The organism is Fodinicola feengrottensis (genome assembly GCF_039530045.1).
GTDB classification, from domain to species: Bacteria; Actinomycetota; Actinomycetes; order Mycobacteriales; family HKI-0501; genus Fodinicola; species Fodinicola feengrottensis.
In genome coordinates this window covers 398,411-453,759 of sequence record NZ_BAAANY010000020.1, presented here as the reverse complement: position 1 = coordinate 453,759, position 55,349 = coordinate 398,411, and the positions used below count along the sequence as shown (strand labels likewise).

General features: G+C 66.9%; 54 protein-coding genes, 1 pseudogene and 2 riboswitches (2 of these 57 running past the window's edge). Of the genes and pseudogenes, 26 read left to right on the top strand and 29 right to left on the bottom strand.

What is annotated here, in order from left to right:
• On the bottom strand, window positions 1–165 hold the 5' end (the start) of the coding sequence (locus tag ABD301_RS26230) for an Lrp/AsnC family transcriptional regulator (RefSeq protein WP_163566755.1). It extends 318 nt beyond the left edge of the window; only the first 165 of its 483 coding nucleotides appear in the window; it begins with the start codon at window positions 163–165; its stop codon lies off the left edge, out of view.
• 134 nt (window positions 166–299) lie between these two features.
• Between ABD301_RS26230 and ABD301_RS26225 the strand changes: the two genes are divergently transcribed.
• Complete coding sequence (locus tag ABD301_RS26225) at window positions 300–2,624, top strand: transketolase-like TK C-terminal-containing protein (RefSeq protein ID WP_344313114.1); 2,325 nt, start codon at window positions 300–302, stop codon at window positions 2,622–2,624.
• Window positions 2,625–2,626: 2 nt separating this feature from the next.
• On the opposite strand, the gene ABD301_RS26220 is transcribed toward ABD301_RS26225, so the two are convergent.
• The 6 genes from ABD301_RS26220 to ABD301_RS26195 form a co-directional block, all read right to left on the bottom strand.
• Complete coding sequence (locus tag ABD301_RS26220; RefSeq protein ID WP_279579073.1) at window positions 2,627–2,833, bottom strand: CsbD family protein; 207 nt, start codon at window positions 2,831–2,833, stop codon at window positions 2,627–2,629.
• Between the two features lie 83 nt (window positions 2,834–2,916).
• Window positions 2,917–3,468: a hypothetical protein gene (locus ABD301_RS26215; RefSeq protein ID WP_344313113.1), complete on the bottom strand. Its 552-nt coding sequence runs from the start codon at window positions 3,466–3,468 to the stop codon at window positions 2,917–2,919.
• A complete protein-coding gene (locus ABD301_RS26210) occupies window positions 3,465–3,788 on the bottom strand; it encodes a hypothetical protein (protein WP_163566757.1) in 324 nt (107 codons plus the stop codon). Before ABD301_RS26210 ends, ABD301_RS26215 begins: the two co-directional genes overlap by 4 nt.
• 4 nt (window positions 3,789–3,792) lie before the next feature.
• Window positions 3,793–4,137, bottom strand: a complete 345-nt coding sequence (locus ABD301_RS26205) for an Asp23/Gls24 family envelope stress response protein (protein WP_163566758.1) — start codon at window positions 4,135–4,137, stop codon at window positions 3,793–3,795.
• Complete coding sequence (locus tag ABD301_RS26200; protein WP_163566759.1) at window positions 4,134–4,319, bottom strand: hypothetical protein; 186 nt, start codon at window positions 4,317–4,319, stop codon at window positions 4,134–4,136. The genes ABD301_RS26205 and ABD301_RS26200 overlap by 4 nt, the downstream gene beginning before the upstream one ends.
• A gap of 138 nt (window positions 4,320–4,457) precedes the next feature.
• Window positions 4,458–4,943, bottom strand: a complete 486-nt coding sequence (locus tag ABD301_RS26195) for an Asp23/Gls24 family envelope stress response protein (RefSeq protein ID WP_163566760.1) — start codon at window positions 4,941–4,943, stop codon at window positions 4,458–4,460.
• Window positions 4,944–5,183: 240 nt separating this feature from the next.
• On the opposite strand from ABD301_RS26195, the gene ABD301_RS26190 reads away from it, so the two are divergent.
• Window positions 5,184–6,254 (top strand): nucleoside hydrolase, encoded by a 1,071-nt coding sequence (locus ABD301_RS26190; RefSeq protein WP_344313112.1) that lies wholly within the window; start codon window positions 5,184–5,186, stop codon window positions 6,252–6,254.
• Window positions 6,255–6,257: 3 nt separating this feature from the next.
• On the opposite strand, the gene ABD301_RS26185 is transcribed toward ABD301_RS26190, so the two are convergent.
• Window positions 6,258–7,091: an SDR family NAD(P)-dependent oxidoreductase gene (locus tag ABD301_RS26185; RefSeq protein ID WP_163566762.1), complete on the bottom strand. Its 834-nt coding sequence runs from the start codon at window positions 7,089–7,091 to the stop codon at window positions 6,258–6,260.
• Window positions 7,092–7,172: 81 nt separating this feature from the next.
• Here ABD301_RS26185 and ABD301_RS26180 point away from each other — a divergent pair, with 81 nt between their 5' ends.
• On the top strand, window positions 7,173–7,736 hold the full coding sequence (locus ABD301_RS26180; RefSeq protein ID WP_344313111.1) for a TetR/AcrR family transcriptional regulator: 564 nt from the start codon (window positions 7,173–7,175) through the stop codon (window positions 7,734–7,736).
• A 9-nt stretch (window positions 7,737–7,745) separates the two neighbouring features.
• Entirely contained in the window at window positions 7,746–8,477 is a 732-nt protein-coding gene (locus tag ABD301_RS26175) for a GNAT family N-acetyltransferase (protein ID WP_344313110.1), read from the top strand.
• Here ABD301_RS26175 and ABD301_RS26170 read toward each other — a convergent pair.
• Together ABD301_RS26170 and ABD301_RS26165 are read right to left on the bottom strand one after the other, a co-directional pair.
• The gene (locus tag ABD301_RS26170; RefSeq protein WP_344313108.1) at window positions 8,457–10,544 is read right to left on the bottom strand and encodes a S9 family peptidase; all 2,088 of its coding nucleotides are present in this window, start codon (window positions 10,542–10,544) and stop codon (window positions 8,457–8,459) included. The two genes, ABD301_RS26175 and ABD301_RS26170, sit on opposite strands and share 21 nt — an antisense overlap.
• Entirely contained in the window at window positions 10,541–12,199 is a 1,659-nt protein-coding gene (locus ABD301_RS26165; RefSeq protein ID WP_344313107.1) for a DUF885 family protein, read from the bottom strand. The genes ABD301_RS26170 and ABD301_RS26165 overlap by 4 nt, the downstream gene beginning before the upstream one ends.
• 64 nt (window positions 12,200–12,263) lie before the next feature.
• Between ABD301_RS26165 and ABD301_RS26160 the strand changes: the two genes are divergently transcribed.
• The 7 genes from ABD301_RS26160 to ABD301_RS26130 all read left to right on the top strand — a co-directional run bounded on the left by ABD301_RS26160 (window position 12,264) and on the right by ABD301_RS26130 (window position 17,665).
• Window positions 12,264–12,947, top strand: a complete 684-nt coding sequence (locus tag ABD301_RS26160; protein ID WP_344313106.1) for a FadR/GntR family transcriptional regulator — start codon at window positions 12,264–12,266, stop codon at window positions 12,945–12,947.
• On the top strand, window positions 12,947–14,092 hold the full coding sequence (locus ABD301_RS26155; protein WP_344313105.1) for an NAD(P)/FAD-dependent oxidoreductase: 1,146 nt from the start codon (window positions 12,947–12,949) through the stop codon (window positions 14,090–14,092). The genes ABD301_RS26160 and ABD301_RS26155 overlap by 1 nt, the downstream gene beginning before the upstream one ends.
• Before the next feature lie 72 nt (window positions 14,093–14,164).
• Window positions 14,165–15,073, top strand: coding sequence for a DMT family transporter (locus ABD301_RS26150; protein WP_344313104.1), 909 nt, complete (start codon window positions 14,165–14,167; stop codon window positions 15,071–15,073).
• Between the two features lie 74 nt (window positions 15,074–15,147).
• Window positions 15,148–16,011, top strand: a complete 864-nt coding sequence (locus ABD301_RS26145; protein ID WP_344313103.1) for an aldo/keto reductase — start codon at window positions 15,148–15,150, stop codon at window positions 16,009–16,011.
• 47 nt (window positions 16,012–16,058) lie between these two features.
• On the top strand, window positions 16,059–16,496 hold the full coding sequence (locus ABD301_RS26140; protein WP_163566768.1) for a helix-turn-helix domain-containing protein: 438 nt from the start codon (window positions 16,059–16,061) through the stop codon (window positions 16,494–16,496).
• Entirely contained in the window at window positions 16,493–16,879 is a 387-nt protein-coding gene (locus ABD301_RS26135) for a DUF4180 domain-containing protein (protein WP_163566769.1), read from the top strand. Before ABD301_RS26140 ends, ABD301_RS26135 begins: the two co-directional genes overlap by 4 nt.
• Window positions 16,880–16,894: 15 nt before the next feature.
• A complete protein-coding gene (locus ABD301_RS26130) occupies window positions 16,895–17,665 on the top strand; it encodes an SDR family oxidoreductase (RefSeq protein WP_344313102.1) in 771 nt (256 codons plus the stop codon).
• Here ABD301_RS26130 and ABD301_RS26125 read toward each other — a convergent pair.
• The 6 genes from ABD301_RS26125 to ABD301_RS26100 all read right to left on the bottom strand — a co-directional run bounded on the left by ABD301_RS26125 (window position 17,662) and on the right by ABD301_RS26100 (window position 23,697).
• Complete coding sequence (locus ABD301_RS26125) at window positions 17,662–18,264, bottom strand: helix-turn-helix transcriptional regulator (protein ID WP_344313101.1); 603 nt, start codon at window positions 18,262–18,264, stop codon at window positions 17,662–17,664. The two genes, ABD301_RS26130 and ABD301_RS26125, sit on opposite strands and share 4 nt — an antisense overlap.
• Window positions 18,265–18,405: 141 nt before the next feature.
• Window positions 18,406–19,110, bottom strand: coding sequence for a class I SAM-dependent methyltransferase (locus tag ABD301_RS26120; RefSeq protein WP_163566770.1), 705 nt, complete (start codon window positions 19,108–19,110; stop codon window positions 18,406–18,408).
• 339 nt (window positions 19,111–19,449) lie between these two features.
• Window positions 19,450–20,481: an agmatinase gene (gene speB / locus ABD301_RS26115; protein WP_344313100.1), complete on the bottom strand. Its 1,032-nt coding sequence runs from the start codon at window positions 20,479–20,481 to the stop codon at window positions 19,450–19,452.
• A gap of 12 nt (window positions 20,482–20,493) precedes the next feature.
• Window positions 20,494–21,228, bottom strand: a complete 735-nt coding sequence (locus tag ABD301_RS26110; protein WP_163566771.1) for a class I SAM-dependent methyltransferase — start codon at window positions 21,226–21,228, stop codon at window positions 20,494–20,496.
• 310 nt (window positions 21,229–21,538) lie between these two features.
• Complete coding sequence (locus ABD301_RS26105) at window positions 21,539–22,120, bottom strand: DUF222 domain-containing protein (protein ID WP_163566772.1); 582 nt, start codon at window positions 22,118–22,120, stop codon at window positions 21,539–21,541.
• Window positions 22,121–22,512: 392 nt separating this feature from the next.
• Window positions 22,513–23,697 (bottom strand): MFS transporter, encoded by a 1,185-nt coding sequence (locus ABD301_RS26100; protein ID WP_344313099.1) that lies wholly within the window; start codon window positions 23,695–23,697, stop codon window positions 22,513–22,515.
• An 82-nt stretch (window positions 23,698–23,779) separates the two neighbouring features.
• Here ABD301_RS26100 and ABD301_RS26095 point away from each other — a divergent pair, with 82 nt between their 5' ends.
• The gene (locus tag ABD301_RS26095; protein WP_344313097.1) at window positions 23,780–24,313 is read left to right on the top strand and encodes a CGNR zinc finger domain-containing protein; all 534 of its coding nucleotides are present in this window, start codon (window positions 23,780–23,782) and stop codon (window positions 24,311–24,313) included.
• 91 nt (window positions 24,314–24,404) lie between these two features.
• A pseudogene (locus ABD301_RS26090) lies at window positions 24,405–24,854 on the top strand (MgtC/SapB family protein); the annotation flags it as partial.
• A 55-nt stretch (window positions 24,855–24,909) separates the two neighbouring features.
• Here the strand turns inward: ABD301_RS26090 and ABD301_RS26085 are convergent.
• The 4 genes from ABD301_RS26085 to ABD301_RS26070 form a co-directional block, all read right to left on the bottom strand.
• Window positions 24,910–25,296 carry a VOC family protein gene (locus ABD301_RS26085; RefSeq protein WP_163566774.1) on the bottom strand — a complete coding sequence of 129 codons (387 nt, stop codon included), beginning with the start codon at window positions 25,294–25,296 and terminating at the stop codon, window positions 24,910–24,912.
• 147 nt (window positions 25,297–25,443) lie between these two features.
• Window positions 25,444–26,445 (bottom strand): SIS domain-containing protein, encoded by a 1,002-nt coding sequence (locus ABD301_RS26080; protein WP_344313096.1) that lies wholly within the window; start codon window positions 26,443–26,445, stop codon window positions 25,444–25,446.
• A gap of 16 nt (window positions 26,446–26,461) precedes the next feature.
• Window positions 26,462–27,379: an N-acetylglucosamine kinase gene (locus tag ABD301_RS26075; protein WP_163566777.1), complete on the bottom strand. Its 918-nt coding sequence runs from the start codon at window positions 27,377–27,379 to the stop codon at window positions 26,462–26,464.
• Window positions 27,380–27,460: 81 nt separating this feature from the next.
• Entirely contained in the window at window positions 27,461–28,621 is a 1,161-nt protein-coding gene (locus tag ABD301_RS26070) for an ROK family protein (RefSeq protein ID WP_344313095.1), read from the bottom strand.
• A 140-nt stretch (window positions 28,622–28,761) separates the two neighbouring features.
• Here ABD301_RS26070 and ABD301_RS26065 point away from each other — a divergent pair, with 140 nt between their 5' ends.
• Genes ABD301_RS26065 through ABD301_RS26055 form a run of 3 tightly spaced genes read left to right on the top strand, consistent with a single transcriptional unit; the run spans window position 28,762 to window position 31,702 of the window.
• The gene (locus ABD301_RS26065) at window positions 28,762–29,799 is read left to right on the top strand and encodes a Gfo/Idh/MocA family protein (protein ID WP_344313094.1); all 1,038 of its coding nucleotides are present in this window, start codon (window positions 28,762–28,764) and stop codon (window positions 29,797–29,799) included.
• Window positions 29,793–30,932: a Gfo/Idh/MocA family protein gene (locus ABD301_RS26060; protein WP_163566780.1), complete on the top strand. Its 1,140-nt coding sequence runs from the start codon at window positions 29,793–29,795 to the stop codon at window positions 30,930–30,932. The genes ABD301_RS26065 and ABD301_RS26060 overlap by 7 nt, the downstream gene beginning before the upstream one ends.
• Window positions 30,929–31,702 (top strand): sugar phosphate isomerase/epimerase family protein, encoded by a 774-nt coding sequence (locus ABD301_RS26055; protein WP_163566781.1) that lies wholly within the window; start codon window positions 30,929–30,931, stop codon window positions 31,700–31,702. The genes ABD301_RS26060 and ABD301_RS26055 overlap by 4 nt, the downstream gene beginning before the upstream one ends.
• Here the strand turns inward: ABD301_RS26055 and ABD301_RS26050 are convergent.
• Window positions 31,689–32,324 (bottom strand): nitroreductase family protein, encoded by a 636-nt coding sequence (locus ABD301_RS26050; protein ID WP_163566782.1) that lies wholly within the window; start codon window positions 32,322–32,324, stop codon window positions 31,689–31,691. The two genes, ABD301_RS26055 and ABD301_RS26050, sit on opposite strands and share 14 nt — an antisense overlap.
• A gap of 32 nt (window positions 32,325–32,356) precedes the next feature.
• On the opposite strand from ABD301_RS26050, the gene ABD301_RS26045 reads away from it, so the two are divergent.
• Genes ABD301_RS26045 through cobM form a run of 3 tightly spaced genes read left to right on the top strand, consistent with a single transcriptional unit; the run spans window position 32,357 to window position 34,804 of the window.
• Complete coding sequence (locus tag ABD301_RS26045; RefSeq protein ID WP_163566783.1) at window positions 32,357–32,845, top strand: DUF427 domain-containing protein; 489 nt, start codon at window positions 32,357–32,359, stop codon at window positions 32,843–32,845.
• Window positions 32,799–34,061, top strand: a complete 1,263-nt coding sequence (gene cbiE, locus ABD301_RS26040) for a precorrin-6y C5,15-methyltransferase (decarboxylating) subunit CbiE (RefSeq protein WP_344313093.1) — start codon at window positions 32,799–32,801, stop codon at window positions 34,059–34,061. The genes ABD301_RS26045 and cbiE overlap by 47 nt, the downstream gene beginning before the upstream one ends.
• Window positions 34,058–34,804, top strand: coding sequence for a precorrin-4 C(11)-methyltransferase (gene cobM, locus ABD301_RS26035; protein WP_344313092.1), 747 nt, complete (start codon window positions 34,058–34,060; stop codon window positions 34,802–34,804). The genes cbiE and cobM overlap by 4 nt, the downstream gene beginning before the upstream one ends.
• Before the next feature lie 174 nt (window positions 34,805–34,978).
• Here the strand turns inward: cobM and ABD301_RS26030 are convergent, their stop codons facing one another.
• The gene (locus ABD301_RS26030; protein WP_344313091.1) at window positions 34,979–36,046 is read right to left on the bottom strand and encodes a cobalt-precorrin-5B (C(1))-methyltransferase; all 1,068 of its coding nucleotides are present in this window, start codon (window positions 36,044–36,046) and stop codon (window positions 34,979–34,981) included.
• A 13-nt stretch (window positions 36,047–36,059) separates the two neighbouring features.
• Between ABD301_RS26030 and ABD301_RS26025 the strand changes: the two genes are divergently transcribed.
• Window positions 36,060–36,821, top strand: coding sequence for a cobalt-precorrin-6A reductase (locus ABD301_RS26025; RefSeq protein WP_163566785.1), 762 nt, complete (start codon window positions 36,060–36,062; stop codon window positions 36,819–36,821).
• Here ABD301_RS26025 and ABD301_RS26020 read toward each other — a convergent pair.
• Genes ABD301_RS26020 through ABD301_RS26010 form a run of 3 tightly spaced genes read right to left on the bottom strand, consistent with a single transcriptional unit; the run spans window position 36,796 to window position 40,076 of the window.
• Entirely contained in the window at window positions 36,796–38,283 is a 1,488-nt protein-coding gene (locus tag ABD301_RS26020) for a precorrin-2 C(20)-methyltransferase (protein ID WP_344313090.1), read from the bottom strand. The genes ABD301_RS26025 and ABD301_RS26020 overlap by 26 nt on opposite strands.
• A 9-nt stretch (window positions 38,284–38,292) precedes the next feature.
• Window positions 38,293–38,919, bottom strand: coding sequence for a precorrin-8X methylmutase (locus tag ABD301_RS26015; RefSeq protein WP_344313089.1), 627 nt, complete (start codon window positions 38,917–38,919; stop codon window positions 38,293–38,295).
• Window positions 38,916–40,076 carry a precorrin-3B synthase gene (locus tag ABD301_RS26010; protein ID WP_344313088.1) on the bottom strand — a complete coding sequence of 387 codons (1,161 nt, stop codon included), beginning with the start codon at window positions 40,074–40,076 and terminating at the stop codon, window positions 38,916–38,918. Before ABD301_RS26010 ends, ABD301_RS26015 begins: the two co-directional genes overlap by 4 nt.
• A gap of 85 nt (window positions 40,077–40,161) precedes the next feature.
• Window positions 40,162–40,281: riboswitch (cobalamin riboswitch) on the top strand.
• A gap of 31 nt (window positions 40,282–40,312) precedes the next feature.
• Here ABD301_RS26010 and cobN point away from each other — a divergent pair.
• The gene (cobN, locus tag ABD301_RS26005; protein WP_344313087.1) at window positions 40,313–43,912 is read left to right on the top strand and encodes a cobaltochelatase subunit CobN; all 3,600 of its coding nucleotides are present in this window, start codon (window positions 40,313–40,315) and stop codon (window positions 43,910–43,912) included.
• A 148-nt stretch (window positions 43,913–44,060) separates the two neighbouring features.
• Here the strand turns inward: cobN and ABD301_RS26000 are convergent, their stop codons facing one another.
• The gene (locus ABD301_RS26000) at window positions 44,061–44,759 is read right to left on the bottom strand and encodes an SDR family oxidoreductase (RefSeq protein ID WP_163566787.1); all 699 of its coding nucleotides are present in this window, start codon (window positions 44,757–44,759) and stop codon (window positions 44,061–44,063) included.
• Between the two features lie 100 nt (window positions 44,760–44,859).
• Here ABD301_RS26000 and ABD301_RS25995 point away from each other — a divergent pair, with 100 nt between their 5' ends.
• The 3 genes from ABD301_RS25995 (at window position 44,860) to ABD301_RS25985 (ending at window position 49,709) form a co-directional block, all read left to right on the top strand.
• The gene (locus ABD301_RS25995) at window positions 44,860–45,318 is read left to right on the top strand and encodes a winged helix-turn-helix transcriptional regulator (RefSeq protein WP_344313086.1); all 459 of its coding nucleotides are present in this window, start codon (window positions 44,860–44,862) and stop codon (window positions 45,316–45,318) included.
• 57 nt (window positions 45,319–45,375) lie between these two features.
• A riboswitch (cobalamin riboswitch) is annotated at window positions 45,376–45,596 on the top strand.
• A gap of 231 nt (window positions 45,597–45,827) precedes the next feature.
• The gene (locus ABD301_RS25990; protein WP_344313085.1) at window positions 45,828–48,626 is read left to right on the top strand and encodes a ribonucleoside-diphosphate reductase subunit alpha; all 2,799 of its coding nucleotides are present in this window, start codon (window positions 45,828–45,830) and stop codon (window positions 48,624–48,626) included.
• Window positions 48,627–48,641: 15 nt separating this feature from the next.
• Entirely contained in the window at window positions 48,642–49,709 is a 1,068-nt protein-coding gene (locus ABD301_RS25985; RefSeq protein WP_344313084.1) for a ribonucleotide-diphosphate reductase subunit beta, read from the top strand.
• Window positions 49,710–49,732: 23 nt separating this feature from the next.
• Here ABD301_RS25985 and ABD301_RS25980 read toward each other — a convergent pair whose 3' ends face one another.
• Window positions 49,733–50,209, bottom strand: coding sequence for an ATP-binding protein (locus tag ABD301_RS25980; RefSeq protein ID WP_344313082.1), 477 nt, complete (start codon window positions 50,207–50,209; stop codon window positions 49,733–49,735).
• Between the two features lie 273 nt (window positions 50,210–50,482).
• Between ABD301_RS25980 and ABD301_RS25975 the strand changes: the two genes are divergently transcribed.
• Both ABD301_RS25975 and ABD301_RS25970 read left to right on the top strand, forming a co-directional pair.
• On the top strand, window positions 50,483–51,115 hold the full coding sequence (locus ABD301_RS25975) for a LysE family translocator (protein WP_163566789.1): 633 nt from the start codon (window positions 50,483–50,485) through the stop codon (window positions 51,113–51,115).
• Window positions 51,116–51,157: 42 nt separating this feature from the next.
• Entirely contained in the window at window positions 51,158–53,560 is a 2,403-nt protein-coding gene (locus ABD301_RS25970) for a glycoside hydrolase family 2 protein (protein WP_279579095.1), read from the top strand.
• Window positions 53,561–53,563: 3 nt separating this feature from the next.
• Here the strand turns inward: ABD301_RS25970 and ABD301_RS25965 are convergent, their stop codons facing one another.
• Both ABD301_RS25965 and ABD301_RS25960 read right to left on the bottom strand, forming a co-directional pair.
• Entirely contained in the window at window positions 53,564–54,028 is a 465-nt protein-coding gene (locus ABD301_RS25965; RefSeq protein ID WP_344313081.1) for a hypothetical protein, read from the bottom strand.
• Window positions 54,025–55,349 carry the 3' portion of a PHP domain-containing protein gene (locus ABD301_RS25960; RefSeq protein ID WP_344313080.1) on the bottom strand. The gene runs 367 nt beyond the window's last position, so 1,325 of the gene's 1,692 nt are visible here — the last part of the coding sequence; the start codon falls outside the window, past its right edge — the gene reads right to left on this strand; it ends in the stop codon at window positions 54,025–54,027. Before ABD301_RS25960 ends, ABD301_RS25965 begins: the two co-directional genes overlap by 4 nt.

Below are 55,349 nucleotides of genomic sequence, written 5' to 3'. Positions count from 1 at the left end.
CGAGTCCAGCAGGCCATCCTGTTCGAGCTTGGCGAGCCGGGCCTGGACGGTGTTGCGGGACATGCCGAGCCGGTCGGCGAGCGCGATCGCGGTGGCTCGCGGCTGGTCGGTGAGGGCCAGCAGGAGCCGCGCGTCGGTCTGGTCGACCCGGTCGCGGTTGGGCACGATGCTCACTCCGTATGGGCGCGTCGATGCTGGGCAGTGCAACCTGACCAGCCGGTGCTCATCACATTGTGCACTTCACCCGGACGTGGTCTGCTCCTACTCACCATATGCACTGCCGAAACAGGGTGAAGATGATGACCAGTGCCGCTCCCGCCGGCGCTTTGCCGCAGTCCGACGGCCCCGAGGTGCTGGCCGAGATCGAGAGCCGGGTGCTGTGGCTCGCGAGCGCGATCGTGCACCATGCGAACCGGGTCCGGCCGAACCCGTCCGGCCTGAAGGTGGGCGGCCACCAGGCGTCATGCGCGTCGATGGTGTCGATCATGACCGCGCTCTGGTTCAGGCACCTGCGCCCGCAGGACCGGGTGTCGATGAAGCCACACGCCTCGCCGGTGCTGCACGCCGTGAACTATCTGCTCGGCGAGCTGGACGAGTCCTATCTGAGCACGCTGCGAGATTTTGGTGGTTTGCAAAGCTATCCGAGCCGCTCCAAGGATCCCGACCCGGTGGACTACTCGACCGGATCGGTCGGGATCGGCGCCACCGCCCCGATTTGGGGCGCGCTGGCCCGCCGGTACGTACGGGAGAAGATCGGTGCCGGTGCCACCGGGCGGCAGTACTCGCTGGTCGGGGACGCGGAACTGGATGAGGGCGCGGTCTGGGAAGCGATCCTGGATCCGGCCGTCGCCGAGCTGGGCGAGCTGGTGTGGATCATCGACCTCAACCGGCAGTCGCTGGACCGGGTGGTGCCGAACATCGCCGCCGAGCGGCTGGAGGGCATGTTCGCCGCCGCCGGCTGGCAGGTCATCGCACTGAAATACGGGCAGCTGCTGGAAGAACTCTTCGCGCGGCCCGGTGGGGACGCGTTGCGGGCCCGGATCGACGAGATGTCCAACCCGGAATACCAGCGGTTGTTGCGGTGTACGGCCGAGCAACTGCGCGAGCGGCTTCCCGGCGATGGACCTGGCGGCGCGGCGATCGCGAGGCTGATCGCGGAAATCGACGACCCGTCGCTGGTCGCCGCGATCCGCAATCTCGGCGGACACGACCTGGCCGCGCTCGACGCTGCCTACGCGTCCATTGAGGACACTCGGCCGACCGCCATTTTCGCGTACACGGTCAAGGGATATCGGCTGCCGGTCCAGGGCCACCCACAAAATCACTCGTCGTTGCTGACCACCGACCAGATGCGAGAGCTGGCGGGGGAGTTGGGCACCGATCCCGACCATCCCTGGCAGGGCTTGGAAACGGACAGCGCGGCTGGCCGGCTCTGCGCTGCCACCGCGGCGAAACTTCGTCGTGCGGCCGAAATCCCGCAGCCGCCGCCAACCCTGCCCGTCGATATCGGGCGTACGCCCGCCGGGACCGCGACCACCCAGGCCGCCCTCGGCCGGGTTCTGCTCGATCTCACCCGGCAAGCGCCGGAGGCGGCCGCTCGGGTGGTCACCGTCAGCCCGGATGTGAGTTCGTCGACGAACCTCGGCGGCTGGGTGAATAAGGTCGGTGTCTGGTCGTCCAGGGAACGGGTCGACTGGTTCGCCGACGACAGCGAGACAATCCTGCACTGGCGGGAAAAACCCACCGGCCAGCACATCGAGCTGGGGATCGCGGAGACCAACCTGGTGGGTTTGCTGGGCGAACTGGGCGCGACCTGGAGCCGGTGGGGGCAGCCGCTGCTGCCGATTGGCGTGATGTACGACCCGTTCGTGGAACGGGCTCTGGAGCCGTGGTCATTCGGGATTTATGCCGGCGGGCAGTCGATTCTGGTTGGCACGCCATCGGGAATCTCACTGGCGCCCGAGGGTGGCGCGCACCAGTCGATCACCACTCCATCGATTGGCATTGAACAGCCGGGCTGTGTCGCGTACGAGCCGGCTTTCGCGATCGACGTGGAATGGACGTTGCTGGCGAGCCTTGCCCAGCTCGGAAAGCCGGACGGCACCTCAGCATATCTGCGGCTGTCCACTCGAGCCGTCGACCAGACGCTGGCCGAAGTCCCCACCGATCCAGCCGCTCGCGAGCGCCGCCGGCGACAGGTCGTCGCGGGCGCGTACCTGTTGCGTAAAGCCGAGAACCCGGGAGTCACGATCGCCGCGATGGGCGCCATGATCCCGGAAGCGCTGGCAGCGGCCGATCGGTTGGAGCAGGCCGGCGTCGGCGTGGACGTGGTCTGCGTGACGAGTCCAGGTTTGCTTTTCCACGCTCTGCGGGCAAAGCAGGGCCGGGAGGACGGGCCGAGCTGGATTCTCGACCAAGCCTTCCCGGGCTCCCGGGCCACCCCGCTGGTCACTGTCCTTGATGGACATCCGCACACTTTGGCATTCCTGGCCACTATCAACCGGGTGGCGAGCACCTCGTTGGGTGTCACCCGGTTTGGCCAGTCCGGATCTCCGGAGGACGTCTACCGCTATCACGGCGTCGACGCGGACAGCATTGTCCGCGCCGCGCTGGACATTCTCTAGATCTACTTGTCCTTGTTGCCGGTGATGCCGTCGACGAAGCCGGAGACCTTGTCCTTCGCGGTGTCCAGGGCATCCTTGGCTTTCGCCTTGGCCTGCTGGCCCTGCCCCTCAGCCTCGGTGCCACGGTCACCGGTCACCTTGCCGACGGTTTCCTTGGCCTTGCCAGCAAACTCGTCGGCCTTGTTTTCGACGTGATCGTGCATTCCCATGATGGATCTCTCCTTCTGACGTGGGTGGTGCCACCCTTGAGTGCCCGCGATGCGGGGTTTCTAATCACCCGTTCGCGAGTGAATCAGGCCACTCGCTGGCGGGAGCTGGCGCCGACGGTGAATTCCACCCTTGCCGGCAGGTCTGTTTCCAGGGCCTCGCGTACGTGCGCGATCGCCGCTGTTTCGATCCGATCGCGGAGCGCACCGAGGTCGGCGGTCGGTTCGGCTTGGATCTTCAACAGAAGTTGCGGTCGGCGGGTGCGGCCGATCATCCGAGCGCTCGCCCTTCGTACCCCGGAAATATCGGCGACCTCGGCTCCGACCGCGTCGAGCAGCGCTCGGCACATAAGTGTGGTGCCGCCAAGACTGGGGTCTTTCTCGAGTTCCAGCCGGGCCACTCGGTCCAGCCGGGTCTGGGCCACCACCCACCAGAGTCCGAGTGATGCCAACACAATGCTCCCGGCAACTACCGCTGGAAGAAGCCACGGCGGCACTGCTGGAACTACTTTGGCGCTCGCGCGAATGGCTTGGATCGAGCCAAAGCTCACCATCAGACCGGCGATCCCAGCGGCCAGAATGAGCAGGCTGAACAGGGTGAGGAGAACGCGGTTCGCGCGATCTGTGCGCGGGTTCACCGGGCATTCCGCAGGGATGTGCGGACCGCGACCGAGTCGATGCCGTTGGTGACCGGGGCCAGTCGGGTGAACCGCCGGCGGCGAGGCCAGAGTTGACTGCCCAGTAACAGAAAGCCGGCCGCGGTGAGGCCGCCCAGGGCTAGTCGTACGGGCAGGTCCTGCCAGGTTCTCATGGTCAGATAGGCGGTGACGGTGTCCAGGTGGACAAGCCAGGGTTGCATGCCGAGCGCCGTGCGCACCACTTCGGTGATAATGACCACGGCCAGTGCGATGGCGGCCAGGCCGAGGACGAGAGCAAGCAGTCGGTCGAAAACGCGCATGAACTCACACCACCCTTCGTTTCGCAGCGCCAGTAGTCGGCATTGCGGTGACGGTCACGTGGACAGCCGCGACCGCGAAGCCGGTGAGCAGTGGCACCTGTTCGGCGACTTTTTCGCGTACCCGCCGGGCCGTCGCGCGGAGCGGGGCCGGCCAGCGTACGACGACTTGCAACTCGATGGTGGCCCGATCGTCCGCCATTCGTATTCTCGCGCGCGGTGGACTTGTCGAAACCGCCTCGACCTGGGCGGCCGCGGTGGCCGCGATCCGCTCCACCACCCGGTTGTCGATGTCCAGCCGGCCACGAGTGTCCACAGTGGACTGAGCAGTGGCCTCAACAATGGCGGTCATCGCCGCTGCCGGTCTTGGCCGCCAAGATAACTGGCGATATCCAGTTCGCCGGCGAGAACCTTGCCGACACCAAGGCCGACGATCCCGAAGACAACGGCGGCCAGGAATCCGAAGAATCCGCCGGTGGTCGTCGCAACGGCGATCAGTAGCCCTGCGAACAGGCCTATCGTGCTTCGAGACATGATTTTCTCCCTCTAGAGCCATAGTCCGGGACCAGTTGGCGGCGCCGGAGCGTGCTGCCCGGCACCGCCAACCGGCTTGCCGGCAGGCAACCCCCCTCGCGATGCCTACCGGCGCTTCACCGCCGGGCCACCGCGGTCCTATTGCACGCGGGTCTGCTCCGGTTCGGACTCCTCGCCCGGAATGTGGATGTCGTTGACGGCCACGTTGACCTCGGTGACCTCCAGGCCGGTCATTCGCTCGACCGACTGGATGACGTTGCGCCGGATAGCTACCGCGAGGTCGGCGATGGAAACGCCGTATTCCACCACGATGTTCAGGTCCACCGCGGTCTGCCGCTCGCCGACCTCGACCGCGACGCCCTGAGTGATGTTGGTGGCACCGCCGGGAATCCGGTCTCGGAGCGCGCCCAAGGCGCGGCCAAAAGAACCGCCGAGATCATGGACACCGGAGATTTCGCGGGTCGCGATGCCGGCGATTTTCTGGACGACACCGTCGGCGATCGAGGTACGGCCGTCCGGTCCAGTCAGGCTTTCGATGGCGGCGGTGCCGTGCGGCTGCGTCCGGACCGCCGGCGCGGCGGTGGTTTTCGGTGCTTCCTTGGCAACTGTGGCGTTGTCGGCCATGGTGACGGTCCCTTTCTCGCGGTGCCGCCGGCGTCCTCGCCGTGCGGCTTCACTGGGAAAGAGGCCGCTCGGCGCGATTCGTCACGGGCACCGACTTGTGACTGCTGTCACAGCGGATTCCCGTTCGGAGCGTACGGGTGACCTTTGGCATCAGGATCCGGTGACATCGGGCAATTGTTTCCTTCTGTAGAGCCAAAATAGGCTGCCGGAAATCAAAATCGGCAGAAGGACCCATACATCGTGCTCTGGAAACACCTCGCGGCCGCCGGAGTCGTCGCCGCGGCTATTTTGGCCACTCCGACGGTGGCCACCGCGACACCGGCCGGCGCGGCAGTCGCCACCGCTGTGCCGTCCGTCGTCTATGACAGTGACATGGATTTTGACGACGCGTCGACGCTGGCCTTGTTATGTCAGGAAGACAAACAACACCACATCAAGCTCCGCGCCGTCACTGTCGTCAACGACGGATTCGGCACTCGGGGGCGATCACTCACCCACGCACGCGCGATTCTCGACCAGTGCGGGCTGTCGAACGTACCCATCGCGGACGGCTCGGACACCGGCGTCAACCCGCCGCCACCGGAGGCGCGCGAGATGATCGAGCGGGTGTTGACGGGCGCGCTGGCGGACGGCTCGCGTCCGGTGCCGCCGGCCACGGGTTCGGCGCCACAGCTGATCGCGGCCGCCGCGCTTTCCTCGTCGACACCGGTGACCGTGCTGGCCACCGGCCCGCTGAGCAACGTGGCGGCGGCACTGCGGATAGCGGGAGTGGCCGCCAAAATCAGCCGTTTGTACGCGATGGGCGGCGCCTTCACTGTGCCAGGAAACCTCTTCGGTTCCACGGTGGGTGGCTTCGACAACACCCAGGAAGCCAACATGTGGGTGGATCCGGCCGCGCCGGCCAGCGTTTTTGGTGTAATGCGCCGAGGTTCCGTGCGTCTCGTGCCGCTGGACGCCACCTCCCACGTGCCGATCACGCCTGCGTACGTCGACCGGCTTGGCGGTGCGGCGCGGACCGACCAGGCGCGACTGGTCCATTCGATCGTCACCCAGCCGGACGTGGCCTCGCTGATCACCCTGGGCGGACTCTTCTGGTGGGATCCGCTGACCGCTGTTTCCATGCTGTCGTACGTTGACAAAACAGGTGACGACCCGGTTACTTTCCAGCCGCAAAACATATCGGTGACCCCAACCGGCGCGTCCGCCGGACGTACCACCGTGTCCCCCGCTGGTGCACCGCAGAATGTCGGCAGCACGGCCGATCAGGCGGAATTCGAGCAGTCTTTCCTTGACCAGTTGAACGGAAACTGATCGTCAGGTGACGGGGAACTGGCGGGCCCAGAAGCCGTCCCACATCGAGGTGGGAAGCAGCCGGTACATCACCGGCATCAGTCTGGGCGCCACGCCGACCTTGTAGCGGGCCCGCGGCCGGGTGGCGGTCGCGGCCCGTACGACTACTCGCGCGACCTGGTCGGGAGTGGACATTCCGCGGGCGTTGTCGTTGGTCCATCCGGCCATCCGGGCACGGTGGTTCTGCCGGAACTTCTCGTACGGGCCGCTGCCGGCCGGCCAGGTTTCGTGCTCGGTGGCGGCGAATCCGGTGGTGATCACGCCACCGGGTTCCAGAACCACCACCCGGACCCCGAAATCACGCACCTCGTAGCGGAGCGCGTCCGACAGCGCCTCGACCGACCACTTACTCATCGCGTACGTGCCAGTGGCCGGCACTCCCATCAGACCGGCCGCGGACCCGATGTTGACGATCGTGCCACCTCCTTTTGTTCGCATGTTCGGCAAAGCCAGCTGACACATCCGGATCAACCCGTAAACGTTGGTCTCGAACTGCCGGCGGACCAGGTCCAACGGCACTTCCTCGATCGGGCCGGCCTGCGCATAGCCAGCGTTGTTGACCAGCGTGCCGATGGCGCCGTGTTCCGCTTCGACCGCCTTGACGGCACGTACGCGCGACTCCTCGTCGGTCACATCGAGCTGGACCAGTCGGCAACCGGCAGCCGCCAGGTCCTGGATCGTGTCCAGCCGACGGGCTGACGCCCAGGTCGGAATTCCGGCCTTGACCAGCGCAATCGCGGTGGCACGGCCGATGCCGCTGGAGCATCCGGTGACCAGGGCGGCGGGTGAACGACTCATCTGACGGCCTCCATCTTACTAAATGTTCAGTAAGTTGGACGCTAGCTTACTTACTGATTATTTAGCAAGTAGGCTGCAGGCATGAGCAAACGGTCCGGCGATACGAGCGAGCGCATCCTGTCCATCGCGCGGGAGCTGTTCGGCAGTCGCGGCTACACCGGCACGTCGATCGCGGACATCGCCACCGAGCTGGGCACCACCCCGGCCGCGCTGTACTACCATTTCCGTTCCAAGGCAGACATCTTGAACGCGCTGGTCGCCGAACCCCTGGCAGCGTACGTAAGACTCGCTGACCGAACCGTCGCCGGCAAGACTGCGCCGGCGGAGTTACTGCAGGCATTCCTGGACTTCACTGTGGAAACCAGGACCTTACTGCCGATCGTCGGCAGTGATCCGTCCGTACGAGCGATCATCGATCCGCAGCTGCCGCGCCGGCCGGACGAGATCTTCGCCGCGCTGCTGGCGGGCCTCGCCGGCCCGCGACCCAGTCGAGCCGGGAAAATTCGGGCACAGGCGGCTTTCGCGGTGGTGAAGGAGGCCACCGTCGGCGCGATGGGGTCCGCCCATGACTCGCTGCGACCGGCCGATCGCGCCGAGATCCTCGCCGCCGCCCTCCGGGCTTTGAACCCGCCAAGTGACGGTTAAGATCCGATCATGACCGATCAGGCGACCTCGCTTCAGCTGGCTGTCCACAATGCGGCGACTTTCTGGTGCGCATTGGGCGAAACCCGCGGGAATCAGATCGTACGCCGGCCCGGATTCCTTTGCGTGCACGGCAGCGAGCGTGGCGGGATGCGCATGATGGTGCTCTCGGCCGAACCGTCCAGTGATGACCTCGCCGAGCTGACCGCGCTGATAAAGGGCCGCGCGGACGGGAAAGTCACAGTCGAGGACGCTTTCGGCGTGGTCGACCTGTCCGCGTTGGGGCTGACCTCGCGACAGCTGCCGGTGATGATCCGGCAGCCCGGCGCGGCTCTTCCGCCGTCGTCTTTGGAGGTTACTCGGGTCGAGCTCCCGGAGCAGTTGGAGCAGGCCGAGCGCACCGTGGTGCACGGCTTCGCATTGGAGAACTTCCAGCCGTACCAGCTGGGTCAGGTGTTCCCGGCAAGCCTGCTGGCCCGCGACGGGATCGACCTTTTCCTGATATCGCGGGACGGAACGCTGGCGGGAGCATGCATGACGGTGGCTGACGGCAGCGTTGGTGGTGTTTATTGGGTGACCACCTTGCCCGAGCATCGTTCGCGCGGGGTTGGCCGGGAGCTCATGTACGCGGTTTTGGCTTATCTGAAGGACCAGCCCGTGACACTCAGCGCGTCACGGGCCGGCAAACCGCTGTACGATTCCCTCGGGTTCACCGAAATCGCCTCATCCACCTGGTGGGCATAGAGCGCGAGCCAGGAATTCGGCCTGCAGAGCGAAAAGATTCGCCACGACGTTGGTGTCGGTGGGCATGTGCGAGGCGGCCGGCAACGGCAGCACAGTGTGCGGTCGGCCGGCGGCCACCAGCGCCGCGGACAGTCGCAGGGTGTGCGCCGGCAGCACATTGTCGTCGGCGAGCCCGTGGATCAGCATCAGCGGCCGCGACAGGTTGGGCGCGTCGGCGATCAGCGAACCACGGTCGTAAACGTCAGCGTGTTCGGCTGGATGCCCGAGAAAGCGTTCCTGATAGTGCGTGTCGTAAAGGTAAACATCGGTGACGGGCGCGCCGGCCACCGCCACGTGGAAGACATCCGGGCGTCGCAGCACCGCGAGAGCGGACAGATAGCCGCCGTACGACCAGCCGCGGATGCCGACCCGGCGCAGATCCAGGTCGGGAAACGCCTCGGCGGCCGCGTGCAGGGCGACGATTTGGTCGGCCAGCGCCGCGTCTCCCTTGTCGAGGTGAATGCTGTGATCCCAGGCAGGGTCGCGGCCAGGCGTGCCGCGACCGTCCGCGATGACCACCGCATAGCCCTGGTTCGCCCACCACTGCGAACTCACATAGCCGTCCAGGGCCGCCAGCACTCGGCGTCCGGCCGGCCCGCCGTACGGGTCCATCAGCACCGGCAGTTTCCCGCTGCCTGGCACGTGACCGGCAGGGAAGAGCACCGCGGTGCGGAATTCCTGTTTGCCGGCCCGAAGGAAATGCGGCTGAGCTGTCAGCGCCGGCAATTCAGCCAACGAGGCGATCGCGGCGACCGGTCTTCCGTCACGCTGAACGGAAATCTCGACGCCATGGCGTTCGCCCGTACGGCTGGCGATGACCGTCGTACCGCCGCCGAACGCTCCACTGTGGACACCGGGAGTGTCGGTGAGCGCGACGACGCCGGAGGAAGCCGCATATTTCCACAGGTGGTCCTCGGTCTGTTCGTATGACGCGGTGAACAGCACGTTTTCACCGTCGACACCGAGAACTTCCCGCACCTGCAGCCCGACCGGGCTGACCGGCCGGCCGTTGACGACCAGCCTTCGGGTGTTCTCGCTGTCCGCGGCGGTGATGATGTCGCCGGCGTCGGTACGGGCCGGTACCCCGGCGACTATCGTTGTCCACTGTGGATCGTGGTCGTCCTGGACGACAGTGGACATGCCGGTGTCTGGGTTCACGGACAGCAGCCGCAGGGTCGTCTGCGGGCGGTTTTGCACGGCCAGCAGCAATCCGTGGGCTGACCAGTGGACGTCGACGACATATTCGTACGCGTCACGGTCCCATTCGACCGCGACCGAGGTGCCGTCGAGGTCGCGTACGGACAGCGTCACCTCGGCATTCGCGGTGCCGGCCAGCGGATAGCGCAGCATCGTGGGCGCAATGGCGGGATGGGTTGGGTCGCTGAGATAAAGCCGCTCCACCGGGCTGGTGTCGACGCGAGCGACCAGCAGCCGGCGGCCGTCCGGCGCCCACCAGTAGCCGCGGAACCGGTGCATGGACTCGGAGGCGACGTGCTCGGGCAGTCCGTACGTGAGGTCGGCCGCCTCGGACCGCGCCAGCACCCGGTCGGTGCCGTCCGCGAGGTCGATGACGTGCAATGACCCGGCCGAAACGTAAGCGACAGCAGTGAAGGCCGGGTTGGGGCGCGGGTCGGCAATCGGGCCGGCGGTTGGCCATTCTCGTACCGCGGCGGTGCCGACCTCGACTGTCCACAGTCGACCGGCCAGCGCGAAAACCGCGTGCTCGACGTCGGAATCAGTCGCGTACGCGGTGATGCCGGTCGACCGTTCCCGAGCGCGCTCCCGTCGTACCCGCTCCTCGGGAGTGAGGTCATCCGCGCGGTCGCCCAGCAGCGTGGACGGGTCGGCGAGCAGGGTTTCGGTGCCGGTGGGGACATCGAGCCGCCACAGGCAGCTGGCCGGATCGGTGCCCGACTTGGTGCGTACGAACAGGACTTGTTGTCCGTCCGGGCTCACGGTGAACTTTCGGGGCACCCCAAGGGACAACTGTCGGGTGCGGCCCCACTGGGCCAGGAACTCCTCAGTCATCTGTCATCGCCTTTCCGCGACAGCGCGGTCGCAAGGCGGTCGGCCGCCTCAATATGGTCGGATTCCGCCAGCAATTCCCAGCGTTGTAAGGCGAGCGGCACGTTGCCTTCCAGCCACAGCCGATCGTGGAATCGGCCGAGGTCGAAAGCCGTGCCCAAGTGCAGCTGCGCGGCCGCCAGGAGGTCGAGAATCTGCTGTTTTCCAGCCTGGTAACTCAACCGCTGCCCCGGCGTGGCGGCGAGCCCGGCGGCGTCGTGCTCGGCCATCCGCGGATCGACCGGGACCGTACGAACCAGCCGATCAGAGGCTTGCGCGAGGGTGATTTCTCCGAGTGCGAGCAACACGTCCAACTCGGCGCGAAGGGCCCGTAGGCGCAGGAAGTTGGCGATCCGAGTCGCGCTGTGCGGCCGGTCGTCGAAAAGGCCACCGAGCAGCGTCATTTCCTCGTGGTAAAAGGCGATGCCCTCGGTGGGCAGCGAGTCGTAATGGTGTCGCCGGATGGGATTGGGGTGGCGCCAGGAAAGTGCCTGCTGCTGGGCGTGGACGCCTTCGTGGATCAGGCCGCCGCACAGCGGGTCGTACGCCTTGGCACGCTCGAAGTACGGCAGTGTGTCGCTTGGCGGCGCCACGTAACGGAGAGCGTTCTGGTCGACGCGTGCCGCGCTGGTCAGGTCGTCCGCCAGCCCGTACCAAGCCAGTGGCGCGAGATAGTCCGGCATAGGGGCGAAAAGATAGCGCCGGAGGGTGTCCGGTTGGCTGAGCAGGTCGGTGTCGGCGTAGAACCGCCGAAGGCGCCGCTCGTCGTCATCCTCCCTGCGGACCTGCGCGTCCGTACTGGACGCGATGAGCTGCGGGGGAGCGTTTCGGTGCCGCTGAGACAGAATCGCCTCCGCGGCCGCCGCGCGTTGCCATTCGTGCCTTGCCAGCAGCACGATTTCGTCCGCCGGATGCGGATAAAGCGCGACCTTGTGCAGGAAGAAGCCGAAGGCGGCCGGGCCTACCGCGACTTCGCCGCGAAAGCTCGGCAGCGTCGCGGCCAGCCACTGCCGGTAGCCGGTCAGCGCGGCGACCGCGGCCTCGGCGTGGATGGCGACCGTTTTCCTTTGTTCTGCGGATAAATGCGGGGCCAGTGCGGCCATCGAGGCGGCCAAGCTGGTAGGCATCTGGTCGAGCTCTCGCAGCGCGAGGGTGGCGAACGGCCCGACGGCGTCCGGGCCCAGGTTCGTACGCGCCTGGGCCAAAATCTCCGGCAGATGTGCCAGCAGAGCCGCGATCCCAGCGGCTCGCTGGTCGTTGAACGGCCCTGGCGGGAGCATCGCCTCGAAGATCGGCACCACCGCCTGCTCGACATAGAAGCCCGGATGGCGCCGCCAGCCGCGCTGCAGGTCCAGCTCCCAGTACACCCGGTCAATCGCCGACTGGATCAGCCGGCCGTCCACCCGTACGGCCACCGGCTCGGCATCCAGTGCCAGCGCGGCGAGCCGTACGCGAAAGCCCGCGGCGGCCTGCCGGCGGGCGTCCACCGCGCTCGCCGACCAGTCGGGTAACCAGCCCGTCGGGCGGTCCATCCTGGTCAGGTCGTCGGTGCTGGCCGGCGCGGTGGCGGCCCGCCAGTCCCAGAAGTCCGCGGCAAGGCGCCGCAGCTCGGTGGTCATCGGCACCTCTCTCATGGCGTACAATTGGGTCACCCAGTGACCCACTATACCTCGGGAGCCAGTGGTGTCAGAGGACGTTTTCGAGCCGGTGACCGGGTCGCGGCTGTACGAGCTGGTGGTGGAGCAGATTCTGCGGTTGATCGCGACCGGGGAGATCCCGCCGGGCGCTCGGCTGCCGGTTGAGCGCGACCTGGCGGAGCGTTTCGGAGTCAGCCGGAACGTGCTGCGGGAGGCGATCCGGGTGTTGGAGGTGCGCGGCATCGTGCGCTCGCGGCCGGGCGGCGGCAGGTACGTGCGAGACGCCAACATCTCGGCACGGCTGTCACCGGTCGGGGTGATTCTCCGGCTGGAACGGGCCGCGATCCTGGATGTGCTGGAATCAAGGGAAATGCTGGAGGTCCAGGTGGCCCGGCTGGCGGCCCGAAAGGTGGCGGAGGGTGCCGATGGTCAGCCGCTGCTGGAGGCCGCGCGGGTCTCCAGCGGCAGCTGGGAGGACAACGCCCGCTTTCATACCGCGATCGCCGCCGCCACCGGCAACTTCATGGTGGAGCGGCTGGTCCGTCTGCAACTGGATCTGCTTCGGGACGTACGCCAGCGCGACCACTACTCGACTCGGGAGGCCCGCGCCGGGCTGGCAGAGCACCGCGCCATCGCGACCGCGATCAGTGGCGGCGATCAGGACGCCGCCGAGGCCGCTCTCCGGGCGCATTTCGCGCACACCCGTGCCAATGTCGAGCAGGGGGCCTGATGTCGGATGTGGTCGTTGTGGGTGGCGGGGTTATTGGCTGCGCGACCGCGGTCTTTCTGCTTCGGGGCGATCCTGGGCTGGAAGTGACGGTGGTGGAACCGGATCCCACCTATGCGGTCGCCGCCAGCCCGCGTGCCTCCGGCGGCATCAGGCAGCTCTTCAGTTGCCAGGAGAACATTCAGCTTTCCCGATATACGTTGGACTTCATCGACTCGTGGCCGGATTTCGCCGACACCGACCTCGGGTGGCGACCGAACGGCTACCTTTTCGTTGCCAGCAGCGACCAAGCCGGCGCCTTGCGAGAGAATCTGCTGGTGCAGCAGGAAGCAGGCGTACCGGCGTTCTGGCTGGCTGCGGCTGAGGTTGCCGACCGGTATCCGTTGCTGGCGACCGAGGATCTGGGCGGCGCGGTGCTGTCGCCGGACGACGGCTGGCTCGACCCGTACGCCTTCCTGATGGGATTCCGGCGGGCGGCCCAGCGGCTCGGGGCTCGATTCGTCCGCGATCGGGTGGTGAATTTTATCGTACGGGACAGGAAAATCACCGCCGTGGACTTGGCGTCGGGCGATGTCCTGCCGGCCGGCCATGTGGTCAACGCGGCCGGCTGCTGGTCAGCCGAGCTGGCGGCCAGGGTCGGCCTACCGATTCCCGTCGAACCGATGCGTCGCTACGAGCATTTCGTCCGCGCGGACGGCGACTTTTCCTTGCTCCCGTTCATCAAAGACCCGGCCGGCCTGGCCGTACGTCCGGCCGGCGACGGACTGTCGGTCGGGCTGGTCGACTTCACCCACCCGGGCGGCTTCGATGACAGCATCGACTCGAGCTATTTCGACACCGCTGTTTGGCCGGCTTTGGCGCACCGGCTGCCGGCGCTGGATCGCGCCCGGTTGCACTCGACAACGGTCGGCCACTACGACCAGAACCGCCTCGACGGGAACGCGATCATCGGGACCTGGCCGGCTGTGCTGCGGAATTTCTCCTTGGCCAGCGGGTTTTCCGGCCACGGCATGATGCACGCGCCGGGTGTCGGGCGGGCCCTGGCCGAGCTGATCCTGCATGGTGAATTCCGCACGATCGACCTCAGCCGTTTCGGCTACCGGCGAATAGCCGACGGACGGCCGTACCCGGAACGCGGCATCCGCTGACGTCTATGGACCAGTCCATCGAGGCGAGAATGGCCCTTAACTCCAGGGCCAAGCGGCTCGTACGTTGGCACCATGGGTGTGGACAAGATCCGTGGTGGGCTGTGTTGTGCGCTGGCGATGATGCTGGTGGGGAGCTCCTTTCCGGCTTCCAGCTTGCTGCTGCATTACCCGTACGCGGGCGGGCAGGCGATCCGGTACGCGCTGGGTGCGCTGATACTGCTGCCGCTGGCCTTCCGGCGCGGTGCGCCGCCACCACATCGGGTGACGGCCCGCGAGTGGGGTTTGCTGGCGCTGCTCGCGGCGACCGGGCTGGTCGGCTTCAACCTGGCGATCCTGTTCGCGCTCAGAACCGCTGAACCGGCCGTACCAGGCGTCATCGTCGGCTGCGTGCCGGTCGTGCTGGCCACCGTGGTGCCGCTGGCGGCCCGAAAACGTCCGTCCGGACGCATTCTGGTGGCCGCGGGCCTGGTGGTCGCCGGCGCCGCGATCGTGCAGGGTTTCGGCCGCAGCGACCCAGCGGGGCTGGCGTTTTCGCTGCTGGCGCTCGCTGGCGAGGCGGCCTTCTCGCTGTTGGCGATCCCGCTGCTGGGCCGCCTCGGGGCGCTCGGTGTCTCCGGCTATACGACCGCGCTGGCGACCGTACAAGCGCTCGTTCTTGCCCTGGTCCTGGACGGGCCGGCGGCTTTGCGGTGGCCGACCCCGGTGGAGGCGTTGGCGCTGTTGTGGATCGCGCTGCTGGTCACCGTGGTCGCGTTCATCAGCTGGTACACCGGGCTGCAACGGGTCGGCGCGGAACACGCGGGGCTGTTCGCCGGCATCCTGCCGCTGACGGCCGCCCTCGTCGCGCCGCTGGTCGGCGCTGGCACCTTGGGCCTGTCCCAGCTTGTCGGTGGCCTCGCGGTGGCCGGTGGCCTCGCGTTCGGTCTGGTGAGCGGCCGGCGGTCAGGACAACCCGCGGTCGAGCCGCCGGTGCCGGTGTGACAGATCAGTCTGCCGGGAATGAGGGCCGGCGTCGACAGGTTTGCGCCGAAAGGACACCTCGTAAGGAGCTTTCGATGGCAACGATTTCGGCCGCGCAGTCCGGGACGTACGTGCTGGGCGGCAAATACCCGATCAACCGGCTCGGTTTCGGCAGCATGCAGCTCACCGGTCCGGGCGTCTGGGGCGATCCGGAGGACCCAGCCGAGGCCGTACGAGTGTTGCGGCGCTCCGTTGAGCTGGGCGTGAACTTCATCGACACGGCGGACTCGTACGGCCCATTTGTCGCTGAGCAACTGATCAAGAAAGCTCTGCACCCGTACGCGGATGACGTGATCATCGCGACCAAGGCCGGTTTCACCCGCTCCGGGCCAAACGACTGGCGGGCGGTCGGCCGCCCGGAATACCTGCGCCAGCAGGTCGAGCTCAGCCTCCGGCACCTCGGCCTGGACCGGATCCCGCTGCTGCAGCTGCACCGGATCGACCCGAAGGTGCCGCTCGCGGATCAGGTCGGCGAGCTGAAACTGCTGCAGGACGAGGGAAAGATCGGTCTGATCGGACTGTCCGAAGTGGACGTCGATGAGCTGAAGGAAGCACAGAAAACGGCGACTATCGCGTCCGTACAGAACCTTTACAACCTGACGAACCGAAAGTCCGAGGCGCTGCTGGACTTCGTCGAGGCGAACGACATTGCCTTTGTTCCGTGGTTCCCGTTGGCCACCGGCAAGCTCGCCGAGCCGGGCGGCCCGCTGGGGTCGATCGTGAAGCGGCTCGGCGTCAGCGGCTCGCAACTTGCTCTTGCCTGGCTGCTGCAGCGGTCGCCGGTCATGCTGCCGATCCCGGGCACGTCCAGCGTCGACCACCTGGAGGACAACATCGCCGCGGCCGGCGTGAAGCTGTCCGCCGACGACGTCGAGGCCCTGTCGACCGTACGATCCTAACTCCCTATCATTCCCTATCGCTCCTTGCATAGGGTAGGTTAGGGAACATGGGGCCCCAGTTGTATTCGGTGGAGCAGGTCGCGGACCTGCTCCACCTGCATGTGAAGACGGTCCGGGGGTATGTGCGGGACGGCCGGCTGAAGGCGGTCCGGATCGGCAAGCAATACCGGATCTCCAGCGAGGAAGTCGAGACGTTCACCGGTGGCGCGCTGCCGGCGCCGGTACGCGAGACGGTGTCCCGTCAGCGGCACGCCGAGGTGTCGAGCATCGTGCAGGTCGACGCGGCCAGCCCAGCTCTGGTGAGCCGGCTGGCGACGGCGGTGATGAGCTCGGCGAACGGTCGCCCGTACGACGACGGCCGGCTGCGCATCGACACTGTGTACGACCAGGAGCGGGCAAGTCTGAAGATTGTTTTGTTGGGTGGTTTGGAAACCACTGGTGAAATGCTGAAAATGATCCACGTGATTCTGGAGGACACGCCATGATCGGCACCGTGCTGGAGCTGTCCGGCGTGAACGTGTTTGTCTGCGCGGAGGACGGTCCGGCGATGGTCGGCGACGCGGACGCGGTCGACGTGCTGGGCAGCATGTACGGCCTCGGTACCCGCTGGGCGGCCATCCCGGTCGGCCGGCTGGCTGGCGACTTTTTCCAGCTGAGTACGGGGATTGCCGGCGCGATGGTCGGGAAACTGGTCGGATACCAGGTCAGAGTGGCGATCGTCGGTGACATTTCCTCGTACGCGGCGGCCAGCGAGCCGTTCCGGGACTGGGTCCGCGAGTCGAACCGCGGCACCGATGTGTGGTTTGTCTCCGATCTGGACGAGCTGGCCGAACGGCTGACGCAGAACACCCGCGCTAGGTTGACCTAAACCCAAGGAGCGTCAGTGGACCTGTTTGATCTGAGCGGCAAGGTGGCGGTGGTGACCGGCGGCAGCCGGGGGATCGGTTTCATGATCGCCCAGGGCCTGCTGCGAGCCGGGGCGCGGGTGATTATCAGCAGCCGCAAGGAAGCTGAGCTGACCGACGCCGCCGAACGGTTGCGGGCCGACGGTGACGTGACCGCATTCCGGTCCGACCTGTCCACCGAGGCCGGCTGCTTCGCGCTGACCGCCCAGATCGCCGACCAGGAGCCGCTGGTCCATGCGCTTTTCAACAATGCCGGGGCCGCCTGGGGTGCGCCGCTGGAGGAATTCCCGGACTCCGGGTGGAGCAAGGTGCTCGACCTGAACGTCCGGGGCGTTTTCCATCTGACCCGCCTATTGCTTCCGCAGCTGCGGGCCGCTTCCACCCCGGACGACCCATCTCGGGTCGTCAACATCGGGAGTATTGACGGGATCCGGGTGCCGGCGCGCGGCTTCGACAACTATTCGTACAGCGCCAGCAAAGCCGCTGTCCACATGCTCACCCGTCACCTCGCCCGGGACCTCGCGCCGGACATCCTGGTCAACGCGATCGCACCCGGTCCTTTCGAGTCGAAAATGACGGCCGGCCTGCTGGCCCAGTACGGCGACGAGTTCGGCAAGATGGCTCCGCTTCGCCGGATGGGCCGCCCCGAGGACATGGCCGGCGTCGCGATCTATCTGGCCAGCCGCGCCAGCACTTTCGTCACGGGTGCGGTGATCCCCGTCGACGGCGGCATCAGCTCACTCGGCTAGTTTCCTGCGGCTTGGGACGTCCGCACCCATTGGGCGAGGGCGACCCGCGACTCCAGCCGCAGCCGGTGGTAGCTGTTCCGCAAGTGTGATTCGACCGTACGTTCGCTGATCGTCAGTCTCTGCGCGATGTGCGCGTTGGAGAGGCCGTCGGCGACCAGCGTGGCGATCTCAGATTCCCGCCGGCTGAGCGGTTCGAGCCGCTCGGAGGCCGGCAGGTGCATGCCGCGCGCGGCAGCGAGCCGCCGGCATCGCCGAGCCCAGGAATGCATCTCGGCGCGTTCGAACGTGTCCAGGCAGGCCACGATCGCGGCCCGGGTGTCGTCGGCCCGGTCGGTACGCAGCTCGGCCCACTCCAGCCGGGCCTGCGCGGCGAGCAGGTGCGCACCGACCGCGGCCAATCCGTCGGCGGCCGCGTCGAGCCGGCCTACGCCCCGCTCCACCTCGCCATAAGCGCCGGCCGACAACCCGTCGATCCGGGCGCCGAGCGCGGCCAGGAAGTCGCCGGTCCGGCCGGTCGTACGCAGGTGGGTCGCCATGCGTACGACCTCGTCTTCACCGGCGAGTGCGAGGAATCCCCGCTCGGCCACGCTGCTCGTCATGGATCGCCTCGCTCGCCGCCGGTGTGCTCTCACTCAGGAGGCGTAAACCGGCGACGAACAATCCGTACGGTCAGAACCGCCAGTGCGCGGCTTCGGCCACCCAGACCGCTGGCCCGGCGCAGCTCGGCCAGCAGCCGAGCACTAGGACCGCTTGTTCGCCTGGACGACAGCGAACGGCTGGATGACCGACAGGCTCGGCAACTGGGCGAGGCGGTCGAACAGGTCCTGTTTGAAGCTCGCCAGCCGCTCGTCGTCGAGCTGTTCGAGGAACCACCGGTGGCCATGCGACCAGTGCCACTGCCACACGTCGTCCGCGTTCGCGAACGCCAACGTGAACTGGTCGGGCATCACCTGCATGTCGACCAAACCGGCCTTCGGTAGCTTGGCGGGAATGTCGGCGAGGTCTGGCACTTCTCCGATCGGCAGCGGTTTCAGGTCGTACTTTCGGCACAGTTCCTCGAAGATCTGGAAAGGTTCGGTCACCGCCCCGGGGGCGGTGACCAGCAGCCGGCCGCCGGGGCGCACCACCCGAGCGATCTCGGCCAGCCCGCCGTCCAGACCGACGAAGATCAACGCCATCCCGCAGAGCACCACGTCGAAGGAGTTGTCCGGGAACTCCAGCCGGGAGGCGTCCATCTCGATGACCTCGGCGTGGTCGGCGCCTGCCGTACGCAACGCGCTCCGGGCGGCCGCGACCATGCTCGGCGCGTAGTCGACGCCTACCGCCCGCCCGGTCGGGCTGACCGCCAACGCGGCTGGTACCAGCGAGGTCCCGGTCCCGCAGGCAACATCGAGCACGTGGTCGCCCGGCTTCAGCTCGGCCCGCTCGGCCAGCCGCCGGCCCATGGGCTGGAAGAACGGGGTGATCGTTTCGTACGTTTGCGCGGTGCGGTCTCAGACCGCCATGAAGTCTTCGTTCATGACACGGAGCGTAATCGTCCCCGGACGGCCGGGAAAGCCGACGCGCTCTCGTACGATGGTGTGAAAGACCAGGTGGCGGCCTCAATGTGACGCCACCGAGGCTACCGAGGCCGGCGCGGTCAGACCGCGCCCGGCCTGTCATGAGGGCAGCCGGATTCAGTGCTCGTACGGACAGTCGTCAGCCGCCAATCCGCGGATGCGGGACTGGGACCCAGATGACCTACGGTCGCAGTCCTTTCGCACGAGTTTTCTGGCAGGTTTGCCCTACCGCTGGCCGGGATCGGGCCGGTCGGCGAGCAGTGGCAGCAGCTGATTCCAGGTGGTGCCGTCGCGGGCATCCCGGCGACGGCGGGCGATCGCGCTGAGCGACTCCAACACGACCCGGTTGGCCAGCGCGGCGGTGATGTCGGCGTGGTCGTACGGCGGGCTGACCTCCACCACGTCGACGCCGACCACCGGCAACTCCAGGCAGATCCGCCGGACCGAGTCCAGTAGTTCGCGGGCGGACAGTCCGCCGGGCTCGGGGGTGCCGGTGCCGGGCGCGTGTCCCGGATCGCAGACATCGATGTCCACGGACAGAAAGACGCCGTCGCAGTCGTCCATCGCGATCGCGAAGGCATCGGTGAGGCACTCGTCCAGGCCGCGCTGGACCACCTCGGTCATCTCGTACGAGCGCATGTTCTGCTCGGCCATCCAGTTTAGCGTCGCCGGCTCCGGCCAGTAACCGCGCAGGCCGATCTGCAGGAACCGGTCGGCCCGCAGCGCGCCGGACTCGATCAGCCGGCGCATCGGCGCGCCATGGCCCCACAGTGAGCCGAACTCGATGTCCCCGGTGTCCGCGTGCGCGTCGAAGTGGATCATCGAGACTCGGCCATGGCCGAGCACGTTGGCCACACCTTTCGCGTCCGGGAAAGCGATCGCGTGGTCGCCGCCGAGGATCACTGGAATCGCTCCGGAACCGGACACCTGCTCCACCGCCGCTTCCAGGTCCGCGAGAGATTTCGCCGCGTCACCGGAAAACATCTCCACATCGCCGGCGTCGAGCACCCGTAGGTCCTTGAGCCCGTCGGTGCGCAACGCGAGGCTCGGTCGCGACCCGTCGTGCGGCAGGTAGTCGGTGGCCCGGATCGCCTGCGGCCCGAACCGGGTGCCCGGCCGGTGCGAGGTGCCGCCGTCGAATGGGGCGCCGAGGATCACCACGTCAGCGCCCTCGTACGTCGTCGGGTCAGTCAGATCGCACCGGTCAACGCCGAGAAACGTGAAGTCAGGTCCGTATTGAGCGCCATAGCGGGTCATGCCGCGATCGTGTCACGCCGGCCTTGTCGCCGTCACCAGACTGGTGCCCGTCCACGGTCCGCCGTACCAAAAACGCCACCCCAGTCCGCGTACGCGAACATCGTTCGCGCCGAGCTCGCGTAGTCGGTTGGCGTATGCCCGCACGTGCCGGAAGTCCGCGATCGCCAGCTGGCCACCGGGGCGTACCACCCGCAGCGCCTCGTCGATCGCAGTCAACCGGCTCTTGCCGGGGATGTTGTGGATCGCGAGACTGCTCACCACTAGATCGAAGCTCGCGTCCGGAAACGGCAGCTCGGTCATGTCGCCGGTGCGTAGCTCGATGCGGTCCCGTACGCCTTCGGCCGTGGCGTTCTGCGCGGTGACTTCCTCGGAGTTGCCGGATTGGTCAACGGTCCGCCAGAGGTCGACGCCGACCGCCTGTCCGGTGGGCAGTCGTTTGGCGGCCTGCACGAGCACCATGCCGCGTCCGCAACCGAGATCCACCACCTTTTCGTCGCCGCGCAGCGCCAGCTGGTCGAGCAGCGCGGCCCACACCCTGACCTTGCCGCGCCGGGTCGTGTAGAGATAGCTGGCGGCCATGGCGAGCATGCCGACCGTCCACACGGCCCACCAGATCGTCAGCGCGGCTGGCCAGTGAAAGAGCAGCGATATCACGAAAAGTATGGCGAAGATGACGCCCATGAGAATCATCGAAAAAGGAGCGTAGGGGGCATCGACTCCATAGTCGGCCCGCGGTTCTGTGGTCATGGCGGGAACTGTAGCGGCGCCTGCGTGTCTCGGCCTGTTCGCTTCGGCGGCCGCCGGCCATGACGGTTGTCATGGATTCTCGCGGCTACCACCCAGTGGGGATGAAGTCGAGACCTTGGTCACGCCTCACATGGTGCCCCGTTAGAACGGTGGTGGTGGATAGTCGTCGTTGGGTGTGACGTCGTAGATGCGTCCGGTGGGGCTGGTCCAGAGGAATCGGCCTGGTGTGGGTTGGGTGACGGTCCAGCCGTGTTCTTTGATGTCGTTATGGAATTTGCATGCCGGTCCGGCGCTGTCGTACGCGGTTTTTCTACTCGCCTTTCGGAGACCAGTTTCTTGCGGCGGGTTTCGGCGGCTGCTGGGTCGATTTTGATGACCTCCCGGCGGGCCTTGTCTCGGATCGATCGAGGTGTTTTCGAGTCGGCGCCGGGTGGACCTTTTCTTCGACTTTGCGGGCGTCTTGGGGTGAGAGGTGGCCGACCTGGTCCGCGAAGGTGAAGGCTTTGCGTAGGTTAAGGTGACCGTGAGACATCCCGGCCATGGTGCCGGGGAGTTCGTGGACGAGTTGGTACGCCAAGTTCAGTTGTTTCTGGGCCGCTGACAGGCTCCAGGTCAGCATTGCGGCGATTTCCCCGGCCGCGTATTTAGAGAACGCTGCGCCAACAGCGGGGCGGGCGTTGGTGAAGCGGTCCATAAACCGCATCTGCATCGCCTGCGTATACGAAATCACCTTGTCCAGCGCCTCGACCGCGGCCAGCGCGGTGTCCGCGTCGGCTCGGCCGTACCGGTCGAGTTCTTCCAGCATCTGCAGGGGGACCCCGCTGGGTGGCATGGTGCGCCACCACTGCTTGTTCGGGTCGGTGAATTCCGGTCGCCTTCGCTTTCTGCTCATGACACGATTTTACCGGCCACTACCGACAATTGGGCCACCAATTTCGGTTCTGTGGATAACAAACATAGCCTTGGTCGCCCTGTGAATAACGTCGAGTGCGAGACATTGGGCTGCGTTCGATGAGCCTGTGACTGTCCAGCGGCGCGAAAGTGAGCACGACCGCGACCGCCACGGTCGCCGTCACCGCGGCACGTAAGCCGCCTTTTGAAGGCATCGCTAGGGCTCCACCCTGTAGACCTCGACAGCTTTACTTCAGGAGCCGCTCGGGTTCTGGGCATTCCGACTCGCGGCATAAAGCCGCCTACGGTTGCGGGTCAGCGCCCGGTTTTGACCGGCTTCCCCCCAGAAAGCGAGCAATCTGTAGTTTTCTGTGCCGCCAGCCGGCGGCCACGTCACGTCCGCTTTTCGGTCAGCCAGAACAGTAGCGCGAGAATCGGCAGAATAGCGCCGAAAACCACCAGCCCGGTCCAGCCGGTGAGGTCGTACGCCAGCGACCCGAGCTCCGAACCGGCCGCGCCACCGAGAAAGAACGTGGCCAGATAGACGCTGTTCAGGCGGGCCCGCGCGGACGCGTCCAGCCGGTAGATTGTGTGCTGCCCGAAGACCAGAGTGCTCTGCACGGCCATGTCGATGGCGACCGCGGCGACGGCCAGCAACACAATGCTGTGCCGGCCAAATCCGGCGACTCCGAAGGCCACCGCCGCGACTCCGAAGGCGGTCGCTGTCAGTGGTTTGGACAAGCCCCGGTCGGCCCACCGGCCGGCGAGCGGCGCTGCGAGGGCGCCACCGGCTCCGACCAGGGCGAACAGGCCAACGCCGAGCTGTGAGTAGCCGAAAGGAGGCGAGGTCAGCACGTACGAGACAGTCGTCCAGAAAGCGCTGAAGGCGCCGAACATCGCCGCCTGATAGAGCGCGCGACGGCGCAGTTCCGGGTGTGTACGGGCAAGCCGTACGGTCGATCGCAGGAGCGCGCCGTAGGCGACCGTGGTACTGGGCGCGCGGCGCGGAAGCGCGAACCGCAGTGCGACGGCCAGCACGGCCATAAAACCGGCCGCGGTCAGGAAAACCACCCGCCAGCTGGTCGCCTCGGCGAGCCAGCTGCCGATCGTACGAGACAGCAGGACGCCGGTGAGCAGGCCCGCTACGACCCGCCCCACGATCCGGCCGCGCAGGTGATCGGGTGCGAGGCCGGCCGCGAACGGCACCAGAATCTGTACGACCACCGAGGTCGCTCCGCTGATCAGCGCGCCCGCCAGCAGGACCGGGAAGCTCGGCGCGAAACCGGCCACCGCCATGCCGATCGTGGTGATCACCAGTAGCACGGACACCAACCGGCGGGTCTCGGCCCGGTCGCCGAGCGGCACCAGGAACAGCATCCCGGCCGCGTAGCCGACCTGGGTGGCGGTGATCAGGCCGCCGGCCACCACCTTGCTGATGCTGAAGGACTGGCTGAGTTCTGCCAACAGCGGCTGTGCGTAATAAAGGTTGGCGACGGTCAGCCCGCAAGCGACCGCGAGCAGGGTGATCAGCCAGCCGGGCGGCGCCTGAGTGCTGATGGACGACTTCGTCAGGGTCACGGAAAGCCTCTCGCCAATGGAACCTGTTTAACCGGTTCCAGAACCGTACCAGTTAAACCGGTGCCACGGGTATGGTGTGTCCATGACTGTGGTGTTCCGGCAGGGCGCTGGGCGGCTCTGCCTCGACTTCGTCCGCACGCTGCGCCTGCGCGGCAAACCGGGCGTTGTCGAGGAGCTCCCGGACGCGGCCGCGCTGGCTGAGTGGGTCCGCCAGTGCGGCCCGGCCGAGCCCACTGGCGTACCGGACTTCGTCCAGGTCAAGGCCGCTCAGGAGTTGCGAGAAGCGGTTTTCGGGCTGATCGCGACCGAACCGACGGCGACCGACCGCCAGGTGATCAATGCCGCCGCCGCGCGGCCGGTGCCGGCGCCGCGGCTGGAGCCGTCCGGCCAGCTCACCTGGGCCGCCGAAGACGTGGTGAACGCGACCTTGGCGCTGGTGGCGCGGGACGCGCTCGACCTCGCCACTTCGCCGGCGCTCGTACGAGTGCACGCCTGCGCGAACCCGGACTGTTCGGCGTTGTTCCTGGACAGTTCCCGGCCCGGTACGCGTCGGTGGTGCTCGATGGACACCTGCGGCAATCGCGCGAAGAAGGAAACTCTGCGCAGCAAGTCCTGAACGTGAAGCACGTGACAATACTTGCGCAAGTGTTTGACTATCGACCTCTGGTGGGCTCTACTGGTCGGGGCTGAGAGGGAGGTGGACGGACATGACCACCCTGGAAATGGTGATCAGAGTCGCCGCCGGACTCGGTTTCGGCGCGGCGATTGGATTTGAGCGGCAATACCGGGCCAGGATGGCGGGATTGCGTACGAACGCACTGGTGGCGGTCGGTGCCACTCTGTTCGTGGTGATGTCCTCGTACGGATTCGGTGGCCTGTCCGGCAGTGGTGCGGCGGACCCGACCCGGGTCGCGGCGCAAATCGTGTCCGGCATCGGATTTCTGGGCGCTGGCGTGATTATGCGAGAGGGATTGACCGTCCGAGGGCTGAACACCGCGGCCACCCTTTGGTGCTCGGCCGCGGTCGGCTCGCTGGCCGGCGCCGGCCTCTTCCAGGTCGCGATCACCGGTACGGCGGCCGTGCTGTTGGTCAACATCGTGCTGCGGACCGTCGCGCGGGGGATGGACCGTCGACCGCACCGCGGTGCCGAGCAGCCCCCGTGCGCCGAGGACGAAGAATAGGCCGTTTAGCCTATTCTTCGCCGGTGTCTGATTACTTCGGTTTACGCTCGGCGTCGCTGCGTTCGACGCAGAATTCGTTGCCTTCCGGGTCGGCCATAATGACCCAGCCGCTGCCGTCGGGCTTGCGGTGGTCGGCCACCTGGCTGGCACCGATGCCCAGCAACCACTGGACTTCCTCGTCACGGGTTCGTTCGTCCGGGATCAGGTCGAGGTGCACCCGGTTCTTGCTGGTCTTGCTTTCCGGCACCAGCACGAAAAGCAGGTTTGGGCCACTGGGTGAGACGAGCCCCCACTCAGTGTGCTCGGGCAGGTTCGGATCGTCAGGATCCTCCTGCCAGCCGGACACCTGCGACCAGAATGCAGTGAGTTTCGCCGGGTCGACGGCGTCGAACGTGACGTGTTTGATACGCGCGGTCATCAACAATCCCTTGCTGTAACGCGCTTCCCGCGAAGAATGGCGTCGATCAGGACTTCGCGGGAGGCGCGGAAACGGTGGTGGTCATCTCCGTACCTCCTCTCGTCGCCGCAACGCCGCAGCGATCATGCCACACCTTTGCGGGGCGGATCAAACATGGTCGATCTTCGTATCGTCCTGAGTGTGCTGGAATCCGTTGACTTTCAGGCCGAAACGCCGCGCGAGGTCTCCGGCCAGCAGCTGAATGGGCAGGATTTGCAGGATTGCCCTGGAGAGTCCGCTGACCGCCGGGATCGGTACGACATGGAGGTTCTTCGCCGCCGCGACGGTGGCCGAGGTGACCAGCACGGTCGGCACCTTGGCGGCGGCCAGGTACCGCGCCAGCCGCACTTCCCGTTCCTCGCCGAAAAGAACGCATGCCCGCTGGCGAGTGAGTGCCTCCATCGGACCGTGCAAAAACTGGTACGTCTCATAGGCGGCCGTACTGATCCGGGTCGACTCCCGGATAAGCAGCGCCGACTCAGAGGCGGAGGCGCGCGCCAGCCCCGCGCCAACCACGTCGATCGAGGTCACTTCGGTCAGCGCGTCGGCGATTTCGAAGGCCTGGACAGCGAGATCGGTGAGCGTACGATCCACCAGCGCCGGCAGTGCCGGCCAGTCGTCGCCATCGCAAATGCCGTCGAGCGCGGTGGCCAGCAGCCCGAAGGCCTGCAGGGTGGCGGTGTATCCGACGGTATAGACCCGACTGTCCTCGCCGTGCCCGATGCCGAAAGTGGCATCGACCACCTGGGACAGCGGCGCGGTCGGGTCGTTGGTGATCCCCAGCCGCTCGTTGCCGCCGATTTGTTGGGCGGCCGCGATGGTTTCCCTGCTCCGGCCGCCTTCCGACACGAAGACATAGCCGTCGGCCACGTCAGATTTCGGGCCCAGCGCGAGGATTTCCGAGGCGTCCACGTTGATCGCCCGCCGGCCGTACCGGCCCAGCCGGTGGACCAGCGCGTGACCGGCGTGCGAGCTCGCGCCCATCGACGCCACCGCGAGAACTCCCAGCTGCCAGCGGGAAAGATCGAGGGCGCCGAGCTGCTCGCGAACGATGTTCGCGGAGCGCTCGAGGTTGGCGGCCTGGGAGGCGACCGCTTGGTAGTAGTCCATGGGAACCTTTCGCCGGTCAGCTGGCTGTTGGTACGGGCAGGCCGCTGGCGATCGCGAGCGCGCCGATCACCGGTGGCCGGTCCAGCACTCGCGCGTCTACCCGCGGACACAGTTCTTTGAGCGTGGTAAGGAACGAATCACGCAGGAGTGGTTGGGTGGCGATGACCGCTCCGCCGGCGACCACGCTGGTGATGGGTATGCCGCGGGCCAGCAGCCGCTGGACGACGGTGGCCAGCTGCCGGCCGCCGTCCCGGATCACCGCGGCCGCGACTTCGGATCCGTCCGCCATGGCGGCGAAAACCTCGGTGGCGTGGCTGCCCCAGTAGTCGGCGGAGTTCGACCGGCTCAACGACATCGCCAGCTCAGGGCCAGTAGGCGCTTGGAAACTGGCCATCAGCCGAGTGGCCAGTTGGTCTGGCGGGTGGCCGAGGTCCAGCTCGGTGAGCACCGCGCGGACAGCCTCGCGGACCAGTCCGGAGGCACTGCCCTCGTCGCCGAGCACCCACCCCCAGCCGCCGGAGGTGATCAACTGGTCGGCCTCATCGCGTACCGCGGCGATGGAGCCCGTCCCGCACACCACGCCGATCCCGCCGGGGACTCCCATCGCCGGCGGCATGAGTTCGGCGTCGTTGACCACCCGCACTGGGCCGCCGAAATGCTCGCCGAGCTGGGCCTGGAACCGCAGGCATTGGTCAGTGTTGTCGCACCCGTGGGCGCCCACCGCGAGTGGCAACCGCAGCGCGGCGGCACCGAACGCATCGGACACCAGGCCAGCGAGGGTGGCCGCATTCGCGGCGGATTCCGGAATCCGCCACGCCTTCGTACGAACGATGCGCTCGTCCACGATTGCGCTGGCTGTCCCGATCGCCGTCGTACCCAGAGCAAGGTGGGTTTTGGTGGCGCCGATGTCAATACCGACGACGGCATCGTCCATGGAGGGCTGACCGTGCCTTCGGTCGCAGGAGTGAGTGTTTTGGAGGTTAACAAAGTTCGCCGACCTCGGCAATGTCCGCCGTCAGGCGAGGCGGTTCAGGGCGCGGCTGATCGCGAGATGAACGGCGCCAAGGACGGTGGCGCGGTCACCCAACGCGCCGACGGTGACCTCGGTGTCCCAGGCCAGGGATCGCAGCACCCGCTGGACTTCGGGCAGCACCAGCTGGTTCTGGCCGACGCCGCCGCCGAGCACGATGAGGCCTGGGTCGAGGACGCTCAACACGCCAACCGCGAGTCGCCCGATGTCCTGCGCATGCCGGTCGACCATTCGCCGCGCATGCACGTCGCCGCGTGCGGCCGCCTCGAAAAGTGCCTTGGCGTCTCGCGGCGGCGGTCCAGCCGATGCCGGCCACGCGGCCGCGCAACGCTCCAGTAAAGCCTCGGAGCCGAGATAGTGTTCAAGTCCAGCGCGCCGCGGACTTTCGTTCTCACCCCACGGAAACGGCATCCTTGACACCTCACCGGTGGCGCCGTGGGCGCCATGCAGCAACTGGCCGTCGAGCACGATCCCAGCGCCGATCTTCACCCCGACTTGCAGGTACGCGAACATCCGCTGGTTGCGGGCGACTCCGAGCCGGTGTTCGGCGAGGGCCGCGCAGTTGACGTTGTTTTCCACCACCACCGGCACTTCGGCCGGCACTGGCAGCGAGGAGACGAGCTGTTCGGTGCCGTCTACCCGCAGGCTGTCGACGCGGTCGCTGGAATGTTCGGTCGGGGCGGTTGGTGCGCCGATGACGACGTCCCGCAGCGGCCCGTGCCGGTGGCCGACATCGGCGCGTACCTTCCTGACCAGCTCGATGGCCGCGGCGGTGGCCGCCGCGGTGACATTGCGCCGGCGGGCCGACATCCGCTCTTCGCGGGAGCTCAGCTGACTGCCGTCCAGTGCGTGCGCGGCGACCCGAACCCGGGTCGCGGCGACCTCCACTCCCAGGACGTGCCCGGCGGCCGGCGCCACCGAATAAATGACCGCGCTGCGACCGGTGCTCCCCTTGGTGGTGCCCTGGCTGGTCACCAGGTCCAGCTTGGCCAGCTCCGCGATCGCCACCGACATGGTCGGCCGGGACAGGTCGAGTGTGTGGCCGAGCTGTGGCCGGGTAGCCGGCCCGTCGGTGACGAGCGCGCGCAGGACCGCGCGGGCGCTCTCTGGCAGGTCCAGACGCTCGGCTGCCGGTGGCATCCCCATCGCGCCCTCCTTTGAACGATCACGGTCAACGTCGTAGTAAACCGCAGAGTTGTCGTACGAGCCTTGTGGGGGTCCTAGGTGTTTGTTAACCTCCCAAACATTGAGCCCAGAAATGAATGCCGATGAGTGTGGACGTACACATGACTGATATTCGAGTGGGCCTGGTCGGCCTGGATCACTGGTATTCGGCGATTCCGCTGGCTGAGGGCATCGGTGGCCGGGACGGCGTGCGGCTGGTCGGCATCGCCGACGCGGAACCAGCACGGGCGAGTGAGCTCGCCACTCGGTGCGGGGTTGACCTGGTGGACAAAGATTGGCGTGCACTGGTCGAAGATCCGACCGTCGACGCGATCATCAGCCTGGTCAGCCCGGACCGCAATGCCGAGGTCTGCCGAACCGCCGCTGAGGCCGGAAAGCACATCATCTCCAACAAACCACTGGCTCGTACGGTGGCCGAGGCGACGATGGTCGTGGCGGCGGTCCGGCGGGCCGGGGTTCGGTTCCTGCCGGCTGAGTCGCGGATGCGGCTCGGCCCGCGCAGCCAGTTTCTCAAGCGCTGGATCGAACAGGGCCGGCTCGGCCGGTTGTTAAGCGCCTCGCTGTCGATTTGGGCGGGGTTGCCGCGGCGCTGGCCGGACGACCCGGATCCAGGGTGGTTTGTCGATCCGGGCCGGACCGCCGGCGGCGGTTGGATCGACCATGCGGTCTATCAAGTCGACATGCTCCGGTGGCTGCTCGGTGAGGAAATCGTTGCGGTGACTGGACAAACCGCCAACCTGGCCTATCCAGAGCTGGCCGTGGAGGACTACGGGGTGGCGACGGTGACGTTCGCGGGCGGCGCGGTGGCCACCCTGGAAGACACCTGGACAGCTCCCGGCGCCGGATTTCAGTCCAGCGGAACCTATGTTGGCAGTGACGGCGTCTACCGAATGGACGGGATCAGTGACCGCAGCCTGATTCTGGCGGACTTTCCGCCGCTGCAGGGATGGGTGCAAACAGCCCTCCCGGGGCACCACGATCAGGCTGCCGATATCGATCACTGGACGGCGTCGATTCGGGACGAGGTCGAGCCCGTCGCCACCGTCGAGGACGCGTGGCACAATCTCGCTTCCTGCCTGGCTTTCTACGAGTCGGTGCGGACCGGTCGTACGATCGAGCCGGAAGTGGCGCCGTGGTAGCCGGGCAGCCGCTGCGGCTGGGCATTCTGGGTGCCGGCACGATCGCGACCGTCAGCGTCGGCGTGCTGCCGAACCTGGCCCAGATCTCGGACAAGGTGACGCCGGTGGCGATCGCCGATCCGGTGCTGGAGCGAGCACGGTCGGTGGCTGACACGTACGGCATCCCGAAGGCTTTTGGGACGCTGGAGGAAATGCTCGACGGTGCTGAACTGGACGCGGTCATCAACCTGACGCCGATCCCGGTGCACGGCGAGACCTGCCGCAAAATCCTGTCTGCCGGAAAGCACCTTGCCACCGAAAAGCCGCTGGCCACCACCATGGCGGACGCGAACGACATCTGCGATCTGGCCGCCCAACGTGGCCTGACCGTGGTGTGCGCGCCGTACAACATGCTGTACCCAGACCGGATGCAGGCCCGCCGGCTGATTCGGCACGGCGCGATCGGAAAAGTGGCGTTCGCGCGGGTACGGTCATCGCACGGCGGGCCGGCTTCGGGAAACTGGCCGCTGGACCCTACGTGGTTTTACCAAAAGGGATCCGGCCCGCTGTATGACATGGGCGTGTACGGCATTCACGAAATCACCGGGCTGCTCGGCCCCGCCAAGCGGGTGGTGGCTTTCGCGGGCATCACCGAGCCGGTCCGGACCGTACGTGGCGGTCCCTTCAAGGGCAAGAAAATCGAGGTGACCGCGGATGACAACGTGCTGATGATGCTGGACTTCGGTGCGTCGACCTTCGCGGTGGTGGACGGCACCTTCAACGTGAACGCGGCGCGCGGCCCGAAAGTGGAGATCTACGGCCGCGAGGGCACGATCAACATCGCGGGCGCGCCCTACGGCGGTGAAGGTCCGCCGCTGGAGATCTTCCAGCTGGACGCGGTGCCCGGACTCGGCGGCTGGATCACCCCGACCCTGCGCGAGGTTGAGGCGCAGACGCAGCGCGCTTTCGGCCTGCACAGGGCGATCCTGGCCGATCACCTGGCGGACTGTGTGGCCACCGGCGAAACTCCGATGCTCAACGTCGACCATGCCCGGCACATCCTGGAAATCATGCTGATGGCCGAGGAGTCCAGCCGGACCGGCCAAGCCGTCCCACTGACCACCACCTTCGAGCTGCCGGATCGTGAGGAGTGACGCCGATCGCAGTGCAGCTCTACACCGTTCGGGAGCAGGCGGCGAAGGATCTTCCCCGGGTGCTGCGGAGCATCAGCGAGCTCGGATTCGTCGGGGTCGAACTCTACGGTCGGTTCGATATCGCCCCGGCTGACCTCAAAAAGGTGATGCGCGACCTGGGGTTGCGTTTTACCAGTGCTCACGTGCCTTTCCCGTCCGGTCGGGAGGCCAGCAGGATTTTGGACGAGCAAGCCGAGCTGGGGGTGCCGGCGATCGCCTGGAGCCTGGAACCGGAGGAATTCCGTACGACGGACGCCATCGCGCGGGGAGTCGACCGAGTGAACGAGGGTGCCGTCAACGCGCGGGACTACGGGATCCGGTTGGCGTACCACAATCACGAGGCCGAATTTTCGAATACCTTCAACGGCCTGACCGCCCATCAGATTCTGCTGGATCTGGTGGAACCAGATGTGTTGGTGGAACTGGACCTTTACTGGGCCGCGGTCGGTGGCGCGGATCCGGCCGAAGTGTTGCGAGATTTGGGAGATCGGGTCCCGTTCGTACACGTCAAGGACGGTCCGGGCAAATCCCGCGACGACGTGATGGTCGCGGTGGGCCAGGGCAGCCTGGATATCGCGGCCGCGTTGACCGCGAATCCGGCCGTACGATGGCACATCGTGGAACTGGACCGGTTCGACGGCGACATATTCGACGCACTACGGGACAGTTATGACTTTTTGGTCGGTGGCGGGTATTCCACCGGACAAGCAGGTTCAGCTACCAGCGATTGACGTGCAGGATGTCGTCGAGCGGTTGGCGACGGGCGGGCTTGAAATCGGTCCCGATGGTGTGGGCGGTCGGGATCAGCGCGGCCTGCCGGACATTGTCCGGAAGTCCCAACAGTGCGGCGATTTCCGTTTCGTAGCTCAGATGTAGGGTAGTCCAAGCGGTGCCGAGCCCACGCGTACGGGCGGCCAGCATGTAACTCCAGGCCGCCGGCAGCACCGAACCCCAGAGTCCGGCCTGATTTCCTTCCGGCAGCTCGCCACCGCGCAGGGTCAGGCACGGCAGCACCAGAACGGGTGCGCGGCCCATGTGTTGGCCGAGGTACGCGACGCTGTCGCCGACGCGGTTCTGCACGGAGGCGCGGTTCGGGTTGTCAGCGAACAGTTTCCCGGCCGCTCCCGGCGAATCCAGGTAGGCGTCGACGGCCTGCCGGTAATAGTCACCGATGGCCGCGCGCTGGTCCGGATCGGTCACCACGACCCACTGCCACCCCTGCACATTGGACCCGCTCGGCGCCTGCAAAGCGATTTCCAGGCATTCGCGGACAACACTCAACTCGACTGGCCGATCGAAGTCCAACCGCTTGCGCACGGAACGAGTGGTGGTCAGGAGTTCCTCAGGAGTCACCGTGTCAGCCTAACGCGCTCTATTCTGGTGCGATGCGCAGGGAAAAGCCCGGTCCCGGGCAGGAGTCGGTGTGGGACTACCCGCGGCCGCCGCGGGCCGAGGTGGTCCGGCGGCGGGCGGTGGTGACGTACGCGGGCACAGTCGTCGCCGACACCGATGACCTCGTACGAGTGCTGGAGACGTCTCATCCGCCCACGTACTACCTGCCGCGGACCGCTTTCGGGGAGCACTTGCGGCCGGCGGACCGGGAGACCTTCTGCGAGTGGAAGGGAGCCGCGCGGTATGTGGACGTGCTGGTCGAAGGCGCGCTGCCGTTGACCGAGGTCGGTTGGTGGTATCCGAGCCCAGATCCGCGCTATCCGGCCCTGCTCGACCGGGTCGCCGTCTATGCCGGACGCTTCGACTCGGTCACGCTGGACGGTGCGAAGGTCACTCCGCAGCCGGGGGAGTTCTACGGCGGCTGGATCACCTCGGATGTGGTCGGTCCGTTCAAGGGAGCGCCGGGCACCTGGGGCTGGTAGTCCGCATAAGGTGACTGCCGTGACGGTGACTGTGGTCGGGGTGGGTGCGGACGGCTGGGACGGCCTGTCCCCGTCGGCCCAGGAGGCCATCCGCCGGGCGAAGGTGCTGATGGGCAGCGAGCGCCAGTTGGCCTTGGTGCCTGACACCGCCGCCGAGCGAGTCCGCTGGCCGTCGCCGATGCTGCCCGCGCTGCCGGCACTTATGGCCGCCCATCCGGATGCTTGTGTGTTGGCCAGCGGGGACCCGATGTTCTACGGGATCGGTGCGACGCTCGTACGACTGCTGGGGCCGGAGAACGTGACGGTGGTGCCGCATCCGTCGTCACTGTCGCTGGCTTGCGCTGGACTCGGGTGGGCGTTGGATGAGGTCGCGGTGGTCAGCGCGGTCGGTCGGTCGGTGGCGGCTGTGCATCCGGAGGTGCAGCCGGGACGCAAGGTGCTGGTGTTGAGCGCCGATGCCCGTACGCCCGCGGAAGTCGCCGCGCTGCTGACCGCTCGCGGCTACGGCGACAGCCGGTTGTGGGTGCTTGAACAGCTTGCCGGACCAGCTCGGCGTACGCTCGAAGGCAGGGCCGCTAGCTGGGAAAACGCCGTGGTCGACGGGCTCAATGTGGTGGCGGTCGAATGCGATCGCGAAGGGCCGGTGCTGGCGCGTACGCCCGGACTGCCCGATGACGCGTACGACCATGACGGGCAGCTGACCAAACGGGAGATCCGGGCGGTGACGCTGGCGCGGCTGGCGCCGGTGCCGGGGCAGTTGCTCTGGGACGTGGGCGCTGGCGCCGGCAGCATCGGCATCGAGTGGATGCGGCACCACCGGTCGTGCCGGGCGGTCGCGGTCGAAAGCGATCCCGAGCGGGCCGCGCGGATCGGTCGCAACGCCGAAGCGCTCGGCGTGCCCGGGCTCACGATCGTGGTGGGGGCTGCTCCAGAAGCGCTTCACCACCTTGAACGACCGGACGCGGTGTTCGTCGGCGGCGGGGCGACGGTGCCCGGCGTGGTCGAGATCTGCTGGCAGGCTCTGCTGCCTGGCGGTCGGCTGGTGGTCAACACGGTGACGGTCGAGTCCGAAGGCGTGGTGGCTGGCTGGCACCAGCGCCTGGGTGGCGAGCTCGTCCGGATCGCGATCAATCGAGCCGGGCCGCTCGGCGGGTTCACCGGATGGCGGCCGCAGCTGCCGGTGACGCAATGGGCCATCACGAAAGGGACAGCGTGACCGTACATTTCATCGGTGCCGGACCCGGCGCGGCGGACCTCATCACGGTCCGCGGCCAGGCGCTGATCGCGGCTTCGCCGGTGTGCCTGTACGCCGGCAGCCTGGTCCCGACCGAGTTGCTGGCATGGTGTCCACCGGGGGCGCGGCTGGTCGACACCGCCGATCTCACGCTGGATCAGATCGTCGCCGAAATGGTGTCCGCCGACACGTCCGGCTCGGATGTGGCGCGACTGTGTTCGGGTGATCCGTCGATTTTCAGCGCGGTCGCCGAGCAAGCCCGTCGGCTGGACGCGGCTGGCGTCGCGTACGACATCACGCCCGGCGTAGCTGCCTTTTCGGCCGCGGCCGCGTCTTTAGGACGAGAGTTCACCGTGCCGGGAGTGGGACAGACGGTGATTCTGACCCGTACGTCCGCGCGGGCCACGCCCATGCCCGCGGGCGAGGATTTGGCTACCCTCGGCCAAAGTCAGGCCACCATGGTGGTGCATTTGGCGGTCCAACGGATCGATCAGCTGGTCGCCGAACTCACCCCGAACTACGGCACCGATTGCCCGGTGGCCGTGGTCGCGATGGCGAGCCGCCCGGACGAGGTGATTTTGCGCGGAACGTTGGCGGATATCGCCGCGCAGGTGCACGAGGCCGGCATCAAACGTACGGCTGTCGTCATCGTCGGCCAGACCCTCACCGCCGCTTCTTTCCCCGACAGCCACCTGTATTCCGCCGCTCGCGTCCGTACTTTCTGATGGGTTAGGTCCTAGGCAGTGTCTGGTTATTCCGCCGGGCGATAGCCGAGCCCAGAAGCCGGCTGCAGGCACCGTGGGAAAGCCCCCATAGCGCTGCTATGAAGGCTTCCCCACGGCACCAGCAGCCAACTTCTGGATCTCGACTCTCATCCCCCCGGAATAACCAGACACTGCCTAGGCGCGGCCGACGATGGTGCCGGCGCGGTCGATCACGACGATGTCGACGGTGACGGGCGCTCCGCGGAGGACCTCGAGGGCGGTCGTGAGCGCGCGTGCTGCGATGAGGTCGCCGAGGGGGAGGTTGGCGGCTTGGCAGAGGTGGAGGGCGGCGAGGGCGGTGTTGGCCGTACGCACCTGTTCGACCAGTGCGGGAGAACCGCCGGCGAGGGCGGTGAGGGTGGCGAGCAGGTCAGGGTTCACTTGCGAGCGGCCGGAATGCAGGTCGAGGTGGCCGTCGGCGAGTTTGGAGAGTTTGCCGATTCCGCCGGCGACGGTGAGCCGCGGCACCGGATGTCGGCGCAGGTATTTCAGTACGGCGCCAGCGAAATCTCCCATGTCGAGCAGAGCGTCAGCGGGTAGGTCATAAAGAGCGGCGGCGACCTGCTCGGACGTGCTGCCAGTGCAGCCGGCGACATGCTGGTGGCCGGCGGCGCGGGCCACGTCGATGCCGCGCCGGATGCTGTCGATCCAGGCCGAGCACGAGTACGGGACGACGATCCCGGTAGTGCCCAGGATCGACAGGCCACCGAGGATGCCGAGTCGTGGATTCCAGGTCTTTCGGGCGATTTCCTCGCCGTTTTCGATCGCTACCTCGACAACGACGTCACCGGAGCCGCCATGCAGTGCTGCGACCGCGGCGAGGTGTTCGGTGATCATTCGGCGCGGCACCGGGTTGATGGCCGGTTCCCCGACCGGCAGCGGGAGGCCCGGTTTGGTCACCGTGCCGACGCCCGGGCCGGCGACGAAGGTAATGCCAGCGCCGCCGGGGCGTACGGTCACGCTGATCACCGCGCCATGCGTCACGTCGGGGTCGTCGCCGGCGTCCTTCACGATCGCCGCGGTGGCCGCGCCGATCCGCAGCGATTCACGGGTGAGCGCGAAGGTGGGCCGCTGGCCGCGCGGCAGGGTGATCTGGACCGGGTCGGGGAAATCGCCGGTGAGCAGCGCCGTGTAAGCGGCGGTCGCGGCGGCGGTCGCACACGCGCCGGTCGTCCAGCCATAGCGCAGGCCCGTCGCTTTCATATCCTTGTACGGTATGACCAGGGGTGATGCGGTGAGAGCGCGGGTCCTGTTGCTCGGTGGCACCGGCGAGGCGCGCCGGCTCGCGGCCGCGCTGGAGCACCATCCCAGAGTCGAGGCGATCTCATCGTTGGCCGGTCGGGTGCGGGAGCCGGCGCGGCCCGCCGGCGCGGTCCGGATCGGCGGCTTCGGTGGCGTCGAAGGCCTGTTGGATTGGCTGCGTACGAACGAAATCGCGGCGGTCATCGATGCCACCCATCCCTTCGCCAGCACCATGACCCGGTCGGCCGCGGCGGCGACTGAGCGGCTCGCCCTGCCGTACGTGGTGCTGCAACGGCCCGGGTGGGAGCCGCGCGACGGCGATGACTGGCACTGGGTGGACCGGGTCGGCGACCTGCCGGTGCCGGGGGAGCGGGTGTTCCTGACCACCGGCCGGACCGATGCGGCGGCCTTCGCGGCCAGCGACCGATGGTTCCTGCTGCGGTCGGTGGACCCGCCGGAGCCCCCGCTGCCGGCCCGGCTGACCGTGCTCCTGAATCGTGGACCGTACCCAGTGGACGGTGAGCTGGCGCTGCTGCGCGAACACCGGATCGACTTGCTGGTGACCAAAAACAGCGGTGGTCAGCAGACTGCGGCCAAGCTGACGGCGGCCCGCGAGCTGGGGCTGCCGGTGGTGATCGTACGTCGGCCGAAACTGCCCGCGGTGGCGATCGTCGAGACCGAGGCGCAGGCCGTTGCTTGGCTGGAAAACGTCATTCCGGATAGCGGCGGGGCGTGAAGACGACCGTTTCGCCGCCGCGCTGCACCGCGCGCGTACGGGACGACCCGACGATCAGCAGCGTCCGCATGTCCACATCGGACGATTGCAAATCGGCCAGCCGGACGACTCGTACGCTTTCGCCGGCGCCGCCGACATCGCGGCCGATGACCACCGGCGTGTCCGGATTTCGGTGTTTGAGCAGGACATCCCGGGCCGCGGTGACCTGGTGCGTACGACTGCGGGATCCGGGGTTGTAGATCGCCACCACCAGATCGGCCTCGGCGGCCGCGGCCAGCCGCTGTTCGACCACCGACCAGGGTTTGAGCCGATCGGACAGCGACAACACGCAGTAGTCGTGCCCGAGCGGTGCGCCGATCCGGCTGGCGACCGCCTGGGCGGCGGTGACTCCGGGCAGCACGCGTACCGGTACGCCGGCGAAGTGCGGCTCGCAAGCCACTTCCAGAACCGCTGTGGCCATCGCGAAAACGCCTGGATCGCCGGAGGAAACCACGGCCACCTGGCGACCGCTGGCGGCTAGCTTCAGAGCCACCGCGGCGCGCTCCGCCTCTACCCGGTTGTCGGATGGATGCCTTGTCTGGTGCGGATTCGGTGGCACTCGATCGAGATAAGGTCCGTATCCGACCAAATCGTCGGCCTCGGCCAGCGCGGCTCGCGTTTCCGGCGTCAGCCATGGCTGTCCGGCCGGCCCGAGGCCGACCACGACGACCCCTGCTTTCTTTGGTGCTTCGGGACGGCCGCTGGGAAGCAGGGCAAGGGAAAAGTAGGGCACATCCGCCGGATCCACTGTGGACAATGACGCGGTCCGTTGCTGGTCCGTAGTGGCTTTCTCGACGTACCAGGCGTCGTCCAGCCGGCCTGCTGCGGCGAGTGCGGCTCGTACGCCCGCGAAGGTGCGGCCCAGCTTCACAACCGCGGCCGTATCGGTGTCGGCGAGCCGGCGGGCGAGTTCGGCCGGCGGCAAAGTTCCCGGCAGAATGGTCAAAACCTCGTCGCGCTCGGCCAGTGGCCGCCCTAACTCAGCGGCAGCCGCGCTGACCGAGGTCACGCCCGGCACAACTTCGGTGGGGTAGCGATCGGCGAGCCGTTTGTGCATGTGCAGGTAAGAACCGTAGAAGAACGGGTCGCCCTCGCAGAGCACGACGACATCGCGGCCGGCGTCGAGGTGGGTGGCCAGCCGAGCCGCCGCGGCCGTGTAGAACTCGTCGATCGCGCCTTGATAACCACCTGGATGGTCGGTCGTCTCGGTGGTCACCGGATAGACGAGTTTTTCCTCGATCTGGCCGGCGCGTACGTACGGCTCGGCTATCCGCCGCGCGATGCTCCGGCCGTGCCGGGCGCAGTGGTAGGCGATCACGTCGGCGGCGCCGACTAACCGGGCTGCCTTGACCGTCACCAGCTCCGGATCGCCCGGCCCGAGGCCCACGCCGTAGAGCCGGCCGGCCGGTTTTCGTTCTGCCACGGAAGGAAATCACTCCTGTTCGGTTGCGAGGGCGTTGACCGCGGCCACCGCCATCGCGCTGCCGCCACGGCGACCGTGGACGACGATGTGTGCCAGGCCGCTCGGATGTTCGGCGAGTGCGCGCTTCGACTCGGCCGCACCGACGAAACCGACCGGCAGGCCGAGCACCGCGGCGGGCCGGCCAGCGCCCTCCTCGATCATTTCCAGCAGCCGGAACAGCGCGGTCGGCGCGTTGCCGATCGCCACCAGCGAGCCTTCCAGCCGGTCTCGCCACAGCTCCAAGGCAGCAGCACTCCGGGTCGTACCCAGGTGTGCGGCCAGTTCTGGGACCCGCGGATCGGTCAAGGTGCAGATAACCTCGTTGCTGGCCGGCAACCGGCGGCGGGTGATGCCACTGGCCACCATCGCCGCGTCACAAAGGATCGGCGCGCCGGCTCGCAGTGCTGTCCGAGCGGCCTTGCCCGCATCTGGTGACCAGGCCAAATCCGCCACCAGGTCAGTCATGCCGCAAGCGTGGATCATCCGTACGGCGACCTTCTCCAGCTCAGCCGGCAGATGGCTGAGATCCGCCTCGGCGCGGATGGTCGCGAAGGACCGCCGGTAGATTTCCGGCCCGTCCTTGAGGTAGTCGATCATCGAACCGCCCTGATTACCTGTGCTGCGACACCGACACCGACACCTTCGCTTCGCATCTGTCCGTCGACGGTCACGTGGTAGCCCAAGTCGGTCGCCACCACGTCCACCAGCGAACCCGCCGGCCGGCCACATCGTCGGGCACAACCCGACCAGTGCACCGGTCGCCGGCCCGGCGCCAACGCCTTCGCGGCATCGGTGCGTACGTCCGCCAGCGCCTGCGCGCACCGCGGCTTTCCGGCGCAGGCCGTCACGCCCAACCAAGGTGAATCCGGGTCGGTGATCAGGCCGGCCGTGGTCCGAATGCGGCCGCGGAACGCGACGCTTCGCCAAGGTGTGACGCGAAACTCGTCGGCGGCACTGATCAGCGTGGCCACCTGTTCGGCGTCGAGGCGGCCCAGCGGCACACCGACGACCGACACGCCGTCGTACGCGCCAACGGGGGTTGGCTGGCGGCCGCTGAGGCGCGGCATCGAGGCTGGTGGGCGGCCCATCCGGCGGCCGATCGCAGCCGGACCATCGGCCAGTTCGGCCAGCCGCCACGCTGTCGAGCCCTGTGCGGCTCGCTCGGCCAGGAACGCCTCAGCCGCGCCACGTACGACATCGACGGCCTGGTCCGGGCGTACCCGCAGGCCGGTGTCCAGGCCAGCGAGTACGAGCGCGAGCTGGTCGCGGGCGACCGAGAGCAGCCCGATGTCCGCGCCCAGCCCGATCACATCGCGGCGTCCGTCGTCCACGACGAGCAGGAACCGGCCCGGCAGCTCGGCCAGGCCAGCCGTGTCACACAGCACCGTGTCGAGCATGCTGACCAGCGGAAATATGTCCAGCAAACCCTGGCCATCCCACCCGCTGAGCGGGCTGGCGATGATGTTTCGTACCCGCTCGTGGGACTCGGACGGCAGCAGGCCGGCGCCGGCCAGCCTTTCGGCGAGGTCACCCGCGCCGGCCAGCCCCCGGACCTGCACGTTTGCGCGCGAAGTCAACTCGAGAGTGCCGTCGCCCAGCTCGACCGCCGCATCGCGGAGCAAGGCAAGCTGCGCGGCGCTCAGGCGGCCGCCCGGGACCCGTACGCGAGCGAGGCCGCCGTCCGCGGCGGCATGCAGTCGGAGCGCTCCCGGACACCGGTCGACGGCGCCGTCACGCGAGGCAAGGGCGGACACCTGCCGGATACTACGTGCCCGGTCCGGCCTGTCGTCGCTCCCTGACTGACCGGTTAGAGTTTGGCGGTCAGGCCCAACTTCATACCGCCACCACAGCGACGACGGTGCAGGAAGCCGGTGCGAATCCGGCGCGGTCCCGCCACTGTCATCAGGTCAGCTTCAGCTGACCCGTGAGCCAGGAACTGGCCGCCGTCGCTCTCTCGACCCGGGGCGCGGACCCCGAGGGAGGATCCGCGATGTCCAGCGCCCGCGGCCAGATCTTGCTGCTCTCCACGTCGGATACGGACCTGCTGTCGGCGCGCGCGGCCGCCGTTGGCTACCGGCTGGCGAACCCGGCCCGTACGACCGTTGACGACCTGCCGGCGCTGCTGGCCGGCGTGCGGCTGGTGGTCGTCCGCATTCTGGGCGGCCGGCGGGCCTGGGAGGACGGCCTGGACCACCTGCTGGCCGGATCGCTGCCGGTGGTCGTGTTGAGCGGCGAGCAAACGCCGGACGCCGAGCTGATGGAGCTCTCGACCGTCCCCATCGGCGTGGCCGCCGAGGCGCATGCGTACTTGGCGCATGGTGGTCCCGGCAACCTCGCGAACCTGCACCACTTTTTGTCAGACACGATTTTGTTGACTGGCTTTGGTTTCGTGGCTCCGGAACCGATGCCGCTGTGGGGCGAGCTGGAGCGTACGAGCAACGGCTCCGGCCCGGTGGTGGGTGTGCTCTACTACCGCGCGCACCACGTGGCCGGGAACACCGCTTTCGTGGAGGCGCTGTCCAGCGCGATAGAGGATGCCGGTGGGCAGGCTTTGCCGCTGTACTGCGCGTCTTTGCGGACCGCGCCACCGGAAATGCTCGCTGTCCTGCGTAAAGTCGACACGCTGGTGGTGACTGTACTGGCAGCTGGCGGAAGTACGCCGGCGGCGGTGACGGCCGGCGGCGAAGATGACGCCTGGGATGTCGGCGCCCTCGCCGAGTTGGACATTCCGATTCTGCAGGGCCTTTGCCTGACCAGCGACCGGGCCACCTGGGCGGAGAACGACAGCGGCCTGTCGCCCATGGACGTGGCTACTCAGGTCGCGGTGCCGGAGTTCGACGGGCGGCTGATCACCGTCCCGTTTTCCTTCAAGGAGACCGATGCGGACGGCCTGACGCATTATGTGGCCGATCCGGAGCGGGCCGCGCGGGTGGCCGGCATCGCGGTCGGGCACGCCCGGCTGCGCCATCTGCCGGCGGCTTCGCGCAAGGTCGTACTGATGTTGTCGGCCTATCCCACCAAACACGCGCGCATTGGCAACGCGGTCGGCCTCGACACACCGGCCAGCGTGGTACGGCTGCTGGAAAAGATGCGGTCGGCCGGGTACGACTTGGGAGACGGGTTTCCGGGCTTGGCGGCCCAGGACGGCGACGCGCTGATGCATGCGCTGATCGCGGCCGGCGGCCAGGATCCGGACTGGCTGACCGAAGAGCAGTTGTCCGGCAACCCGATCCGGATCGCTGCTGAGGTTTATGGCTCCTGGTACGCGACTTTGCCCGCCCAGCTAAGGCAAAGGATCGAGGAGCACTGGGGTCCGCCGCCAGGCCAGCTTTACGTGGACACCACCGGTGAAATCGTGCTGGCCGGCCTGCGCGCTGGCAACGTGGTCGTCATGGTGCAGCCGCCGCGTGGGTTCGGCGCGAATCCCATCGCGATTTACCACGATCCCGACCTGCCCCCAACGCACCACTACCTCGCCGCGTATCGTTGGCTGGCCGAGGAATTCGGCGCGGATGCGATGGTGCATGTTGGCAAGCACGGAAATCTCGAGTGGCTGCCCGGAAAAACTGTCGGAATGTCCGCTTCCTGTGGCCCGGACGCGGCTTTGGGCAACCTGCCGCTGATCTATCCGTTCCTGGTCAACGATCCGGGCGAAGGCACCCAGGCCAAACGGCGGGCGCATGCCACCCTGGTCGACCATCTGGTGCCGCCGATGGCCCGCGCGGAAAGCTACGGAGACCTCGCCCGGCTGGAACAACTTCTGGACGAGCACGCGAATATCGCCGCGATGGACCCGGCGAAACTGCCGGCCATCCGGGCGCAGATCTGGACGCTCATCCAGGCCGCCAAACTCGACCATGACCTCGGTCTCGACGATCGGCCGCATGACGCCGAGTTCGACGACTTCCTGCTGCATGTCGACGGCTGGCTGTGCGAGGTCAAGGACGCGCAGATTCGGGACGGGCTGCACGTTCTCGGGGCTGCGCCGAGCGGGCCGGGCCGGGTCAACCTCGTCCTCGCGATGCTGCGGGCGCAGCAGATCTGGGGCGGCCGGCAGACCCTGCCCGGACTCCGCGAGGCGCTCGGCCTCGCCGAGGACGGGTCAGCCGCGCGGGTCAGCGTGGATGAGCACGAAAACACCGCACGCGCGCTCGTCGAGGCGATGGAAGACCGCGCTTGGGATGCGACCGCGGCAATGGAGACAGTCCACGCCGTTCTCGGTCGGCCCGATAAGACCGTGGCCGAGATCCTCACCTTCGCGGCCACCGAGATCGTGCCGCGGCTGGCTCGTACGACCGACGAAATCGACGCTGTGCTGCACGCCCTGGAGGGCGGTTATGTCCCTGCCGGGCCGAGTGGTTCGCCGTTGCGTGGCCTGGTCAATGTGCTGCCCACCGGACGCAACTTCTATTCGGTGGACCCGAAAGCGGTGCCCAGCCGACTTGCTTGGGAGACCGGCCAAGCGCTGGCCGACTCGCTGGTGGCCCGCTATCGCGCGGACACTGGAGAATGGCCTCGCTCGGTGGGTCTGTCGGTGTGGGGCACCAGCGCGATGCGTACGTCCGGCGACGACATCGCCGAGGTTTTCGCTCTGTTGGGCGTCAGGCCGGTCTGGGACGATGCTTCCCGGCGAGTCACCGGGTTGGCCCCCCTCGACCTGGCTGAGCTTGGCCGGCCGCGAATCGACGTGACCGTGCGGATCAGTGGCTTCTTTCGGGATGCGTTCCCGCACGTGGTGGCAATGGTGGACGACGCCGTCACTTTGGTCGCTGGCCTGCAAGAGTCCGACGAGGACAATTTCGTCCGTGCGCACGTACGCGCCGATGAGGCCGAGCACGGCGATTCCCGGCGGGCCACGCTGCGGGTTTTCGGTTCCAAGCCAGGCACCTATGGCGCCGGCCTGCTGCCTTTGATCGACAGCCGCAATTGGCGTGATAACACCGATCTCGCCGACGTCTACGAAACTTGGGGCGGATATGCGTACGGGCGCGGCGTGGATGGCGCGCCCGCGCGCGAGGCGATGCGCACGGCGTACAAACGGATCGCGGTGGCGGCGAAGAACACCGACACCCGTGAGCACGATATCGCTGACTCCGACGACTATTTCCAGTATCACGGTGGCATGATCGCCACCGTCCAGGCTCTCACCGGCAAGGCGCCGGCCGCGTACATCGGTGACAGCACTCGCCCGGAGTCGGTCCGTACCCGGTCCCTGGTCGAGGAAACGGCCCGGATTTTCCGCGCCCGGGTGGTGAATCCGCGCTGGATCGCGGCGATGCGACGGCATGGCTACAAAGGTGCGTTTGAGCTGGCTGCGACCGTCGACTACTTGTTCGGCTATGACGCGACCGCGGACGTGGTGCCAGACTGGATGTACGAGCAGTTGGCGGCCACGTACGCGCTGGACCCGGAGAACCAGAAATTCCTGAACGAATCCAATCCGTGGGCGTTGCACGGAATTACCGAGCGGCTGTTGGAAGCGGCAAACCGGCAGATGTGGCGCGAGCCCGATCCGGCGACTCTGCAGGCCCTGCAACAGATTTTCCTGGACACCGAAGGCAACCTCGAGGACGGCGGCCCGTCGAGCTGATCGGTGGTGGCTCGAGACTCGGCGCTGTTGATCTTTACTAGTGAATCACGTTGACCGTGGGACAATGTCCCGCACTCGACGTCGAGTGCGGGACACTATCCCGCACTCACCAACCCACACCACGCCAGTTTCGTAGCCAGGACAGTGATCAGGCGGACTGCGGATAGAGCGCCGCCACCCCGCCGGCCAAACCGGCCTGTACGTGCTGGCTCAGCTCGTCGGCGATGATTTCCGGCTCACCGGAGGCGAGGCCGTCCAACGCGATCTTCGCGATCGATGCGGGATCATGCTTCGGGGCGTCGACCTCGCTGGCCATATCGGTGTCCATATAGCCAACGTGCAACGCGCTGACCTGGGTGTTCTGCTTCGCGAGAGCAGTACGTACAGCGTTGGTCAAAGACCATTCGGCGGACTTGGCGGCTGCGTAGGCGGAGAACTCGGGGATGTTGACCCACGACAGCACGGACAACACGTTGAGTATCGCACTGTGGTCGTGTTTTGCCAGCTCTGGGGCGAAAGCGCGGATCATCGCGAGCGTACCGAAGTAATGGGTGTCCATTTCCAGGCGGATGTCGTCGAGTGAACCGTCGAGCATGCCGGATCCGGTGGCCGAACCGGCGTTGTTGACCAGGATGGAGACACCGGTGGCCGTCTTCGCGGCGGCGGCGACCGACTCCGGGTCGGTGATGTCGAGGCGGACCGGGATGGCACCCGGCAGGTCGATCAAGTCGGGGTTGCGGGCGCCGGCATAGACAGTGACACCGCGTTCGATGAGCTGCTGCGCGAGATGCCGGCCGAGGCCGCGGTTGGCTCCGGTGACGAGCGCGGTGTGTCCAGCGAGTTCCATGGCGGGCTCCCAAGAATATCTGAGTTGGTAGTTCCTACTCAGCCAAGAGGGACGCTAGCAGGCTGGATATGGAAGTGCAAGTCAGGGTAAGGTAGGTCTTGTGGTTACTCCGAAGATGCTGGACTCGGCCTGTTCCATCGAACGCACCCTCGGCGTGCTCGGGGAGCGATGGACATTCCTGATCCTGCGCGAGGCGCTGGCTGGTACGACCAGGTTCGCGCAGTTCCGCGAGGCGCTGGGCGTCGCGCCGGACGTGCTGACGGCCCGGCTCAACACGCTGGTCGACTACGGCGTGATGGCCCGAGAGCCTTATCAGGAACCCGGCAGTCGGCCCCGTGACGCGTACCGCCTCACCGACTCCGGCCGGGAGTTGATCCTGGTGCTGGCCGCCCTGCAACAGTGGGGTGACCTACATCTGCCCTGGCCGGCCGGGCCGAGCATCCAGCGGCGGGTGCGGGCTACCGGACGGCCAGTCCAGGTCGGGTTCGTGGACGAGAACGGCCGCGAGGTGGCGCCCGCCGACATCGCGATGATCCGTACGGCCGCGTACCCCAGCTAGTACTAGGCCGACACGCGCGAGATGCTGCGGTCCCAGACTCTCACTACCCCCACATGTAGTATTCCGTCCGTCGATGGTTCGCCGCACCATCCAGGTGAGGCGAGGCAACAGGGAACCCGGTGCGAATCCGGGACTGTCCCGCAGCGGTAAGGGAGAACGACAGCCGTCATCAGCACTGGACGCTTCGGCGTCTGGGAAGCGACGGTCAGTAGGTCCGCCGGTACGCGTACCGGCGGGTGCTCCCGAGTCCGAAGACCTGCCGTCGGTGTGCACACCGTTCCGGTGCCTCGTGGAGGGCGCCCGCGAGCAGCCGCCAGTGGGCGGTCGTTTGCGTTCCCCGCGACAGCGCCGGCAGCAGCCGAGCTCACGAGGGGGAGCCGACATGATGTACGACCGCAGCAGTTCCGCGCCACCTTCACCAGATCCGTAGCTCTTGCCGGATTCCTGATGTCACACCTTCGTCCTTGGGTGCGTTTCAGCGTGCCCATTTACTGCTGTGGAGAATGCGCATGTCCGTTCAGTCCGAAACTCGGCCGACGGCCGGCACCATTTCGGTGATTCGCCGGACCGGTGAGGTTTCCGCCTTTGACTCGACCAAAATCTCGGTCGCGCTGAGCAAGGCCTTCCTGGCCGTGGAAGGCGCCGACGCGACCGGGTCCAGCCGCGTACGGGAGTTGGTCCCCGAGTTGACCACGCAGGTCGAGCTGGCCCTGCTCCGGCACGCCGGCCCGGATCGTCCCTTGCATATCGAACAAATTCAGGATCAGGTCGAGCTGGCGCTGATGCGCGGTGGGCACCACAAGGTCGCCCGCGCGTACGTGCTGTATCGCGAACAACACGCCCTGGCCCGCGTTGAGGCGGAAAAACCGGCACCGGAACCGGCCATCGGGGTCACTCATCAGGACGGCCGCGTCGAGCCGCTGGATACCGACCGGCTGGCACTGGTCGTACGGGAGGCGTGCGCCGGCCTGGATGCGGTGTCGGCGGACACTGTTTTGACCGAGACCAAGCGAAACCTGTATGACGGCATCACCGCTGGTGAGCTCGCGGTCGCGCCGGTGATGGCGGCTCGTACGCTGGTCGAGACCGATCCGCAGTATTCCTTTGTCAGCGCCCGACTGTTGCTCGACAAGCTGCGCGCCGAGGCGCTGTCGTTCCTGGCTGGTGAGCCGCGGATCGCGAGCCATCGGCAGATGACCGAAGGATATGCCAGCTATTTCGGCGATTTCGTGGCCCGTGGCGTCGACCTCGGCCAGCTGGACCCGGAGTTGGCCAAGTTTGACTTGGAAAAGATCGGTGCGGCCTTGGCGGGCTCAGCGGACCTGGAGTTCCAGTTCCTCGGGCTGCAGACGCTGTATGACCGCTATTTGCTGCACAGTGACGGTCACCGGTACGAGCTGCCGCAGGCATTTTTCATGCGAGTCGCGATGGGGTTGGCGCTGCGCGAGGACCACCGCGAGGACCGAGCCATCGAGTTCTATCGGCTGCTTTCTTCCTTTGACTTCATGTGTTCCACGCCGACCTTGTTCAACGCTGGTACGACCCGGCCGCAGCTTTCGTCGTGCTTCCTCACCACCGTCGAGGACGACCTGAGCAGCATCTTCCACGGCATCAGTAACAATGCGTTGCTCTCCAAATACGCCGGTGGGCTGGGCAACGACTGGACTCCGGTCCGCGGCATCGGCGCGCATATTCGCGGCACCAATGGAGAATCGCAGGGTGTCGTGCCGTTCCTCAAGATCGCGAACGACACCGCGGTCGCGGTCAACCAGGGCGGCAAGCGCAAGGGCGCGGTCTGCGCGTATTTGGAGACCTGGCACATCGACATCGAGGAATTCCTCGACCTGCGCAAAAACACTGGCGACGACCGCCGTCGTACCCACGACATGAACACCGCGAACTGGGTGCCGGACGAGTTCATCCGGCGGGTGCGGGCGGACGCCGACTGGACGTTGTTCACCCCGAACGAGGTGCCCGAGCTGCATGACCTGGTCGGTTTGGCGTTCGCGGAGCGCTATCGCCAGTACGAGGCGGCTGCGGACCGTGGCGAGATCAGAGTCTTCCGTCGGGTGAAGGCGAAAGACCTGTGGCGGCGGATGCTGACCATGCTGTTCGAGACCGGCCACCCGTGGATCACCTTCAAGGACCCGTGCAACCTGCGGTCCCCGCAGCAGCACATCGGGGTGGTGCACTCTTCCAACCTGTGCACTGAAATCACCCTCAACACCAGCCCGGACGAGGTGGCGGTCTGCAATCTTGGCTCGATCAACCTCGGCCGGCTGGTCGGCCCGGAAGGGGTGGATCACGAGCGGCTGGCCCGTACGGTGCGGACGGCCGTACGGATGCTGGACAACGTCATCGACGTAAACTTCTACACGATCCCGGAGGCTCGCAAGTCCAACCAGCGGCACCGGCCGATCGGCCTCGGCCTGATGGGATTCAGCGACGCGCTGTTCGCCTTGCGCATTCCGATGAGCTCGCCGGAAGCGGTTGAGTTCGCGGACCGCAGCATGGAGGAGATCAGCTACCACGCCATTTCCGCCTCTGCCGACCTCGCCCAGGAGCGGGGAAGCTACCCGTCGTACGAGGGATCGCTGTGGAGCCAGGGAATCCTGCCGATCGACTCGATCGAGCTGCTCGCCGCCGCGCGCGGTGACGACCTGGACCTGGACCGGGCGCAGACGCTGCAGTGGGACGCAGTGCGCAGCCGCGTACGGAAAGTTGGCATGCGCAACTCGAACGTGATGGCGATCGCGCCGACCGCCACCATCGCCAACATCTGTGGCGTCGGCCAGTCCATCGAACCGCTTTACCGCAACTTGTACGTGAAATCCAACATGTCCGGTGACTTCACCGTCGTCAACGCGGCACTCGTACGCGACCTGAAAGCGCGCGGTTTATGGGACGAGTTGATGATCAGCGACCTGAAGTATTTCGACGGCAGCCTCGGCCCGATCGCTCGAGTGCCGGCTGACCTGAAGACCTTGTACGCCACCGCCTTCGAAATCGACAGCCGCTGGTTGATCGAGGCGGCCGCCCGCCGGCAGAAGTGGATCGACCAGGCGCAGTCACTGAACCTCTATATCGCGCAGGCGAACGGCCGCAAGCTCGACGAGATGTATCAGCACGCGTGGATTCGCGGCCTGAAGACCACCTACTACTTGCGGGCCACCAGCGCGACGCACGTGGAGAAGAGTACTTTGCGCGGTACGGACGGGAAACTCAACGCGGTGGCCGCGACCGTACCGACCGTCCAAGAGCCGTTGGCCTGTTCGATCGAAGACCCCGACTGCGAAGCCTGCCAGTAAGAAAGGCACCACAAGATGACGACAACCACGGACGCCACCGGACTCGGCGCGATCGAGCGCGGCGGCGCGCGGGTCAGCGTCGACGACAAGGCGATGATCAACTGCCGCGCCGACGTGAACCAGCTACTGCCGCTGAAATACCACTGGGCGTGGGAAAAGTATCTGGCCGGCTGCAGCAACCACTGGATGCCGACCGAGGTCTCGATGCAGGCCGACATCGCGCTCTGGCGGTCCCCGAACGGCCTGACTGACGACGAGCGACTGATGATCAAGCGCAATCTCGGCTTTTTCGCCACCTCGGAATCGCTGGTCGCGAACAACATCGTGCTCGCGGTCTACCGGCACCTGACCAACCCCGAATGCCGGCAGTACCTGCTCCGGCAGGCCTTCGAGGAGGCCGTTCACACGCACACTTTCCAGTACGTCTGCGAAAGTCTCGGCCTCGACGAGGGTGAGCTCTTCAACATGTACCGCGAGGTGCCATCGATCACCGACAAGGCGGCCTGGGCACTGGACTACACCCAGCACCTGGAGAACCCGGAGTTCTCCACCGGTACGCCCGAACGCGACCAGGCGTTCCTGCGTGACCTCGTCGCCTTCTACGTGATTTTCGAGGGAATGTGGTTCTACACCGGCTTCGCCCAGATCCTGTCATTGGGCCGGCAGAACAAGATGGTCGGCATCGCCGAGCAGTATCAGTACATCCTCCGGGACGAGTCGATTCACCTGAACTTCGGTATCGACACGATCAACCAGATCAAGATCGAGAACCCGCACCTGTGGAGCGCGGAGTTTCAGGCCGAGGTGCGGACGATGTTGAAGGACGCCTGTGACCTGGAGGTCGCGTACGGGCGGAACACCATGCCGCGCGGGATTCTCGGCATCAACGCCGAGCTTTGCGAGCAGTACATGCATTTCATCACCAACCGCAGGTGCGCGCAGCTGGGTCTGGAACCGGTTTTCGGGCCGGCCGAGAACCCGTTCCCATGGATGTCCGAGGCGATGGATCTGAAGAAGGAGAAAAACTTCTTCGAGACCCGGGTCATCGAGTACCAAACCGGCGGCTCACTGGAGTGGGACTGACCTGGATCAACACCGCAAACCCACTAAAGATGCCAGCACATCCGTACGACGGTGCCGGTCGCGGTCGTACGGATGGACAGGTCGTCGCTGAGCTTGCGCATCAGGATCAGCCCGTGGCCCCGCGCTCCCGGCCGGGCGGCGGGCTGCTCCCAGCGGCCGTGGTCGCTGACCGCGACGGTGACGTGATCGCCGGCCACTTCGGCCTCAAGGAGCAGGTCCGGCCGCAGCGGCGGCAGGGTCCCGTACGCGTGGTCGACGACGTTGGCGAGCGCCTCGTACGACGCGAGGACCAGCGCGTCGATCTGGCCGGACCGAAGATCGGTGGCGGTGGCCCAGGTCAACAGGCGGCGGCGGATCCGGGTGAGCCGGGCTGGGGAAGCCGCTGTCCAGCCCGTCGTCAACCGACCGACGGGCCCGGCGTCGGTGAGTGGGTCGATGGACGTACTCGTCAGAGGCCTTCCGTCGGCGTGGACAACGGTCGCGGAGTGCAGTACCCGCAAGTCGACCTTTTTACACACCTTGCCGCTGGCAGTTTCGGGTCGCGTCGAGCCCCTGACGAGAATCACCTTTCCGCGCGTGCCGCACGCCTTGGGTGTCCTCGTACGACATGTGACCGGCTCGCGTCCGCAAGGCTGCCCCCATGATGCGGACCAGCCGCCGGCGCCGCCTGGTGGGAAGGCTTGGCGGCGATGGCGCTGCTCCTTGCCGGCCTGAGCTTCGGGTAGTGACCGGGACCATGGACGGGCCCCGACTACGCGCTTTACGGTGAGGTGGTGATCTCTGTCGCGACCGCGGTGTCGTTTCTGGTGGTGGTGGTGCTGCTCGGCGCGATGTCGCCCGGCCCGGACTTCGTGGTGGTGACCCGGAACTCGCTGTCCGGCGGGCGCAAGGCCGGGGTTGCCTGCGGGCTGGGGATCGCTTGCGGAGTCTTTGTGTGGGTGGTCGCGATCGCGCTCGGAGTGGCCGGCCTGTTGGCCGCATCCGCGGTGGTGTTCACGGTGGTGAAACTCGCCGGCGCGGCATATCTGGTCTACCTCGGCGTACGGGCGTGGATTTCGGTGCGGCGCGGGGGATATCACGACCTGCAAGCGACTGAGCTCACCGGCGTGTCGCTGCCCGTCGCCTTCCGGCAGGGCCTGCTGTGCAATCTCCTGAACCCCAAGGTCGCGGTGTTCTTTCTGGCCCTGTTGCCGCAGTTCCTGCCGTCGACCGCGTCCACGGCGCAGACGCTCGAGCTGGCGGTGATCGCCACCTTCACCAGCGTGGTCTGGTGGATCACGCTCGCGATGGTCGTTGGTTCGCTGCGCCGGTTCTTCAGCGCCGGTCGGGTGCGCCGGGCGATGGACGGCGTCATGGGCACGCTGCTGGTGCTGCTCGGCATCCGGGTTGCTACCCAGGTCAGCTGACGTATTTGCTGGTTGACAATCGTAAACACCGAAAGGATGTCAATGAGGACGCTGCTGCATGCCGGTTGGACTGTCCGAGCCGCGAGTCGTACGGACGAGGTCGACGCCGTCGTGCCGGCGACCGTACCGGGCTGCGTCCACACCGACTTGCTGGCGGCTGGGCTCATCCCGGATCCGTATCTGGACGAGAACGAGGCCGCGGTGGCCTGGATCGGCCGGACGGACTGGCGGTACGAGACGACTTTCCAGTGGCAGCCGGCCGGCGACGACCGCGTCGACCTGGTGTGTGACGGCCTGGACACGGTGGCGACCGTCGAGGTCAACGGTGTCGTGGTGGGGGAGACCCGCAACATGCACCGCGGTTATCGCTTTGACGTCAGGCAAACGCTGCGGCCCGGCGCGAACCGGCTGGCGATCACCTTCGGCTCGCCGATCAGTTTCGCCGAGCAGCTGCGGGAAAAGCTGGGTGCCCGGCCCGGCGGCGACCGCTTCCCGTACAACTTCATCCGCAAGATGGCCTGCAACTTCGGCTGGGACTGGGGCCCGGAGCTGGTCACCGCCGGCATTTGGCGGCCCATCGCGCTGGAGTCATGGTCGACCGCACGGCTCGCGTCCGTACGCCCGCTGGTGACCGTCGAGGGCAATCGCGGCCTGGTCGCCGTGCACGTCGAGGTGGAGTCCGACGAGGCCGTCCCGGTGGTAGTCCGGGTCGCCGATCAGGTGGTCGAGGCCACCGTACGCACCGAAGGTGTTATCGAGGTAGTGGTGGAAAACCCGCGGTTGTGGTGGCCGCGTGGGTACGGTGAGCAGCCGCTTTACCCGCTGCGAGTGGAAATCCCCGGCCACGACTCGTACCAGACCGAGATCGGGTTCCGTACCGTCCGGCTGGACACCACACCAGACGACATCGGCACCGCTTTCACCTTTGTTGTCAACGATGTTCCGGTGTTCGCGCGCGGTGTCAACTGGATCCCGGATGACTGCTTTCCGCACCGGGTGGATCGCGAGCGGTACGAGCGAAGGCTGGGACAGGCCACCGACGCTGGCGTGAACCTGGTCCGGGTCTGGGGCGGTGGCATCTTCGAAAGCGATGATTTCTACCAGACCTGCGATCGGGCCGGCATTCTCGTGTGGCAGGACTTTCTCTTTGCCTGCGCGGCCTATCCGGAGGAAGAGCCGATCCGCGGTGAGGTGATCGCGGAAGCCAGGGAGGCCGTCACCCGGCTCTGCCCGCACCCGAGCCTGGTGCTGTGGAACGGCAACAACGAGAACATCTGGGGCTACTACGACTGGGGATGGCGGGAAAAGCTTGGCGACCGCACCTGGGGCCTCGGCTATTATCTTGACATTCTGCCGAAAATCGTCGCTGAGCTGGATCCCACCCGGCCGTATTGCGCCGGCAGTCCGTGGTCCCTTTCCACCGACATCTACCCGAACGATCCCGATCACGGCTGCATGCACATCTGGGATGTGTGGAACCAGCGGGATTACACCGGCTACCTCGACTATGTGCCGCGGTTCGCGTCCGAGTTCGGCTTCCAGGGCCCGCCGCGTTGGTCGACCCTGACCCGTGCCGTCCACGACCGGCCCTTGACTCCGTACGGGCCGGAGATGGTCGCGCACCAGAAAGCCCAGGACGGGATGGCCAAGATCGACCGATCGTTGACCGAGCATTTCGGGGTGCCGGCGGCGATGGACGACTGGTTCTGGGCCGCTCAACTGAACCAGGCCCGGGCGCTGTCGCTGGGCATCGAGCATTTCCGGTCGTGGGCGCCGCGCTGCGCGGGCACCGTCGTATGGCAGCTGAATGACTGTTGGCCGGTCACCTCGTGGGCGGTGGTCGACGGCGACGGCGGCCGCAAACCCGCTTGGTACGCCCTGAAACACGCGTACGCCGATCGGCTGGTCACTGTGCAGGCGAGGGATGGCGGCCTTGCGGTGGTCATCGTCAACGACACCGCCCAAGCATGGGAAGACACTGTCTCGGTTCGCCGGATGTCCTTTGAGGGCAAGGTTCTGGCCGAGCAGGACCTCACGCTTTCCGTCGGCGAAAGGAAAACCGCATTGCTGGCAGTGTCGGACCGGCTGTCCGAACCGGCCGACCCGAGCGGGGAACTCCTGGTAGTGGAGTCCAGCGCGGGCCGGGCCTGCTGGTTTTTCCGGCCGGACAAGGATCTTTCGCTGCCGGTCGACCGGTACGACGTGAGCAGCTCGACGATGGCCGGCGGCTACCGGGTCTCGGTGACCGCACGGTCGCTGCTGCGCGATGTGGCCGTGTTGGCTGACCGGGTCGCTGTCGACGCCGAGGTCGACGACATGCTGGTCACGTTGCTGCCGGGCGAAACTGTCATGTTCGAGGTGCGTACGGCCGTGGACCTGGATCCGGCCCTGCTGACCGGCCCAACCGTCGTACGCACCGCGAACCAGCTGGTTTCGGGCGGATAGACGTCAGTCGTGGTCGGCGCAGCAGGGAGTGGGATTCGGCACTTCGAAGGGCGCGATGTGGCCGTCTGGCGCTGGAGTTGCCACCAGGGTCAGCACGCCGTCGATCCACTGTGGACGGACGAAGGCGCGGGTGTCCAGCATGGTCTGCGTGGTGGCCGCGGCACCGCCGATGACCGTCACCTTCTCGATGGCGCTCTTGGCCAGCAGGTCCGCGACCGTCATGGTGCCGGTCAGCAGCTCGACGCCCGGGTAGATGACCGCTCGGCCGGTGCCATGGTCCGCGACCGAGGTGCCACCCGATGGCAGCTCGGTTTTTACCGGTGCGGCAATGGTAATGGCGACCCGCGGCCGGTCATCGCGGACGAGCTGCGTACAAGCGACCATGCCGGGCACCGGCGGCAGGCTCGCCAGCCACTGCTCGGCATCGCGGACGCTCCGATGGCCAAGATCCCAGCGGAGCACGGTCATCGGCTCGGCACCACCCAGATCGGGTTGGTGTAGAACCACAGGTCGTTCCACGGATCCGCGGCGCCGACCACGTCCATCGCCGGTCCGGCCGGGTCGACCGTCGCGCCGTGATAGCCCGGCGCCGTCCGGTTGCCGTCGGTGCCCCGAAGCCGCAGATAGAAACCCTGGTCGAGCCGGCCCAGGTCGTACGTGAAGGTGGCCTGTCCGGTGGATTTGCCGATCTGGAAAGATTTCGCGACCGCGGTGTGTGGGGCGCTGAGGGTGTCCCGGTCCGAGACCGGGCCGGTGATGGCGCCGCGGACCACGTCCACCCGGGCGAGTTTCGGGACGAACTGGGCCCAGTTCGGGCCGTTCGCGAGATCGATGGTGACCTCGAGCTGAACCTGGCTTCCCTTCCTGGCCACCAAAGTGTCGCCGAGGGTCACCCAGTTGCCACCGGCCCGCACCCGTACGTCCAGGCCGCTGATCAGGCCGCCGTGATCCACCCAGACCCGGCCGGCGCGCAGGCCCGCCATCACCGCCGCGTACGAGAACTCGGTCGAACCGACGTGCGTCTTGCTGTAGTAGCCGGGCCAGAAGTCGGTGTTGGTGCTGCCCACTTTGCCGCTGTAGACCGGATCGTTGTAATAGCCGTTGGTCTCGAAGTTGCTGCCGGGGCCGCGATCGGTGCTGTCGTTGTAGATCCAGTGCGAGTCGGAGTTCGCGGTGATCCACCACGGTTTGCCTTCGGACAGCATGCTGTCCCAGAAGCCGCCGACCGTGGCGGTAAGCCAGTCGAAACCGCCCCAGGTGCGGTAGCTCTCCAACGGATAGCCGGCAAAGGAGTCGGCCGACGGCGAGTTGTCGTAGCCGCCGCGGCCACTGCCGGGGCCGAGCGGCTTGGCAATGCCGGCGGCTTGGTGGCCCGGCGCGCCTTCGAATCCCACCGCGATCCGGGGTTGCGCGTCCCGCCAGCCGCGGATCTCGTGCGGCGAGTCGATGCCCTTGCGGGCCGGGTGGTTCGCGAGGAACAGGGCGTCCTGGACGTGCCGCTTTTTGACGGCGGAGGCAAGAAAGTTGACGCCAGAGATGGCCAGTGCCTCGTTCGCTGGTGTCGAGGGACCGGCGTTTTTCACCGTACCGTCGAAGGAGTTCTCAAACTCCTTGAGCACCGACACCTCGTTGCGGCCGGGGTGGACGAACACCGTGCCGTGCTCGGCGGCCGGGATGTTCCATTCAAAACCTTGGAAAACCAGGGTGTCCTTGATTTTGGCGCGAGCCGAGACAATGTCCGGGTTGACCTTCTCGACGCCGATCTTCGCGTGCTGGACGCTGCCGTGGT

What these genes read in the sequence shown, in the direction of transcription:
- ABD301_RS26225 (WP_344313114.1), top strand. Translation starts at nt 300, where the DNA reads ATGACCAGTGCCGCTCCCGCCGGCGCTTTGCCGCAGTCCGACGGCCCC.
- ABD301_RS26220 (WP_279579073.1), bottom strand. Translation starts at nt 2,833, where the DNA reads ATGGGAATGCACGATCACGTCGAAAACAAGGCCGACGAGTTTGCTGGC.
- ABD301_RS26210 (WP_163566757.1), bottom strand. Translation starts at nt 3,788, where the DNA reads ATGCGCGTTTTCGACCGACTGCTTGCTCTCGTCCTCGGCCTGGCCGCC.
- ABD301_RS26205 (WP_163566758.1), bottom strand. Translation starts at nt 4,137, where the DNA reads ATGACCGCCATTGTTGAGGCCACTGCTCAGTCCACTGTGGACACTCGT.
- ABD301_RS26200 (WP_163566759.1), bottom strand. Translation starts at nt 4,319, where the DNA reads ATGTCTCGAAGCACGATAGGCCTGTTCGCAGGGCTACTGATCGCCGTT.
- ABD301_RS26195 (WP_163566760.1), bottom strand. Translation starts at nt 4,943, where the DNA reads ATGGCCGACAACGCCACAGTTGCCAAGGAAGCACCGAAAACCACCGCC.
- ABD301_RS26185 (WP_163566762.1), bottom strand. Translation starts at nt 7,091, where the DNA reads ATGAGTCGTTCACCCGCCGCCCTGGTCACCGGATGCTCCAGCGGCATC.
- ABD301_RS26180 (WP_344313111.1), top strand. Translation starts at nt 7,173, where the DNA reads ATGAGCAAACGGTCCGGCGATACGAGCGAGCGCATCCTGTCCATCGCG.
- ABD301_RS26175 (WP_344313110.1), top strand. Translation starts at nt 7,746, where the DNA reads ATGACCGATCAGGCGACCTCGCTTCAGCTGGCTGTCCACAATGCGGCG.
- ABD301_RS26170 (WP_344313108.1), bottom strand. Translation starts at nt 10,544, where the DNA reads ATGACTGAGGAGTTCCTGGCCCAGTGGGGCCGCACCCGACAGTTGTCC.
- ABD301_RS26165 (WP_344313107.1), bottom strand. Translation starts at nt 12,199, where the DNA reads ATGACCACCGAGCTGCGGCGCCTTGCCGCGGACTTCTGGGACTGGCGG.
- ABD301_RS26155 (WP_344313105.1), top strand. Translation starts at nt 12,947, where the DNA reads ATGTCGGATGTGGTCGTTGTGGGTGGCGGGGTTATTGGCTGCGCGACC.
- ABD301_RS26150 (WP_344313104.1), top strand. Translation starts at nt 14,165, where the DNA reads ATGGGTGTGGACAAGATCCGTGGTGGGCTGTGTTGTGCGCTGGCGATG.
- ABD301_RS26145 (WP_344313103.1), top strand. Translation starts at nt 15,148, where the DNA reads ATGGCAACGATTTCGGCCGCGCAGTCCGGGACGTACGTGCTGGGCGGC.
- ABD301_RS26140 (WP_163566768.1), top strand. Translation starts at nt 16,059, where the DNA reads ATGGGGCCCCAGTTGTATTCGGTGGAGCAGGTCGCGGACCTGCTCCAC.
- ABD301_RS26135 (WP_163566769.1), top strand. Translation starts at nt 16,493, where the DNA reads ATGATCGGCACCGTGCTGGAGCTGTCCGGCGTGAACGTGTTTGTCTGC.
- ABD301_RS26125 (WP_344313101.1), bottom strand. Translation starts at nt 18,264, where the DNA reads ATGACGAGCAGCGTGGCCGAGCGGGGATTCCTCGCACTCGCCGGTGAA.
- ABD301_RS26120 (WP_163566770.1), bottom strand. Translation starts at nt 19,110, where the DNA reads ATGGGCCGGCGGCTGGCCGAGCGGGCCGAGCTGAAGCCGGGCGACCAC.
- speB (WP_344313100.1), bottom strand. Translation starts at nt 20,481, where the DNA reads ATGACCCGCTATGGCGCTCAATACGGACCTGACTTCACGTTTCTCGGC.
- ABD301_RS26110 (WP_163566771.1), bottom strand. Translation starts at nt 21,228, where the DNA reads ATGACCACAGAACCGCGGGCCGACTATGGAGTCGATGCCCCCTACGCT.
- ABD301_RS26105 (WP_163566772.1), bottom strand. Translation starts at nt 22,120, where the DNA reads ATGAGCAGAAAGCGAAGGCGACCGGAATTCACCGACCCGAACAAGCAG.
- ABD301_RS26095 (WP_344313097.1), top strand. Translation starts at nt 23,780, where the DNA reads ATGACTGTGGTGTTCCGGCAGGGCGCTGGGCGGCTCTGCCTCGACTTC.
- ABD301_RS26085 (WP_163566774.1), bottom strand. Translation starts at nt 25,296, where the DNA reads ATGACCGCGCGTATCAAACACGTCACGTTCGACGCCGTCGACCCGGCG.
- ABD301_RS26080 (WP_344313096.1), bottom strand. Translation starts at nt 26,445, where the DNA reads ATGGACTACTACCAAGCGGTCGCCTCCCAGGCCGCCAACCTCGAGCGC.
- ABD301_RS26075 (WP_163566777.1), bottom strand. Translation starts at nt 27,379, where the DNA reads ATGGACGATGCCGTCGTCGGTATTGACATCGGCGCCACCAAAACCCAC.
- ABD301_RS26070 (WP_344313095.1), bottom strand. Translation starts at nt 28,621, where the DNA reads ATGGGGATGCCACCGGCAGCCGAGCGTCTGGACCTGCCAGAGAGCGCC.
- ABD301_RS26065 (WP_344313094.1), top strand. Translation starts at nt 28,762, where the DNA reads ATGACTGATATTCGAGTGGGCCTGGTCGGCCTGGATCACTGGTATTCG.
- ABD301_RS26045 (WP_163566783.1), top strand. Translation starts at nt 32,357, where the DNA reads ATGCGCAGGGAAAAGCCCGGTCCCGGGCAGGAGTCGGTGTGGGACTAC.
- cbiE (WP_344313093.1), top strand. Translation starts at nt 32,799, where the DNA reads ATGTGGTCGGTCCGTTCAAGGGAGCGCCGGGCACCTGGGGCTGGTAGT.
- ABD301_RS26030 (WP_344313091.1), bottom strand. Translation starts at nt 36,046, where the DNA reads ATGAAAGCGACGGGCCTGCGCTATGGCTGGACGACCGGCGCGTGTGCG.
- ABD301_RS26025 (WP_163566785.1), top strand. Translation starts at nt 36,060, where the DNA reads ATGACCAGGGGTGATGCGGTGAGAGCGCGGGTCCTGTTGCTCGGTGGC.
- ABD301_RS26015 (WP_344313089.1), bottom strand. Translation starts at nt 38,919, where the DNA reads ATGATCGACTACCTCAAGGACGGGCCGGAAATCTACCGGCGGTCCTTC.
- cobN (WP_344313087.1), top strand. Translation starts at nt 40,313, where the DNA reads ATGTCCAGCGCCCGCGGCCAGATCTTGCTGCTCTCCACGTCGGATACG.
- ABD301_RS26000 (WP_163566787.1), bottom strand. Translation starts at nt 44,759, where the DNA reads ATGGAACTCGCTGGACACACCGCGCTCGTCACCGGAGCCAACCGCGGC.
- ABD301_RS25990 (WP_344313085.1), top strand. Translation starts at nt 45,828, where the DNA reads ATGTCCGTTCAGTCCGAAACTCGGCCGACGGCCGGCACCATTTCGGTG.
- ABD301_RS25985 (WP_344313084.1), top strand. Translation starts at nt 48,642, where the DNA reads ATGACGACAACCACGGACGCCACCGGACTCGGCGCGATCGAGCGCGGC.
- ABD301_RS25970 (WP_279579095.1), top strand. Translation starts at nt 51,158, where the DNA reads ATGAGGACGCTGCTGCATGCCGGTTGGACTGTCCGAGCCGCGAGTCGT.
- ABD301_RS25965 (WP_344313081.1), bottom strand. Translation starts at nt 54,028, where the DNA reads ATGACCGTGCTCCGCTGGGATCTTGGCCATCGGAGCGTCCGCGATGCC.